General features: G+C 69.3%; 43 protein-coding genes and 1 tRNA gene (2 of these 44 running past the window's edge). 20 read left to right on the top strand and 24 right to left on the bottom strand.

Features of this window, described 5'->3' with window-relative positions; translation table 11 throughout:
* Nucleotides 1-857, top strand: partial view of a flagellar biosynthesis protein FlhA gene (gene flhA / locus AC07U4_RS11290; protein ID WP_137897514.1) — the final stretch only. 1,216 nt of this gene lie to the left of the window's left edge; only the last 857 of its 2,073 coding nucleotides appear in the window; its start codon lies off the left edge, out of view; it ends in the stop codon at nt 855-857.
* Nucleotides 854-1,633: a sigma-70 family RNA polymerase sigma factor gene (locus AC07U4_RS11285; protein WP_038663716.1), complete on the top strand. Its 780-nt coding sequence runs from the start codon at nt 854-856 to the stop codon at nt 1,631-1,633. The genes flhA and AC07U4_RS11285 overlap by 4 nt, the downstream gene beginning before the upstream one ends.
* A gap of 157 nt (nt 1,634-1,790) precedes the next feature.
* On the opposite strand, the gene msrA is transcribed toward AC07U4_RS11285, so the two are convergent.
* Nucleotides 1,791-2,330: a peptide-methionine (S)-S-oxide reductase MsrA gene (msrA, locus tag AC07U4_RS11280; RefSeq protein ID WP_495195468.1), complete on the bottom strand. Its 540-nt coding sequence runs from the start codon at nt 2,328-2,330 to the stop codon at nt 1,791-1,793.
* A gap of 63 nt (nt 2,331-2,393) precedes the next feature.
* Here msrA and galE point away from each other — a divergent pair, with 63 nt between their 5' ends.
* A complete protein-coding gene (gene galE, locus AC07U4_RS11275; RefSeq protein ID WP_038663723.1) occupies nt 2,394-3,392 on the top strand; it encodes a UDP-glucose 4-epimerase GalE in 999 nt (332 codons plus the stop codon).
* Nucleotides 3,393-3,673: 281 nt separating this feature from the next.
* Here the strand turns inward: galE and AC07U4_RS11270 are convergent, their stop codons facing one another.
* Genes AC07U4_RS11270 through AC07U4_RS11250 form a run of 5 tightly spaced genes read right to left on the bottom strand, consistent with a single transcriptional unit; the run spans nt 3,674 to nt 8,400 of the window.
* Complete coding sequence (locus AC07U4_RS11270) at nt 3,674-4,345, bottom strand: phosphatase PAP2 family protein (RefSeq protein WP_495195467.1); 672 nt, start codon at nt 4,343-4,345, stop codon at nt 3,674-3,676.
* A 37-nt stretch (nt 4,346-4,382) separates the two neighbouring features.
* Nucleotides 4,383-5,786 (bottom strand): amino acid permease, encoded by a 1,404-nt coding sequence (locus AC07U4_RS11265; RefSeq protein WP_495195466.1) that lies wholly within the window; start codon nt 5,784-5,786, stop codon nt 4,383-4,385.
* Nucleotides 5,787-5,817: 31 nt separating this feature from the next.
* Entirely contained in the window at nt 5,818-6,465 is a 648-nt protein-coding gene (locus tag AC07U4_RS11260; RefSeq protein WP_038667308.1) for a GntR family transcriptional regulator, read from the bottom strand.
* A gap of 25 nt (nt 6,466-6,490) precedes the next feature.
* On the bottom strand, nt 6,491-7,489 hold the full coding sequence (locus tag AC07U4_RS11255; RefSeq protein WP_495195465.1) for a 4-hydroxyproline epimerase: 999 nt from the start codon (nt 7,487-7,489) through the stop codon (nt 6,491-6,493).
* Between the two features lie 11 nt (nt 7,490-7,500).
* Nucleotides 7,501-8,400, bottom strand: a complete 900-nt coding sequence (locus AC07U4_RS11250) for a dihydrodipicolinate synthase family protein (protein WP_495195464.1) — start codon at nt 8,398-8,400, stop codon at nt 7,501-7,503.
* 70 nt (nt 8,401-8,470) lie between these two features.
* Here AC07U4_RS11250 and AC07U4_RS11245 point away from each other — a divergent pair, with 70 nt between their 5' ends.
* Nucleotides 8,471-9,703 carry an NAD(P)/FAD-dependent oxidoreductase gene (locus tag AC07U4_RS11245; RefSeq protein WP_495195463.1) on the top strand — a complete coding sequence of 411 codons (1,233 nt, stop codon included), beginning with the start codon at nt 8,471-8,473 and terminating at the stop codon, nt 9,701-9,703.
* Nucleotides 9,700-10,896 carry a M24 family metallopeptidase gene (locus tag AC07U4_RS11240; RefSeq protein ID WP_495195462.1) on the top strand — a complete coding sequence of 399 codons (1,197 nt, stop codon included), beginning with the start codon at nt 9,700-9,702 and terminating at the stop codon, nt 10,894-10,896. Before AC07U4_RS11245 ends, AC07U4_RS11240 begins: the two co-directional genes overlap by 4 nt.
* Before the next feature lie 177 nt (nt 10,897-11,073).
* Here AC07U4_RS11240 and AC07U4_RS11235 read toward each other — a convergent pair whose 3' ends face one another.
* Genes AC07U4_RS11235 through AC07U4_RS11225 form a run of 3 tightly spaced genes read right to left on the bottom strand, consistent with a single transcriptional unit; the run spans nt 11,074 to nt 16,201 of the window.
* Complete coding sequence (locus AC07U4_RS11235) at nt 11,074-12,825, bottom strand: DUF885 domain-containing protein (RefSeq protein ID WP_495195461.1); 1,752 nt, start codon at nt 12,823-12,825, stop codon at nt 11,074-11,076.
* Nucleotides 12,822-13,847, bottom strand: a complete 1,026-nt coding sequence (locus AC07U4_RS11230) for an Ldh family oxidoreductase (protein ID WP_495195460.1) — start codon at nt 13,845-13,847, stop codon at nt 12,822-12,824. The genes AC07U4_RS11235 and AC07U4_RS11230 overlap by 4 nt, the downstream gene beginning before the upstream one ends.
* On the bottom strand, nt 13,844-16,201 hold the full coding sequence (locus tag AC07U4_RS11225; RefSeq protein ID WP_495195459.1) for a beta-L-arabinofuranosidase domain-containing protein: 2,358 nt from the start codon (nt 16,199-16,201) through the stop codon (nt 13,844-13,846). The genes AC07U4_RS11230 and AC07U4_RS11225 overlap by 4 nt, the downstream gene beginning before the upstream one ends.
* 148 nt (nt 16,202-16,349) lie before the next feature.
* Here AC07U4_RS11225 and AC07U4_RS11220 point away from each other — a divergent pair, with 148 nt between their 5' ends.
* On the top strand, nt 16,350-19,043 hold the full coding sequence (locus AC07U4_RS11220; RefSeq protein WP_495195458.1) for a DUF5695 domain-containing protein: 2,694 nt from the start codon (nt 16,350-16,352) through the stop codon (nt 19,041-19,043).
* A gap of 9 nt (nt 19,044-19,052) precedes the next feature.
* Here AC07U4_RS11220 and AC07U4_RS11215 read toward each other — a convergent pair whose 3' ends face one another.
* Complete coding sequence (locus AC07U4_RS11215; RefSeq protein ID WP_495195457.1) at nt 19,053-20,048, bottom strand: cupin-like domain-containing protein; 996 nt, start codon at nt 20,046-20,048, stop codon at nt 19,053-19,055.
* The gene (locus AC07U4_RS11210) at nt 20,045-20,731 is read right to left on the bottom strand and encodes a SapC family protein (protein WP_495195456.1); all 687 of its coding nucleotides are present in this window, start codon (nt 20,729-20,731) and stop codon (nt 20,045-20,047) included. The genes AC07U4_RS11215 and AC07U4_RS11210 overlap by 4 nt, the downstream gene beginning before the upstream one ends.
* A 235-nt stretch (nt 20,732-20,966) precedes the next feature.
* Here AC07U4_RS11210 and AC07U4_RS11205 point away from each other — a divergent pair, with 235 nt between their 5' ends.
* The 6 genes from AC07U4_RS11205 to AC07U4_RS11180 all read left to right on the top strand — a co-directional run bounded on the left by AC07U4_RS11205 (nt 20,967) and on the right by AC07U4_RS11180 (nt 33,014).
* Nucleotides 20,967-24,011 carry a TonB-dependent receptor gene (locus AC07U4_RS11205; protein WP_495179394.1) on the top strand — a complete coding sequence of 1,015 codons (3,045 nt, stop codon included), beginning with the start codon at nt 20,967-20,969 and terminating at the stop codon, nt 24,009-24,011.
* 64 nt (nt 24,012-24,075) lie between these two features.
* Nucleotides 24,076-25,617, top strand: coding sequence for a tryptophan halogenase family protein (locus AC07U4_RS11200; protein ID WP_495195455.1), 1,542 nt, complete (start codon nt 24,076-24,078; stop codon nt 25,615-25,617).
* A 17-nt stretch (nt 25,618-25,634) separates the two neighbouring features.
* The gene (locus AC07U4_RS11195) at nt 25,635-27,578 is read left to right on the top strand and encodes a sialate O-acetylesterase (RefSeq protein ID WP_495195454.1); all 1,944 of its coding nucleotides are present in this window, start codon (nt 25,635-25,637) and stop codon (nt 27,576-27,578) included.
* 31 nt (nt 27,579-27,609) lie between these two features.
* Nucleotides 27,610-30,276: a glycoside hydrolase family 3 C-terminal domain-containing protein gene (locus tag AC07U4_RS11190; protein WP_495195453.1), complete on the top strand. Its 2,667-nt coding sequence runs from the start codon at nt 27,610-27,612 to the stop codon at nt 30,274-30,276.
* Nucleotides 30,273-32,165: an NPCBM/NEW2 domain-containing protein gene (locus tag AC07U4_RS11185; protein WP_495195452.1), complete on the top strand. Its 1,893-nt coding sequence runs from the start codon at nt 30,273-30,275 to the stop codon at nt 32,163-32,165. Before AC07U4_RS11190 ends, AC07U4_RS11185 begins: the two co-directional genes overlap by 4 nt.
* 81 nt (nt 32,166-32,246) lie before the next feature.
* Nucleotides 32,247-33,014, top strand: a complete 768-nt coding sequence (locus AC07U4_RS11180) for a FadR/GntR family transcriptional regulator (RefSeq protein WP_052075657.1) — start codon at nt 32,247-32,249, stop codon at nt 33,012-33,014.
* 297 nt (nt 33,015-33,311) lie between these two features.
* On the opposite strand, the gene AC07U4_RS11175 is transcribed toward AC07U4_RS11180, so the two are convergent.
* Genes AC07U4_RS11175 through AC07U4_RS11150 form a run of 6 tightly spaced genes read right to left on the bottom strand, consistent with a single transcriptional unit; the run spans nt 33,312 to nt 41,406 of the window.
* Entirely contained in the window at nt 33,312-34,877 is a 1,566-nt protein-coding gene (locus tag AC07U4_RS11175; RefSeq protein ID WP_495195451.1) for a glycoside hydrolase family 43 protein, read from the bottom strand.
* Nucleotides 34,874-35,935, bottom strand: a complete 1,062-nt coding sequence (locus AC07U4_RS11170) for an alpha/beta hydrolase (RefSeq protein ID WP_495195450.1) — start codon at nt 35,933-35,935, stop codon at nt 34,874-34,876. Before AC07U4_RS11170 ends, AC07U4_RS11175 begins: the two co-directional genes overlap by 4 nt.
* Nucleotides 35,936-35,964: 29 nt before the next feature.
* Complete coding sequence (locus AC07U4_RS11165; protein ID WP_495195449.1) at nt 35,965-37,572, bottom strand: GH39 family glycosyl hydrolase; 1,608 nt, start codon at nt 37,570-37,572, stop codon at nt 35,965-35,967.
* A gap of 52 nt (nt 37,573-37,624) precedes the next feature.
* On the bottom strand, nt 37,625-39,208 hold the full coding sequence (locus AC07U4_RS11160) for an alpha-N-arabinofuranosidase (RefSeq protein WP_495195448.1): 1,584 nt from the start codon (nt 39,206-39,208) through the stop codon (nt 37,625-37,627).
* A 39-nt stretch (nt 39,209-39,247) separates the two neighbouring features.
* Nucleotides 39,248-40,693 carry an arabinan endo-1,5-alpha-L-arabinosidase gene (locus AC07U4_RS11155; protein WP_495195447.1) on the bottom strand — a complete coding sequence of 482 codons (1,446 nt, stop codon included), beginning with the start codon at nt 40,691-40,693 and terminating at the stop codon, nt 39,248-39,250.
* Between the two features lie 14 nt (nt 40,694-40,707).
* Nucleotides 40,708-41,406, bottom strand: coding sequence for an acetylxylan esterase (locus AC07U4_RS11150; protein WP_137897537.1), 699 nt, complete (start codon nt 41,404-41,406; stop codon nt 40,708-40,710).
* 255 nt (nt 41,407-41,661) lie between these two features.
* On the opposite strand from AC07U4_RS11150, the gene AC07U4_RS11145 reads away from it, so the two are divergent.
* Entirely contained in the window at nt 41,662-43,311 is a 1,650-nt protein-coding gene (locus tag AC07U4_RS11145; protein ID WP_495195446.1) for a glycoside hydrolase family 43 protein, read from the top strand.
* A gap of 65 nt (nt 43,312-43,376) precedes the next feature.
* Here AC07U4_RS11145 and AC07U4_RS11140 read toward each other — a convergent pair whose 3' ends face one another.
* On the bottom strand, nt 43,377-44,801 hold the full coding sequence (locus AC07U4_RS11140; RefSeq protein WP_038663768.1) for a sugar porter family MFS transporter: 1,425 nt from the start codon (nt 44,799-44,801) through the stop codon (nt 43,377-43,379).
* A gap of 42 nt (nt 44,802-44,843) precedes the next feature.
* Nucleotides 44,844-46,661: an IlvD/Edd family dehydratase gene (locus AC07U4_RS11135; RefSeq protein ID WP_425423971.1), complete on the bottom strand. Its 1,818-nt coding sequence runs from the start codon at nt 46,659-46,661 to the stop codon at nt 44,844-44,846.
* Nucleotides 46,662-46,930: 269 nt separating this feature from the next.
* Here AC07U4_RS11135 and AC07U4_RS11130 point away from each other — a divergent pair, with 269 nt between their 5' ends.
* The 6 genes from AC07U4_RS11130 to AC07U4_RS11105 all read left to right on the top strand — a co-directional run bounded on the left by AC07U4_RS11130 (nt 46,931) and on the right by AC07U4_RS11105 (nt 53,183).
* Nucleotides 46,931-48,028 carry a glycoside hydrolase family 43 protein gene (locus AC07U4_RS11130; RefSeq protein ID WP_495195445.1) on the top strand — a complete coding sequence of 366 codons (1,098 nt, stop codon included), beginning with the start codon at nt 46,931-46,933 and terminating at the stop codon, nt 48,026-48,028.
* Between the two features lie 8 nt (nt 48,029-48,036).
* Entirely contained in the window at nt 48,037-49,479 is a 1,443-nt protein-coding gene (gene xylB / locus AC07U4_RS11125) for a xylulokinase (protein WP_495195444.1), read from the top strand.
* A complete protein-coding gene (gene xylA, locus AC07U4_RS11120; RefSeq protein ID WP_495195863.1) occupies nt 49,476-50,786 on the top strand; it encodes a xylose isomerase in 1,311 nt (436 codons plus the stop codon). Before xylB ends, xylA begins: the two co-directional genes overlap by 4 nt.
* Nucleotides 50,787-50,886: 100 nt before the next feature.
* Nucleotides 50,887-51,774: an alpha/beta hydrolase gene (locus AC07U4_RS11115; RefSeq protein WP_495195443.1), complete on the top strand. Its 888-nt coding sequence runs from the start codon at nt 50,887-50,889 to the stop codon at nt 51,772-51,774.
* Between the two features lie 34 nt (nt 51,775-51,808).
* The gene (locus AC07U4_RS11110; RefSeq protein ID WP_495195442.1) at nt 51,809-52,762 is read left to right on the top strand and encodes an alpha/beta hydrolase; all 954 of its coding nucleotides are present in this window, start codon (nt 51,809-51,811) and stop codon (nt 52,760-52,762) included.
* Nucleotides 52,763-52,814: 52 nt separating this feature from the next.
* On the top strand, nt 52,815-53,183 hold the full coding sequence (locus tag AC07U4_RS11105) for a VanZ family protein (RefSeq protein WP_495195441.1): 369 nt from the start codon (nt 52,815-52,817) through the stop codon (nt 53,181-53,183).
* A gap of 26 nt (nt 53,184-53,209) precedes the next feature.
* Here AC07U4_RS11105 and AC07U4_RS11100 read toward each other — a convergent pair.
* Nucleotides 53,210-53,285: transfer RNA gene (locus AC07U4_RS11100), tRNA-Lys, on the bottom strand.
* A 20-nt stretch (nt 53,286-53,305) separates the two neighbouring features.
* Nucleotides 53,306-53,782: a 2-amino-4-hydroxy-6-hydroxymethyldihydropteridine diphosphokinase gene (gene folK / locus AC07U4_RS11095; protein WP_137897545.1), complete on the bottom strand. Its 477-nt coding sequence runs from the start codon at nt 53,780-53,782 to the stop codon at nt 53,306-53,308.
* A gap of 22 nt (nt 53,783-53,804) precedes the next feature.
* Here folK and AC07U4_RS11090 point away from each other — a divergent pair, with 22 nt between their 5' ends.
* Entirely contained in the window at nt 53,805-54,503 is a 699-nt protein-coding gene (locus AC07U4_RS11090; protein ID WP_052075663.1) for a uracil-DNA glycosylase, read from the top strand.
* Here the strand turns inward: AC07U4_RS11090 and aguB are convergent.
* The 3 genes from aguB to AC07U4_RS11075 all read right to left on the bottom strand — a co-directional run.
* Entirely contained in the window at nt 54,491-55,351 is an 861-nt protein-coding gene (gene aguB, locus AC07U4_RS11085; RefSeq protein ID WP_495195440.1) for an N-carbamoylputrescine amidase, read from the bottom strand. The genes AC07U4_RS11090 and aguB overlap by 13 nt on opposite strands.
* 73 nt (nt 55,352-55,424) lie before the next feature.
* Nucleotides 55,425-56,399 carry an agmatine deiminase family protein gene (locus tag AC07U4_RS11080; protein WP_495195439.1) on the bottom strand — a complete coding sequence of 325 codons (975 nt, stop codon included), beginning with the start codon at nt 56,397-56,399 and terminating at the stop codon, nt 55,425-55,427.
* Nucleotides 56,396-57,671 carry the 3' portion of a M28 family metallopeptidase gene (locus AC07U4_RS11075; protein ID WP_495195438.1) on the bottom strand. 365 nt of this gene lie beyond the right edge of the window, so 1,276 of the gene's 1,641 nt are visible here — the last part of the coding sequence; the start codon falls outside the window, past its right edge — the gene reads right to left on this strand; the stop codon is at nt 56,396-56,398. Before AC07U4_RS11075 ends, AC07U4_RS11080 begins: the two co-directional genes overlap by 4 nt.

Below are 57,671 nucleotides of genomic sequence, written 5' to 3'. Positions count from 1 at the left end.
ATCGCATCCTGATCAACGGCGTCGTGCTCGGCGAGGACCAGGTGTCGCCCGACGAGATGCTCGCGCTCGACACCGGCCAGGCCTATGGCTCGCTCAGCGGCAAGAAGGCGAAGGACCCGACCTTCGGCCTCGATGCGACGTGGATCCCGTCGGGCGACGCCGATGCGGCGACCGGCGCGGGCTTCCTCGTCGTCGATGCCGGCACCGTCATGGCGACGCATCTCAACCATCTGCTCGGCGCCAACGCCACCGACCTGCTCGGCCCGGACGAGGTCCAGTCGCTGCTCGACGGGCTCAAGGAGCGCGCCGCGCAACTGGTCGCCTCGCTCACCCCCAATCCGCTGCCGCTCACCACCCTCACCCAGGTCCTCAAGGGCCTGCTTGCGGAGAACATTCCGTTGAAGGAATTCCGTCGCATCGCCCAGGCGATCGCGGTCGCCGCCACGCGCAGCGCCGACGCCGAGGAAATCGTCGAACTGATCCGGCCCGAACTCGGCCCGCTGATCATCCAGAAATTGTGCGGCGTGCGCGAGCCGCTGCGCGTGATGACGCTCGACGGCCAGCTCGAAGGGCTGCTCGGCCAGGCCGCCCGCGCCGACCAGTCGCGCCGCCACGTCATCGAGCCCGATCTCGGCCGCCGCATCGTCGATGCCTTGCAGGAGGCGGCGCAGCCGCTGATCGCCGAGGCCAAGCCGTTCGCGCTCGTCGTCCAGCCGGCGATCCGCCTTGCGATCCGCAAGCTGGTGAAGACGGTGCTGCCCGACACGCCGGTGCTCTCCTTCTTCGAGGTGCCGGAAGAAAAGGCGGTCGAGGTCGTCGCGGTGATCGGCCAGCAGCATCAGGCGCTGGCGGCATGAGCATGGAGCCGATGAAACAGGTGTTCGCCCCCGCCACGCCCGCGCCCGCCACGCTGGTGCCGCAAGGACCGCTCACCTATTCGCGCGTCACCCGCCCGGGCGGCGATCAGGAGGCGATGATCCGGCAATATCTGCCGCTGGTCCGCCGCATCGCGTGGCACGTCCACGGCTCGATGAGCTCGATCGTCGAGGTGGAGGATCTCGTCCAGATCGGCCTCGTCGCCCTGGTCGAGGCGATCGGCCAGGCCGCCGAACAGGGCGCGCAATTCCGCGCCTATCTGCAAACCCGGCTGCGCGGCGCGATGATCGACGAATTGCGGCGTCAGGCGACGACGACGCGCGGCGCGATGCGGCGGCGGCGGCAATATCATGCCGCGGTGGCAACGCTGACGGCAAGCACCGGCCGCGCCCCCGACGAGGCGGCACTGGCGAAGGAACTGGGAGTGACGGTGGAAAAACTGCGCGCCGATTACGAGACCGCCGATGCGGTCCGGTTCGAATCGATGGACGAGGTCTATGCCGACGATCTGCCGTGGTTCGCCGACGACACGCCCGACGCCTTCGAGCAGCTCGCAGAAAGCGATTTGCGCGACACGCTGATCGCCGCGATCACCGCGCTGCCCGAGCGCGAGGCGCTGGTGGTGCAGCTCTTCTACGTCGAGGAACTCAACCTCGAGGAGATCGGCCAGGTGATCGGCGTCGGCGCGGCGCGCGTTTGCCAGATCAAGGCCGCCGCACATGCGAAATTGAAGAAGGCGCTGGCACGAAAAGTCTAAGTCCTCCCCCGCCAGGGGGAGGTGGCACGGCGAAGCCGTGACGGAGGGGGAGGACAGGGCGGAGCTTCATTGTCCGGGCTCCCACCCTGTCCTCCCCCTCCACCATTCGGCTAGCGCCGAACGGTCCCCCTCCCCCTTGCGGGGGAGGACTTGGATGTTACGCCGCCACCGCCTTGGACCGCGCCGCGAAGCTCTTGCGCAGCTTCTTCAGCTTCGGCGGGATCACCGCCATGCAATAGGGGTTGGAACGGCCCGAGGTTTCCCAATAATCCTGATGATAGCCCTCGGCGGTATACCAGGTCGCCATCGGCTCGATCGTTGTGACGATCGGCTTGGCCGAGTCCGCCTGCGCCCGCTCGATCGCCGCCCGCATCTCGGCCTCCTGCGCCTCGTCGGCCGGGAACATCGCCGAACGATATTGCGTGCCGACGTCGTTGCCCTGGCGGTTGAGCTGCGTCGGATCGTGCGTCGCGAAGAAGATGTCGAGCAGGTCGCCGAGCTGCAATTGCTCGGGATCGAAGCCGATGCGGATCGCCTCGGCATGGCCGGTGTCGCCGCCGCAGACCTGCTTGTAGGTCGGATCGGGGACCGAACCGCCGATATAGCCGCTCTCGACGCTCTCGACTCCGATCACATCCTTGAACACCGCCTCGGTGCACCAGAAGCAGCCGCCGGCCAGCGTCACATAATCGGTCATAATAGTCTCCTTTGCGCCGATGTAGGAACGCGGTAGGGCGCGCGAAAGACGGGAGATCAGACGATGGCGTTCCAGGGTAAGGTGATGGTGACCGGCGGCGCCGGCTATATCGGCAGCCATGCGGTGCTCGCATTGCTCGACGCGGGCTATGACGTCGTCGTCGTCGACAATCTCGTCACCGGCTTCGACTGGGCGGTCGATCCGCGCGCTACGCTGGTGCAGGCCAATATCGAGGACGACGCCGCCGTCCGCGCGACGATCCGCGACCATCACGTCCGCGCCATCATGCATTTCGCCGGGTCGGTGGTCGTGCCCGAATCGGTCAGCGACCCGCTCAAATATTATCGCAACAACACCGCCGCGACGCGCGCGCTGCTGGAGAGCGCGGTGGTCGAGGGCGTGCCGCACTTCATCTTCTCCTCGACCGCGGCGACCTACGGCACCCCGGTAAAGGTGCCGGTGCAGGAGAACGACCCGACCGTGCCGATCAACCCGTACGGCATGTCGAAGCTGATGACCGAGGCGATGCTGCGCGACGTCGCCGCGGCGCATCCGATCAATTATTGCGCCTTGCGCTATTTCAACGTCGCCGGTGCCGATCCACAGGGCCGCTCCGGCCAGTCGACGGTCGGCGCGACGCATCTCATCAAGATCGCGGTCGAGGCGGCGACCGGCAAGCGCGAGGCGGTGTCGGTGTTCGGCACCGACTTCGACACGCCCGACGGCACCGGCGTGCGCGACTATATCCATGTCAGCGACCTCGCCGCCGCGCACGTCTCGGCGCTCGAACTGCTGATCGCCGAGCCCGCCAAGAGCCACACGCTCAACGCCGGCTACAATCGCGGCTTCTCGGTCAACGAGGTGCTCGACGCGGTCGATCGCGTCACCAACCTGACGATCCAGCGCCGCTACGAGGGCCGCCGCGCCGGCGATCCCGCCGCGCTCGTCGCGGACAATGGCGCGATCCTCGCCGCCTTGCCGTGGCGCCCGCAGCGCGACGATCTCGAGACGATCGTCAAGGACGCGCTCGCTTGGGAGCGCAAGCTCGCCGAACGCGGCTGATTGGTCGGGAGCCGGCATTTCATCTTGATATGACGGGGGAAATGCCGGCCGCTGTCCTACACGACCCCTACTTGCTATCGACGCAGCGCAAGTCGCGCTCTTTCTCATCGGTGCAGAAATGGAAACGATAGGGCTGGATCGTTTCCGTTAAGGTGTCCAGCTTGTCCACGTTGCCCCAATCCGGCCACAATGTAGAACGGATCGACAGTCAGCTCGTGACTATAGCAAATCCTCCCCCGCCACGGGGAGGAATTCGTTAAGGCCGCAAATGTCGATACGTCTTAGCGCTCGCCACCGATCGCCACCCGCGCCCGCGCGGTGGCGGTCCACCAGCCCAGCGCCCAGAGCGTGCCGAAGCTCCAGCCGGCGATGACGTCGCTCGGCCAATGGACGCCGAGATAGACGCGGCTGCACCCGATCGCGCCGACCAGCAGCACCGCGACGACGAGCAGATAGCGTCGCGCCGCCCGATCCGGGGTCACCTGTCCGGCGAGCGAGGCGAGCGTCAGATAGACCACCGCGCTCGACGTCGCATGGCCGCTCGGGAAGCTGTAGCCGCTCGCGTCGACCAGATGCGGTACGAGGTCGGGCCGCGCGCGCAGCACCACGCCCTTGACCGCATCGACCACCCAGCCGCCGGTCAGGCTGGCGAGCACCGTCGCCAGCGCGGTCAGCCATAGCCGCTGGATCAGCAGGAAGCCGGCGACGATCACCACGATCACGGTCAGCACCACCCCGCCGCCGAGCGCGGTGATGTCGCTCGCCACCTTGGGCAGCCACGCCGGTCCGCCCCATGCCCGCGCGCCGACGATGATCGCGCGGTCGAAGGCGAAGGGATAGCGGCTCGTCGCGAAGGCGCCGATCAGCAGGATCATGAGCCCGACCGCGATCAGCGCGATCCCGGCGAGCAGCGGCGGCAGGCGCCGCGCGCCGACGGAGGTTGGTTCGGTCATCGACCGGTCCGAACGCCCGACACCGCCGCCGGTGCCGTCAGCGCCGCGCGGCGAGCCCGTGGCGATGGCCGTAGGCGAGATAGACGACCAGCCCGATGGCGTTCCAGCCGAGGAAGCGCAGCAGCGTCGCCTGCGGCAGGCTCCACAGCAGATAGAGGCAGCCGAGCACCGCAAGCGTGCCGACGACGAACGGCGCCGGACAGCGGAACAGCCGCTTCGCCTCCGGGGCGGTTCGGCGCAGCACCATCATACATGCCGCCACCGCGATGAACGCGAGCAACGTCCCGGCATTGGCAAGTTCGGCGATCTCGTCGAGCCGGAAGACCCCCGCGACCAGCGCGATCGACACGCCGGTCAGCAATGTGATCCGCACCGGCGCGCCGGTGCGCGGGCTCAATGTCGCGAGGCTGCGCGGGAGGAGCCCGTCGCGCGCCATGGTGAAGAAGATCCGGCTCTGCCCGTACATCATGACGAGGATCACCGAGGGCAGCGCGATCACCGCGGCGAGCGCGATCAGATGGCCCGCGAACGGCCGGCCGAGTGAGCGGAGCACCAGCGCGAGCGGTTCGGCGGAATGCGCGAGCTGCGTGAACGGCAGCGCGCCGACCGCGGCGACCGCGACCGCCATATAGATCAGCGTGCATGCGAGCATCGACCCGACGATGCCGATGGTCAGGTCGCGACCGGGGTTCTTCGCCTCCTCCGCCGAGGTGGCGACCGCATCGAAGCCGTAGAAGGAGAAGAAGACGATCGCCGCCGCCGCCATCACGCCGCGCTTGGTGCCGCCGCTCTCCACCGAGCCGAAGCCATAGGGCATGAACGGGTGGAGGTTGTCGGCATCGAACGCCGGCAGCGCGAAGCCGACGAAGATCGCCAGCGCGGTCAGCTTGACGATCACCAGCACGATGTTGAGCGTCGCGCTCTCGCGCGTGCCGAGCAGCAGCAGCCCCATCACCGCCAGCGCGACGAGCACCGCAGGCAGGTTGATCAGCCCGCCGCCATGCGGCCCGGCGAGCAGCAGCGCCGGCAGGTGCACCCCCGCCGACTCGATCCAGCCGACCAGATAGCCCGCCCAGCCGACCGCGACGGTCGAACAGGCGAGCGAATATTCGAGGATCAGGCTCCAGCCGACCACCCAGGCGACCGTCTCGCCGAGCGCGGCATAGCTGAACGTATAGGCGCTGCCCGCCGCCGGGATCATCGTCGCCAGCTCGGCATAAGCGAGCGCGGCGCAGGCGCAGACCGCGCCGGCGATCGCGAAGGCGAGGATCACCGCCGGTCCGGCGCGCTCGGCGCCCACCCCGGTCAGCGTATAGATGCCGGTGCCGACGATCGCGCCCACCCCGAGCGCGATCAGATGCGGCCACGACAGCGTCTTGGCGAGCGCCTGTCCGGCATCGTGGCGCAAGACGGCGTCGAGCGATTTGCGCGGCCCCAACATGATCGTGTCCCCCGTTGTGATGATGATGCCGTCAGCGGGCGGCGAACTGCTCCCGCAGATCGGCGAGCGTCGCGCCGATATGGCCGGCGAGCAACGTCTCCAGCGCCGCACCGTCGCGGGCGAGAAAGGCGTCGAGCAGCGCGCGATGCTCCTGATGCGCGCGCGTCTCGCGCCCGGCGGGGGCGAGATGCGCGACGACATAGCGTTCGGCGAGGATCGACAACCGCTCGATGAGCTGCGTGGTCAGCAGCCGCCCGCCCGGGCGGACCAGCGCGACGTGGAATTCGCGATTGCTGATCGCCACCGCGGCGAGATTGCTGCCCGCGGCACGGTCGAGCCGCTCGAACGCCTGCACCGCCGCGTCGCGCGCTGGCGGATCGGCGCAGGCGGCGGCATGAGCGGCGGCGGCGGGCTCGATCGCGAGGCGCAGCGCATAGATCTCTTCCGCCTGGTCGGTGGACAGCGCGCGCACCATATAGCCGCGATTGGCCTGGCTGGTCAGCAGCCCTTCCTGTTGCAGCCGCCCCAACGCCTCGCGCAGCGGGATCTTGCTCACCCCCAGTTCGGCGGCGAGCGCATCCTGCCGCAGCGGCGTGTCGGTCGCCAGCTGGCCGGTGACGATCCGTTCGCGGACGATCTCGAATACGCGTTCGGAGAGGGTGCGGATCACGATGCTCACCACATGGCGCCAAAATGCCGCGCGCTCACGTGACCTGGAATCCCTCCCAGAAGGTGTCGGCGCGGTCGATCCAGATCGTGTTGAAGCCGGTGGCGATCGCCGAACCCTCGATCGACGGCACGATCGCCGGCGTGTCGCCGAGCGTCGTCGTCGCCTCGACGCGACCGACGAAGCGGCTGCCGATATAGCTTTCGTGCACGAACCGGTCGCCGACCGCGAGCACACCCTTGGCGGCGAGATGCGCGAGCCGCGCCGAGGTGCCGGTACCGCACGGCGACCGGTCGATCGCCTTGTCGCCGTAGAACACTGCGTTGCGACCGTCCGCCCCCTCGCCCCTCGGCCGGTCGGCCCAGAGCACGTGGCTGACGCCGCGGATCGTCGGATCGAGCGGATGGACCGGCTCGAACTTGGCGCGCACCGCCGCGCGGACGCTGCGGCTGAGCGCGATGATCCGGTCGGCACCGAGATCGTCGAGCCCGGTATAGCCGCCCTGCAGCTCGACGATCGCATAATAATTGCCGCCATAAGCGACGTCGATCGACAGCGGCCCGATCCCCTCGACATCGATCGCGATCCCCGTCGCGGCGACATAGGAGGGGACGTTGGTGATGCGCACCGCGGTCACCTTGTCGCCCGCCGTCTCATAGGCGATATCAATCACCCCGGCGGGCACCTCGACGCGCAGCCGCCCCGGCGTCGCCGGCTGGATCAGCCCGTGCTCCAGCCCGAAGGTGACGATGCCGATCGTGCCGTGGCCGCACATCGGCAGGCAGCCGCTCGTCTCGATGAACAGGATGCCGATATCCGCGTCCGCCGTGGTCGGCGGATAGAGGAAGCCGCCCGACATCATATCGTGGCCGCGCGGCTCGAAGCACAGGCCGGTGCGGATCCAGTCGAAGCGCGCCAGGAAGTCCTGACGCCGCTCCGACATGGACGCCCCCTTCAGCAGCGGCGCCCCGCCGGCGACGAGGCGAACCGGATTGCCGGCGGTATGACCGTCGATGCAGAAGAAGGTGTGGCGCATCGCGTCGCGGCTCAGCCGAGCGCCGGCCGCGTCGCCGCCGCCTTCTCGACCATCGCGATTACCTCGGCGCGGCGCGCGCCTTCCAGCACGTAGCGCGGCGGCAGCACCCGCTCCGACCCGCGGCCCATCACCTGCTCGGCGAGCTTGATCGACTGGACGAGGTCATGCTCGGCGTCGAGGTGGAGCAAGGGCATGAACCAGCGATAGATTTCCATCGCCTTGGCGTGATCGCCACGCTCGAACGCGCGCACCAGCTCGACCGATTCCCTGGGGAAGGCGTTGGTCAGACCCGACACCCAGCCCTGCGCACCGAGGAACAAACCTTCGAGCGCGACGTCGTCGAGCCCCGCGAACAGCACGTAGCGATCGCCGAAGGCGTTGCGGAAGTCGGTGAAGCGGCGCGTGTCGGGGGCCGATTCCTTGACCGCGACGATGTTCTTCACCTCGACCAGCGCGGTCAGCACCTCCTGATCGATCACGGTGCGATAGGCGGGCGGGTTGTTGTAGAGCATGATCGGCAGGCCGGTCTGCTCGGCGACACCGCGGAAATGGTTCACCAGCTCGTGCGGCTTGGGGACATAGACCATCGGCGGCAGCAGCATCAGCCCGTCCGCCCCGGCCTTCTCCGCCGCCTGCGCATAGCGCACCGCGCGACGCGTGTCGTATTCCGACACGCCGGTGACGACCGGTACGCGGCCCGCCACCGCCTCGACGATCGCGGTCAGCGTCGTCACCTTCTCGTCGAAGTCGAGCGAATTGTTCTCGCCGACCGTGCCCAGCGCGATCACGCCGGTGACGCCGTCGCGCACCAGATCGTCGACGACGCGTTGCGTATCAGGGAGATCGATGGAAAGATCCTCGCGTACCTGGGTCGTCACCGCGGGGAAAACGCCCCTCCACCTGATCGTCATGCTGCTTGCGTCCTCTATCGTCTGTGGAATATCGTATACCAAGCCATAGAAGCGCGGCAAGGACAAGATGATGCAACGGCAGGTCGCGATTCTCGGCGGGGGTGTGGTGGGGCTGTCGGCGGCGGTGACGCTCGCCCGCGCCGGCCATGCCGTCACCGTGATCGATCGCGATGCCGACCGGCAGGCGCCGTCGTGGAACAACGCCGGCCATATCGCGGTCGAGCAGGTCGCGCCGCTCGCCTCGCCGGCATCGGTGGCGAGCGCGTGGCGGCGCCGCTTCGCCGCGGGTGGCGCGCTCGACCTGCCCCCGGCGATGGCGCGCGACTGGCTGCGCTTCCTGCCGCGCTATCTCGCCGCGAGCCGGCCGTCGCGGTTCCGTCACGGCAGCGCCGCGCTGGGTGGCCTGCTCGCCACCGCAATACCAGCGTGGCGGCGACTGGTCGCGGCGATCGACGCGCCCGCGTTGCTCCGCGAGGACGGCCATCTCGTCGTCTGGAACGACCGGCACAGCGCCGCACGCGGCGCCGCAGCATGGCGCGCGGCCGACACCGGCGTCGCGACGATCGCCGATGCGGGGCCGGACGATCGCGCCCGGATCGCCGCGGTGGCGGCAGTGCCGGTCGCCGGTGCGATCCGCTTTTCCGGCAGCGGCCAGATCGCCGATCTCGCCGCGCTCGCCGCCGCGCTGGAGGCGGCGCTGATCGCCGCCGGCGGCCGCATCGTCCGCGCCGCCGCGACGCTCACCGTCCGCGACGGCCGCGCCGCAGTCGCGGGCCATGCCGCCGATCTGGTGGTGGTCGCCGCCGGCATCGGCAGCGCGCCGCTGGTCGCCGCCGCCGGCCACGTGGCGCCGCTGATCGCCGAGCGCGGCTATCACATCCGCGCCGCCGCCGACGCCTGGCCCGCCGACTGCCCGCCGCTGGTGTTCGAGGACCGCTCGATGATCGTCACCCGCTATGCCGGTCACGTCCAGGCGTCGGGCTTCGTCGAATTCGGCAATGCCGCCGCACCGCCCGACCCGCGCAAATGGCAGCGGCTGGAGGCGCAGGTGCAGGCGCTCGGGCTGGCGATGCGGCCGCCGTTCACGCACTGGATGGGCGCGCGACCGACCCTGCCCGACTATCTTCCCGCGATCGGCCGTTCCACCCGCGCGCCCAATCTGCTCTACGCCTTCGGCCACCAGCATCTCGGCCTGACGCTGGCGGCGACGACGGGCGAGATCGTCGCCGCACTCGTTGCGGACCAGCCCGCGCCGATCGACCTCGCCCCCTTTTCCCTTGACCGTTTCGGAGCAACACGATGACCATCGGCGGATCGACCGCAGCGGCGCAACTCGCCACCCTCGCCCCCTGGAGCGACCCGGCGCCGGTGATCGGCGCCGACGAGCGCAGCGACCGCCTCGCCCGCGCGCGTGCCGCGACCGCAGCGAGCGGCGCCGCCGCCTTGCTCGTCACCGCGGGCGCGTCGCTGCGCTATTTCACCGGCGTCGGCTGGTCGCCGACCGAGCGGCTGGTCGCGCTGCTGCTGCCGGTCGCGGGCGAGCCGATCGTGATCTGCCCGGCGTTCGAGCGCGGCTCGCTGGTCGCCGAGCTCGAGATCGCCGCCGATATCCGCTTGTGGGAGGAGGACGCGGATCCGGTCGCTCTGGTCGTCGACGCGCTGCCCGCCGGCGCGACGCTGGCGCTCGACCCGCTGCTGCCGTTCGCGGTCGCGCGGCGGCTCGGCGCGACGCTGACGGTGACCGATGGCGCCGGCATCATCGACGGGCTGCGCATGATCAAATCGCCCGCCGAGCTCGCGCTGATGGCGCAGGCCAAGGCGATGACGCTGGAGGTCCACCGCCGCACCGCGCGCATCCTTGCCCCCGGCATCCGCGCGAGCGAGGTGAAACGCTTCATCGACGACGCGCATCGCGCCTTGGGCGCGCCGGGCTATACGTTCTGCGCGGTGCAGTTCGGGACCGCGACCGCCTTCCCGCACGGCCTGCCCGGCGATCAGGCGCTCGCCGAGGACCAGCTCGTGCTGGTCGACACCGGCTGCGCGATCCACGGTTATCAGTCGGACATCACCCGCACCTACGCCTTCGGCCGCGTCGACGACGACATCCGTGCGACCTGGGCGCTGGAGAAGGAGGCGCAGGCCGCCGCCTTCGCCGCGGTGCGGCCCGGCGTGCCCTGCGAGGCGGTCGACGCGGCGGCGCGCGCGGTATTGGAACGTGCCGGACTCGGCCCCGACTATCGCCTGCCCGGCCTGCCGCACCGCACCGGCCACGGCATCGGCCTGTCGATCCACGAGCCTGCCTATCTCGTCCGCGGCGACACGACGCCGCTGGCACCAGGCATGTGCTTTTCCAACGAGCCGATGATCGTCGTCCCCGAACGCTACGGCATCCGGCTGGAAGACCATTTTTACGTCACCGAGGACGGCGCCGCCTGGTTCACTGAACCGCAACCGTCGATCGACCGACCGTTCGATCCGGAGGGCCCGACGCCCTGACGGCGCGGAACGGGGGGCCCACCAACCGTTCGTGCTGAGCCTGTCGAAGCACGGGAGACCAGAGGCGGCGGCATCGCTTGCGGCACCGCCCTTCGACAGGCTCAGGGCTAACCGGGGGGGGCGCGCCCGATCACCGTTGGTGCTGAGCCTGTCGAAGCAACCGGACGCCGGACGCCCTTAGCGCGCCTCCTCGGGATACGGTCCCTTGCCGCCGTCGGCGATAAAGGCGTCGATCCGCCGGTCGAGCTCGGGCATCGGCACCGATCCCAGCGCGAGCACGGTGTCGTGGAAGGCGCGGATGTCGAAGCGCGGGCCGAGCGCGGCTTCGGCCCGACGCCGCGCCGCCAGGATCGCCAGTTCGCCGGTATAATAGCTCAGCGCCTGTCCCGGCCAGGCGATGTAGCGGTCGACCTCGGTCTCGATCTCGTGATCGGCGAGCGCGGTGTGGTCGCGCAGATAGCCTTGCGCGCGCTCGCGGCTCCAGCCCATCGCGTGAATACCCGTGTCGACCACCAGCCGCGACGCGCGCCAGGATTGGTAGCTCAGCATGCCGAACAGGTCGTAGGGCGTCTCATACATCCCCATTTCCTCGCCGAGCGCCTCGCAATACAGCGCCCAGCCCTCGCCATAGACCGACAGATAGGTCTCGCGGCGGAAGGCGGGGAGGTCGTGGTTCTCCGCCGCCAGCGGCATCTGGAAGGCGTGGCCCGGCGCGCTTTCGTGCAGCGTCAGCGCCGGCAGCGCATAGAGCGCGCGCGACGGCAGATCGTAGGTGTTGACCAGATACACCCCCGGCCCACCGCGACCGCTGGTATAGAAAGGCGCGAGATCGGCGGGCACCGGCTTGATCGCGAAGCGCGCGCGCGGCAGCCGCCCGAAATAGCGCGCCGCCTTGCCGTCGAAGCTCTTGGCGATCCAGGCGGCACGGTCGAGCAGGTCCTGCGGCGTCTTGGCGTAGAAACGCGGATCGCGTCGCAGCATCGCTAGGAACGCGGGCAGGTCGCCCTTGAACCCGACCGTCGCCATCACCTGCTGCATCCGTGCCTGAATGCGCGCGACCTCGGCGAGGCCGATCGCATGGACCTGCGCCGGCGTCTGGTCGCGCGTCGTATATTCGGCGACCTTCGACTGATAATAAGCACGCCCGTCGGGCAGGTCATAGGCCGCGAGCGAGGTGCGTGCCCCGGGAATATAGTCGTCGCGCAGGAAGGCGAGCAGCCGGCGATACGCGGGCACCACCGCGTCGCGCAACGCCGCCAGCGCCTCGGCGCGCAGCCTCGCCCGCGTCGCGGCGGCCATGGTCGCCGGCATCGTGCGGAACGGCGCGTAGAAGGGCGAGCCCTCCCCGGCCCCTGCCTCCACCACCTGCGCGACGCCGATGTCGCGGCCGGTGAGCGTCACCTTCGGCGGGGTGAAGCCGCGTGCCAGCCCGGCCCGCATATTGGCGATATTCTGGTCGAAATAGCGCGGAACGGCGCGCAGCAGCGTCAGATAGCGGCCATAATCCTCGGCGCGCGAGAAGGGCTCGCGCGCCTGATCGGCGAGATCGCTCCAGAAGCTCGAATCCGAGGTCAGCGGCATCTCGTAATCGCGGAACCGCTGTTCGGCGAGCAAGGCGCGGATCTGCGCGGCATAGACGCCGTAATCGACCCGCGCCGCCGACGACAGCGCGGCGGGACGGATCGCGGCGAGCGCCGTCGCGGTCTGCGTCCAGCGCGCGAGTTTCGCTGCCTGCGCCGCCGGACCGACGTCGGGCAGGCTGCGCGCGCTGTTCTTGTCGTCGTCCTCGCTCGGCGGCATCTGCTGCTTCCGCCAGGCATATTCAGCGGTGTAGAGCGCCCGCAACCGCGCGTCCGCACTGCCGGTGGCGGGCGCCGCCGCGACCGGAGTCGCGAGCAGCGCGAGCGCGGCGATCACCGCGCCGCTCATGCCGCCGCTCCGATCGCCATGATCTCGGCGTGCAGTGCTGCCGGCACCACGACCCCTTCCGACAGGCTGTGCGCGCGCGCCGCATAGCGCCGTGCCGAGGGCAGCCGCGCGCCCTGCGCCTCGATCGCCGCGAACATCGCCTCCGCGCGCGCGAGATGCGCGGCGGTTGCCTCGCCCAGGAAGCCGGCAGGGTCGATCGCGACGATCAGCTCGCCGCCGACCGGCGATCCGCCGCGGCCGTCGTCGAGCGCCAGCGATTCGCGGCTGGTAAGATCGCCGATCAGCGGCCCGGCGAGCAACTCGACCATCGCGGCGAGCGCCGACCCCTTGTGGCCGCCGAAGGTGCGCATCGCCCCATCGAGCACCGCCTTGGCGTCGGTGGTCGGCGCGCCTTCGGCATCATAGCCCCATTCCTCCGGCACCGGCAGGCCGGCGCGGCGATGCAGCTCGATCTCGCCGCGCGCCACCGCGCTGGTCGCGAAGTCGAAGACGAACGGATCGCCCGCCGGCCGCGGCCAGCCGAACGCGATGGGGTTGGTGCCGAACACCGGCCGCGTGCCGCCCGCCGGCGCGACCCAGGCGTGCGACGGCGTGCAGGCGAGCGCGACCAGCCCCTCGCGCGCCAGCGCCTCCACCTCCGGCCACAAAGCGGCGAAATGGACGACATGGTTGAGCGCCAGCGTGGCGATGCCGTGTTCGCGCGCCGCCGCGACCAGCACCGGCAGACCGCGCGCGAAGGCGAGCTGCGCGAAGCCACCGCCGCCGTCGACGCGGACCAGCGCCTTACCCGGCCGGCTGACCACCGGCACCGCATCGGGCACCACCACGCCCGCCTTGACGCTCGCCGCGGCGACGAGCAGCCGGTAGATGCCGTGGCTGGCGCAGCCGTCGCGCTCGCCGGCGACCATCGTCTCCGCCACCGCCTCGGCATGATCCTCGGCAAGCCCCACCGCGCGCAGCTTGGCATGCGCGAGCGCACGCAGCGCGGCGAGCGTCATCGGGACGCCGGCACGATCGGTCATACGGTCTCTCCCGGTTTGGCGGTATAGATGCGCAGGCCGAACACCGGCCCGGCGGTGCTGCCGTCATGCGGCACCACACGGACGCGCACCGTGCGCTTGCCGCGGGTCAGCGCCTCGGGCAACGGATAGGCGACGTCGAAGAACCGCCCCGGCGCATCGTTGCCGAGATGCTGCGTCGCGATCCGGACGTTGTCGATCAGCAGGTCGAAGTCGCGCGGCCGCTCGCCACCCCAATAGCTCGCCTGCAACAGCAGCGGCCCCGGCCTGACCGCCATCGTGCATTCGAACCAGCCGCCCGATCGCGCATCGCGACCGGTGCGCCCGCGATAGGTGACGGGATAGGAGGCGGCGCTGGTCAGGCCATGATCGCGCTCGGGCTGCATCTCGCCGAGGTGCATGACGTCGACCGAGCGCGCCGCCACGTCGCGCAGGCGTGCCTGTTCGGCGGTGTAGGCCGCCTCCTCGCGCGTCCATTCGGCCGCGTCGAAGCGCCAGAAATAGACCGCGCTGCGCCGCCGATACTGGCGATAGAAGGGCACGAAGTCGCGGTTCCCCGGCCGCAGCACGCCCTGCGTCGCATAATGCGCGGCGGCGGGATCGCGGGCGACGAAGCCGGCGAGCAGGTCGCCGCCGACCAAGGCCGGATCGGCCTGCTCCCATGGCGTCTCCGCCGCGCCGAGATCGGCGGCGAGCACCAGCGGCCCGCGCAGCACCGCGACGGTGCGCGCGTCGCCCGGTGCCGGCTCCAGCCGCAACGCGAGCGGCAGCGTGATCGCGATCCGGTCGCCCGCGCACCACGCCCGCGTCACCGTCGCATAGCCGCGCGCCAGCACCGGCGTCACCGGCGCGCCGTTGACCGTGACCTGCGCCGTCCCGCTTGCCCAGCGCGGTACGCGCAGCGCGACCGGGAAACGACCGCGACGCAGCCGGGTGAAGGTCAAGGTCGCCTCCGGCTCGAACGGATAGCGCGTGTCGAGCGTCACTTGCGCGCCGCGCGTCGCCCAATCGGCATCCGCCGGGGTATAGAGATTGACGTAGAAGGTCCCATCCACGCCTTCCCAGAAGATCGAATCGCCATGTTTGGCATGGCTCTCCATCCCCGAGCCGACGCAGCACCAGAAAGCGTCGTCGGCGGTGGTCGAGAAGTCGCGCGTCGCGCCGCTCATCAGCGGCGTCATATAGGTGAAGCCGCCGGTCGCCGGGTCCTGCTGCGCCATGACGTGGTTGAGCTGCGCGCGCTCGTAATAGTCGAACAGCGCGCCGTCCGGCTGCCACGCCCACAGCTGCCGGGTGAGCTTCAGCATATTGTAGGTGTTGCAATGCTCGCAGGTCTGTTCGGTAATATGCTCGGCGATCGTGTCGGGCGCGGTGAAATATTCGCGGTCGGCATTGCCGCCGATGACATAGCTGTGATGCCCGACCACCGCCTCCCAGAAGGTACGCGCGGCGCGGGCCGCGGCGGGATCGCCGCCGCTCACCTCGTGCAGCCGGGCAAGGCCGATCAATTTGGGCACCTGCGTATTCGCATGGAGATTGGCGAGCCGATCCTCGCCGCGCGCGAGCGGATCGAGCACCTTGTCGTCGTGGATCAGCCGCGCCATCCGCAGCCACTCCGTCGCGCCGGTCCGCGCATAGAGTTCGGCATAGCTTTCGTTGAGACCGCCATATTCGCAGCCGAGCACCGTCTGCACCTGCGCCGGGGTCAGTGCGGCGAAGACGCGCGCGATATATCCCGCCAGCCCCTCCGCCACCGCCAGAGCCTGCGCATTGCCCCACGCCCGATGCACGTCGAGCAGCCCGGCGAGCCATTTGTGGACGGTATAGAGCGGCGACCACGAGCCGTTGAGGTCGAACCCGCCCGACGTGATCTCGCCCCGCGCGATCTCGGCGAAGATCGCCTCGCCATCGACGATCGCGCCCTCCTTGGTCTTGCGCCCGAGCGCGCCGACATAGCCGGTGCCGCGCTTCGCCTGCGCCGCGGCGATCTCGTCGACGATATAGTCCGCGCGCCGGCGCAATTCGGCGTCGCCGCCCTGCTGCCACGCGAGCACCAAAGCGCTGAGATAATGGCCGAGCGTATGGCCGGCGATCGTGTCGCTCTCCCATCCGCCGTAGATCGCGGCCTTCGGCGGCAGTCCGGCATAGAGCCGGACGTTGTGCAGCAGCCGGTCGGGCTCGAGCCGCAGCAAATAGCGCCGGTTGACCGCCACCGCCGTCGCCTGATCCGACGGCCGTAGCCGCACCACGGTCAGCGGCAGCGGCCGCGCCGGCCCCGCACCGCCGGTCGCCGCCGCCGCGCGCCCGGCAAGCGTCAGCGCCGCCGCCCCCACCATCACCTCCCGCCGCGACACCATCGCTCATCCCCCGTTATCGGCGGTATACGATCACGCCATTGCAACGTCTGTCAATCGCCGCGCCGGATATTGTATACGGGCAGATTCCTGCCTATCGATCATGCTCCCGTTGCCGGGATGCCGGCGGCGACCGATCGCAAAGGCCCGCATGACGCTCCCCCGCCTGCCCGCGCTCGCCGCCCTTCTCCTCGTCGGCGCGGCGCCGGCGATGCCGGTCACGCCGTTCGCGGTGGGCGCGCTGCGCGGGACGTTGCGCGCCGATACGCAGACGCTGGCCCGCCTGTCGCCGGCGGCGGAGCCGGGGTTCAGCTTCGTGCCGACCGCGCGCGAGGCGGAGCGGGCGGGGGACGGCTACAATCACGTCGGCGACATCGACATCCGCCTGCGCAGCGGCGGCGGGCCGTGGCGCGACTTCGGCTCGGCGCATCATCGCCGGCCGATCCGGCCCCTGCCGGCGGCGCGCGGCACGATCGCCGCGGCGGACATCACCGCGACCATGGGCGATGGCATCCCGCTCGCCGTCGAGCGGCGCTGGGTCGCGGCGGGCGGCGCGCTCGGGCTGCGCTTCCGCCTGACCAACCGTTCGAACGCGCCGGTCGAGATCGGCGGTCTCGGCCTGCCGATGGCGTTCGACAGCATCATCACCGGCCGCGATCTCGACCAGGCGCACGCGCAGGCGAGCTTCGCCGATCCCTATATCGGCCGCGACGCCGGCTACCTTCAGGTGACGCGGCTCAGCGGCAAGGGACCGGCGCTGCTCGTCCTGCCCGGCCGCGATACGCCGTTCGAGGCCTATGCGCCGCTCGCCGATGCCGCGGATGCGCCCGCCGGCAGCGTCTTCACCGAGAAGACGCCGCGCAAGCAGACGTTCGAGGGCTTCTACGACTGGCTGGTCCATTCGCGCGGCTTCGCCGAACGCGAATGGCGCGGCGCCGGCGAACAGTGGAACGTGCCCACCAGCCGCACCATCGCGCCCGGCGCCAGTATCGAGATCGGCCTGCGGCTCGTCACCGCGCCGTCGATCCGCGCGATCGAGCCGACGCTGATCGCACAGCGGCGCCCGGTCGCGATCGGCATTCCCGGCTATGTCGTGCCGACCGATCAGCCCGCGACGCTGTTCGTCCGCGCCCCCGCCGCGATCGCCGCGATCGACAGCAGCCCGGCGGGCGCGCTGTCGGTGCGGCGCGACGGCACCGTCCACGGCTGGACGCGGCTGGCGGTGACCAGCCACGGCTTCGGCCCGGCGCGGCTGACGCTGCGTTATGCCGACGGCCAGCGGCAGACGGTGAGCTATTACGTCACCCGCCCGCTCGATGCGACGATGGCGGCGCTCGGCCGGTTCGCCACGACGCGGCAATGGTATGAGGGCAAGGACGATCCGTTCGGCCGGACGCCGGCGATCCTCACCTACGACCATGAGGCGCAGCGCATCGTCGACGTCGAGCCGCGCGTGTGGATCGCCGGGATGAGCGACGAGGGCGGCGCGGGGAGCTGGGTCGCGGCGATGATGAAGCAGCTCGACAATCCCGCGCCCGGCGAGGTCGCCAAGCTGGAACGGCTGGTCGACGAAACGGTGGTCGGCCGGCTGCAGGTCGCCGACGGGCCGCATGCCGGCGGCGTGCGCAAGAGCCTGTTCTACTACGACCCGGCACGGTTCCCGACGCTCTACCGCGATCCCGCGCAATGGAAGAGCTGGACCGCGTGGAGCGTCAGACAGGTCGGCGACCTCGGCCGCTCGTACAATTATCCGCATGTCGCGATCGGCCATTGGGTGCTCTACCGGCTGGCGCGCAACCATGACGGGCTGGTGACGCGCCACGATTGGCGCTGGTATCTCGGCTGGGCGCAGCGGACGATCGTCGCGATGATGCGCGACGCGCCGCATTACACGCAATTCGGCCAGATGGAGGGCAACGTCTTCCTCGACATCCTCGCCGATCTGCGCCGCGAGGGGATGACCGTCGAGGCGGACACGATCGAGGCGCTGATGCGCCGTCGCGCCGATCATTGGGCGGGGTTGCGCTATCCCTTCGGCAGCGAGATGGCATGGGATTCGACCGGCCAGCCCGAGGTCTACGACTGGCTGCGCCACTTCGGTCACGACCGCCAGGCGGTGCAGACGCGCGAGGTGATCCTGGGCTATGATCCCGCGGTGCCGAGCTGGGGCTATAACGGCAATGCGCGCCGCTATTGGGACTTCCTGTACGGCGGCAAATATCCGCGCATCGAACGCCAGATCCATCATTACGGATCGACCAACAACGCCTTGCCGCTGTTCGATTCGTTCCGACGCGATCCCGCCGACCTGCACCTGTTGCGCGTCGCTTACGGCGGGCTGATGGGCGGGATCACCAATATCGACAGCGACGGCTTCGCCTCCGCCGCCTTTCACGCCTGGCCCGACCGGATGCGCTGGGATCCGTATAGCGGCGATTATGGCATGGGCTATTTCGCGCACGCCTATGCGGTCGCGACCTATCTGGTGGACGATCCGACCTTCGGCTGGCTCGGCTTCGGCGGCGCGGTGACGCGTGATGGCGGCAACGTGACGATCCGGCCGCGCGACGGCGCACGCACGCGCTTGTTCGTGGCACCCGCCGGCCAGTGGATCACGCTCGAAGCAGGACGGATCGCCGCGGCGCGCTACACACCCGCGAACGGCACGATCGTCCTGACGCTCGACCCCGCCGACGCGCACACGCCGCGGGCGCGGCTGTTCGTCACCCGCACGACGCCGCGCGGCCGCGACTATGCACCCACGACCGGCACCGCGGGGCGCGGCGGCGTCACGCTGCCGCTCGGCACCGGCCCGACCGAGGTGACGCTCCGCCCCATCAGCTGACGGCGCGGCTCACCCGCCGCGCAACAGCCGCATCACCAGCGCGCGGATGCGGCCGCGGCTTTCGGGCTGGCCGTCGAGGATGCCGTGCCTGGCCGGCGGCAGGAAGGCGAGCGGATGGCCTTCGGGGCGGAAGACATAATGGTCGAACCACGCCCGCCAGGCGGCGCGCTCCGCCGCCGGCCGCTCGGCGATCGCGATCAGCGCCAGCATCATAGCAGTATAGGGCTGGTCGGGACCGTCGGCGAAGCCGTCCCACCAGAAATTGACCAGCACGTTGACCTCGCCGATCGCCTCGACCTGATGCCACCAGAGTTTGGGCACGTAGAGCGCGTCGCCCGGTTCCAGTTCCACCACCAGCGCGCGGTCGCGGATACGATCGAAGCGCGGGAATCTTGCGTCGCCCGGCATGCTGCCGACCGCCAGCCCGACCGGCTGCCCCGCCATCGTATGGTCGATCGGCCCGACATAGAGGTCGGCGATCGCCTCGGGCGGGAACAGGGTGAACCGCCGCCGCCCCGCGGCGACGCAGGCGACATTGTCCATCGTGTCGTAATGGCAGGCGACGGTCGAGGCATGGCCGATCCAGATCCGCGGCCGCGCCGTCGCCGGCACGAACGGCAACCGCACCACCGTCTCGATACCAGGGAAGCAATTTTCGGAGGTCAGCGAGCCCATGTAGAGGCTCGGGCTGTCCGGCTGGCCCGCGGTGTCGAGGACGCGCGCCAGCGCCTCGCGGAACGGCAGAGTGGTGCGCGTGAAGTTGAACCCTGCGAGCGCCTCGTCGTAATGATAGCGCGCGCCGATCGCCGGCGGCCCCACGAACATCTCCGCCGTGCGCCCGGCGTCGAAGGCGAGCAGCGCCTCGATCACGGTGTCGCGCCCGCCCGCCAGCATCGGCCAGTGCCGCGCCGCGCCGCGCAGGACGACCGGTCTGCCGGCGACCATCACGTCGCGGCGGAACGCCTCGGGATCGGCCAATGACGCCGGCGGCGCGGCGTCGATCATAGCGCCGCCGTCGCGAGCCGGTCGTTATGGATGCGGCCGAGCGTGCGCAGATGCCGCACCGAACCGGTCTGCGCATAAGCGAGTTGCAGATCGCCACTGCGGAACAACGCCAGCGCCGCCGCATCGGGCAGCGCGTGCAGCGCGTCGAGGCTGATCGTATAGAGGCCATCGAGCCGCAGGTGGCGACCGTCGTCGAACTGCATCGACACGTCGATCGGCTCGATCAGGCGGTGGTCGAGGAAGCGGCGGATGATCGCATCGGTGGCGGCGATGCCCTGCTCGAGCACGTGCAGCGCCTGCTGCACGCGCTTGAGCGTGGGCGCCGCCTCGCCGGTCGGCTCGAACAGCGGCTGCCCCTCGCCGGTCGCGAACACCGCATGCTCGCGATCGATCACCACCTGCCCCTCGGCGATGAAGAAGCCCTGCCGTTCCAGATCGGCAGGCCGGTAATCGGGCAACCGGCCGTCGACCGTCATCAGGTTGCGCCCCGGCTCTAGCCCCATGACGACACCGGCATAGAAAGCCCCCGTTTCGGGATGTTTGGTGAACAGGATCGGATAATGGAGCATCGCCGGGAGGAATTCGTCGGCGACGATCTGCGCGAAATGGCGGGTGCCGTCGGCACTGCGCGACAGGCGCAGCGCGGCATGATCCGCGCCGTTCAACATCTGCCAGTCCGGCATCCACCCCTCCAACTCGTTGCGATTGTTAGCGCTAGAGATCGCACAGCGGACGACCGATGCAAAGCGTCTGCATCACTCTTACAAATGCTTGCAAAACCATGTCGATGCGATATTGTGAGCGCTACCGTTCATGCCGTGACGGCGTGCTTTGCACCCGAATCGGCAGAGAAACAGATCAGTCGCTCGCACCCCCGCAAGAAGGGGTAGCGCGACGTAAAAAGAGGGGATGTCAGAAATGCCTACGACCATGCGTGCGCGTACCGGAGCGCGCAGTTTCCGCCGGATCCATGTTCTCGCCTGCGCGACCAGCCTGGCGACCTTCGCCTGGGCCGCACCGGCACTCGCCCAGGACCAGGGCAATCTACAGAACAGCACGACCAGCCAGCCCGCCGCGCCGCAGCCCGCCGTGCCGGCGACCGCCAACACGACCAGCGCTGCCGAAGCCGGCCAGCCGCAGGATGCGGCGACCGCGCAGGACGTGTCGCAGGGCAACAGCGCGCAGGGCACGGGTGACGACATCGTCGTCGTCGGCCTGCGCGGTTCGCTCCAGCGCAACCTCGATCTCAAGCGCACCTCGTCGGGCGTCGTCGACGTGATCTCCGCCGAGGATATCGGTAAATTCCCGGATTCGAACGTCGCCGCCTCGCTGCAGCGCCTGCCCGGCGTGTCGATCCAGCGTTCCGGCTCGCGCGGCGAGCCGACCGGCATCACCGTCCGCGGCTTCGGCGGCGATTTCAACACCACGCTGTACGACGGCCGCCGCATCTCGACCGCGACCGGCGGCCGCCAGATCGACTTCAGCACCGTCGGCGTCGACTTCATCGGCCAGCTCAGCGTCCTCAAGACGCCGGACGTGTCGCTGGCGTCGAGCTCGATCGGCGCGACCGTCAACATCGCCTTCCCCAATCCGTTCGACCACCCCGGCTTCCGCGTCGCCGCGACCGGCTCGGGCTCGATCCAGGACCGGTCGGGCAAGATCGTGCCGACCGGCGGTCTGCTGGTCAGCAGCACCAACGCCGACGAGACCTTCGGCGTCCTCGCCGACGTGATCTACACCAAGCGTGATACCGATACCAATCGTGTCTATGTGTCGGGTTGGCCGGGCGGCAATTTCGCCCCCTGCCAGCTCGCGGGCAGCACCGGCACCTGCACGCCGACCAGCAACACCGCTTCGGCCGCTTATGCCAATCCGGCCAACCGCCAGAATCTGCCGGGCTGGTTCCCGCAGCAATATGGCGCCGAGCAGCAGCGCGTCGAGGACGAGCGCGTCGATGCGCGCATCGCGCTGCAATATCATCCGTCCGACGACCTGATGCTGACGATCGACAACAATTTCTCGCGTCAGACGATCACCCAGGAGAATTACGCGTTCGGCGTCTGGTTCAACCAGGGCGACCTGCGCAACGTCACGCTCGACAAGAACGGCACCGCGACCGATTTCACCCAGACCGGCACGCCGACCGACTTCACCTCGGCGCTCAACAAGCAGATCCTGCAGACCAACCAGACCGGCCTCAACGTCAAATATGACGCGACGAGCAACCTGACGCTGGAAGGCGACGTCGCTTATGCGAAGAGCTGGCTCAACCCGGGCGACGTGATCGGCAGCCGCAACGGCGACATCGGCTACGGCAATGCGCTCAGCAACAACCTGCGCTTCACCGTCGGCGGCAACAGCAAGGACGCCTTCCCGACGATCAGCAACTACGGGCCGGCGGGCAATGCGGCGGGCTGGGCCGACACGTCGCTGATCGGCAGCCACGTCACCGTCAACCAGACGCAGCACAATACCGACGAGCTGGTCCAGTTCCGCGGCAACGCCACCTGGAAGCAGGACGATCTGACGATCAAGGCCGGTGGCCAATTCTATCAGGACACGTTCGACTTCCGCAACCAGAGCACGTTCACCAACAACTTCTGGCAGGCCTATGCCGGCTATGGCGGGCCGTCGCGCGGCACCTCGGGCATCTCGCCGCTGCCCGCCAGCCTGTACCAGGGCTCGGTCAGCCTCAACAACTTCATTCCGGGCTTCAAGGGCAGCCTGCCGCCGTCGGTGTTCGTGTTCAGCCCGGTCGCCTATCAGAATTATCTGACCAGCCTCGGCAATCCGTCGGCGCAGAACGTCCCCGGCTTCAACTACGGCAACGTCACCGGCTTCACCGGCACGTTCGACGAGGCGGTCGATCCGGGCAGCGTGCTCAAGGTGCGCGAGCGGACGTGGTCGCTGTACTTCAGCGTCAACTTCAAGACCGAGATCGGCAGCCTGCCGTTCACGTTCAACGCCGGCGTACGCAACGAAGTCACCAACCTCGTCGCCACCGGCCAGGGCCGCCTGCCGACGTCGCTGGTCACCAGCACCGCCGATCCGACGCTGCTGAGCATCCCGACCTACACCCCGGTGCAGGGCGTCACCAATACCAGTTCCTATTCGTACCTGCTGCCGAGCCTCGATGCGAAGTTGGAGCTGACCAACAACCTGATCCTGCGCGTCGACGCGTCGCGCACGCTGACCCGTCCGTCGCTCAGCCTGCTCAACCCGGTGCTCAACGTCGGCAACGGCCAGCGGATCGGCGCGCTGTCGGCGAGTGGCGGCAACCCGAACCTGAAGCCCTATCTGGCCGACAATTTCGACCTCGGCATGGAATGGTACTACCGCCGCAACTCCTATCTGGCGGTCAACTTCTTCCTCAAGAACGTCAGCAACTTCATCGTCGGCGGCGTGACGCGTCAGGGGATCAACGGGCTGGTCGATCCGACCACGGGCACCGCGGCGAGCTTCGCCGTGTCGCAGCAGGTCAACGGCCCCGACGCCACCGTGCGCGGCGTCGAGCTGGCGCTGCAGCAGGTGTTCGGCGACACCGGCTTCGGCTTCCAGGCCAACGCCACCTTCGTCAACACCAACCGGCCGTATGACGACAAGAACATCACCCAGACCGGCTTCGCGGTCACCGGCCTTGCCAATTCCGCCAATTTCGTCGGTTTCTATGACAAGAACGGCTTCCAGTTCCGTACGGCGCTCAACTGGCGCGACAAGTATCTGCTCCAGTTCGGCCAGAACCAGAACACCGGTTCGTTCGGATCGGAGCCGACCTTCGTCAACCAGAGCTTCCAGATCGATCTGACGACGAGCTACGACATCACCAAGAACTTCAGCGTCTTCGGTGAGGCACTCAACGTCAACAACAACCAGCAGAGCACGCACGGCCGCTATTCCAACCAGCTGCTCGACGTGTTCGATTACGGTCGCCGCTACACGGTCGGCGCCCGCTACCGCTTCTGATCCTCTCCCCCTGGCGGAGCGCGACCCCGGTTGCGCTCCGTCATTTTTGCGAACACGCAAAGCCATGCACCAGATCAGGAACATCGTCATCGTCGGCGGCGGCACCGCAGGGTGGCTGACCGCCGGGGTGATCGCCGCACGTCATCAGGGTCAGCGCCCGCATGGCTTCACCGTCACGCTGGTCGAATCGCCCAACGTGCCGATCATCGGCGTCGGCGAAGGCACCTGGCCGACCTTGCGCAGCACGCTCAAGCGCATGGGCGTCTCCGAAACCGAATTCTTTCGCCAGTGCGACGCCTCGTTCAAACAGGGCGCCCGCTTCAACCGCTGGACGACGGGCGCGGTCGACGACGGCTATTACCACCCGTTGATGCTGCCGCAGCAATTCGGCAGCGTGAACCTCGCGCCGCACTGGCTGGCGGGCGACGGCGACGGCAGCTTCTGCGACACGGTCACGCCGCAGGGCCGCATCTGCGACGAGGGGCTCGCCCCCAAGACGATGGCGACGCCCGAATATGAGGGGCAGGCGAATTACGCCTATCACCTCGACGCCGGCAAGTTCTCGCACTTCCTCCAGCGCCACTGCTGCGAGACGCTCGGCGTCCGCCACGTCCGCGCCGACGTCACCGACGTGCGCAAGGACGAGAGCGGCGACATCGTCGGCCTCGACACCGAACAGGGCATCGCGATCGACGGCGACCTGTTCGTCGACTGCACCGGCTTCGCCGCATTGCTGATCGGCAAGGCGATGGGCGTGCCGTTCCGCAGCTGCGCCGACACCTTGTTCTGCGACACCGCGCTGGCGATCCAGGTGCCCTATGCGCAGCCCGACGATCCGATCGCCAGCCACACCCTCTCGACCGCGCAATCGGCGGGCTGGATCTGGGACATCGGCCTGCCGACGCGGCGCGGCGTCGGCCATGTCTTCTCCAGCAGCCATATCGATGTCGACGCCGCCGAACGCGAGCTGCGCGCCTATATCGGCCCGGCCGGCGACGACCTGCCGGTACGCAAGCTCTCGATCCGCGCCGGCCATCGGACACGCTTCTGGGAGCGCAATTGCGTCGCGGTCGGGCTGGCGGCGGGCTTCCTCGAACCGCTCGAAGCCTCGGCGATCGTGCTGATCGAACTGTCGGCGAAGATGATCGCCGAGCAATTGCCGCCGTGCCGCGAGGTGATGGACGTCGTCGCGCGCCGCTTCAACGACACGACCCACTATCGCTGGGGCCGGATCATCGATTTCCTCAAGCTGCATTATGCGCTGACGCAGCGGACCGACACCGACTTCTGGCGCGACAACGTCCGGCCCGAGACGATCCCCGATCGCCTGCGCGGGCTGATGGAGCTGTGGCAGCATCAATCGCCCTGGCTGCACGACGAATTCGACCGCGCCGAGGAGGTCTTTCCCTCCGCCAGCTACCAATATGTCCTCTACGGCATGGGTGCGCGCAGCGCCGTCTTGCCGGGCACGATCGAGGCGGACGCCGAACTCGCGCGCCGCGCCCGGCGCGAGAATGCGGTGCAGACGCAGCGGATGGTCGCCAGCCTGCCACGCCATCGCGACCTGATCGAACGGATCGTCCGCCACGGTCTGCAACCCATTTGACCCGGAAAGCCCAGCCCATGCGGACGATCGCTCTCGCCTCCTGCGCCCTCGTCGCGCTCGCCTGCGCCAGCCCGGCGGTGGCCGCGCCACGGCTCGACGGCGTCCTGTCCGATCATGCGGTGATCCAGCGCGACCAGCCGATCGACCTCGCCGGCGATGCCGCGGCGGGCGAGACGGTGATGATCACGCTCGCCGGCCACACCGTCACCGCCAAGGCGGGGCGCGACGGCCGGTTCGCGGCGCGCCTGCCGGCGCTGCCTGCCGGCGGCCCCTACGATTTGACCATCGCCGCGGCGAGCGGCGCGGCGGTGCTCCGCGACATCCTCGTCGGCGACGTCTATCTCTGCTCGGGCCAGAGCAATATGGAGCTGGCGGTCACCGACGCCCAGAAGCTGATCCCCGACGCGCACCCGCCGCTCGACGACCAGTTGCGGCTGCTGACGATTGCCAAGGTCGCCGCCCCCGCGCCGCTCGCCCGCTTCGATCAGGCACCGCGCTGGGTCGTCGCCGACGGCGCCACCGCGCAGAGCTTCTCGGCGGCCTGCTTCTATATGGTGCAGGCGCTGCGCCGCACCGCCAAGGTGCCGATCGGCGCGGTGCATTCGAGCTGGGGCGGCTCGCGGATCAGCGCGTGGATGAGCGCGCCGGCGCTGCGCGCGTCCGACATGGGCGACGCCGCTGATCTGCTCGCGCTCTACGCCCGCGACCCCGCCGCCGCCAACCGCCGCGCCTCGACGATCTGGGAGGATTGGTGGCGTGCCGGTGCCGGCGACGCGCGCGGCAAGGAACCGTGGCAGGCCGATGCCGCGCTCGACTGGAAGCCGGTGCCGGCGATGACCGCGTTCGAGACGTGGGGCGTGCCCGCACTCGCCGATTACAACGGCATGATCTGGTATCAGCGCACGATCGAGGTGACCGCCGAACAGGCGCGCGGTCCCGCGACGCTGGTGCTCGGCATGGTCGACGACGCCGATCGCACCTGGGTCAACGGCGTCGGCGTCGGCGGCAGCAGCCTCGCCTCGCAATCGCGCGTCTATGCGCTGCCCGCCGGCACGCTGAAGGCGGGGCGCAACGTCATCACGGTCAACGACGACGACGTCTATGCCTATGGCGGCATGCTCGGACCGGCGGAGACGATGCGCATCACCTTCGCCGACGGCAGCAGCCAGCCGCTCGGCAGCGACTGGCGCTATGCCGTCGCCAAGCGGCTTGCCGGCGCCGCGCCGCGCGTGCCGTGGGACGACATCAACGGCGCCGGCACGCTCTACAATGCGATGATCGCGCCGCTCGGCACGATGCGGCTCGCCGGCATCGCCTGGTATCAGGGTGAATCCGATACCGGCATCCCCGGCTACGACCGCCGCCTCGCCGCGCTGATCGCCGACTGGCGCAGCCGTTTCGCCAGCCCGCAGGCGGCGTTCGGCGTCGTCCAGCTCTCCTCCTACGGCACGCCGGCAACCGCACCGTCGGACAGCGGCTGGGGCCTCGTCCGCGATGCACAGCGCCGCGTCGCCGCCGCCGATCCGCACGCGGGGATCGCGGTGGCGATGGACATCGGCGACGTGCTCGACATCCACCCCGGCGAGAAGCACGAGGTCGGCCAGCGGCTCGCGCGCGTGATGCGCGCCACAGTCTATGGCGAGCGTATCGCGCCCTCCGGCCCGGCCATCGCCGGTGCGAGCGGCGCGGCGGGCGGCGGCGTGACGTTGCGTTTCGACGGCGTCACCGGCGCGCTCCACGCGCGCGGCTCGGATCGCGCGATCGGCTTCGAACTGTGCGACGCGGCGCCCGGCACCTGCCGCTACGCCAGCGGCAGCGTCGCCGGTTCGACCGTCACGCTGCCCGGCGACGGCAAGCCGGTGACGCGGGTCCGCTACGCCTGGGCGGACTCGCCCGCGATCAACCTCGCCGACGACGCGCAGCTGCCGGTCGGCACGTTCGAAGTGCCGGTGGCACGATAAGCGACACGCAACGCCGCAAGGGGAGATGACGATGGCGATCACGATGCGGGCCGCAGGCCTGGCCACGGCGGGCCTCGCGCTCGCGCTCACCCCGGTGCTCGCGCGCGAACCCGCCGCACCGCAGCGGCGGACGGAAACCGATCCGGCGCTCCGCATGGCGTCGACGCTGGTCGCGCGAATGACGATCGCGGAGAAACTGCCGCAACTGCTCAACGTCGCACCGGCGATCCCGCGGCTGAACGTCCCGGCCTACAATTGGTGGACGGAATCGCTGCACGGCGCGCTCGGCGCGCGCAACACCACCAACTTCCCCGAGCCGATCGGCCTCGCCGCCACCTTCGATGCCCCGCTCGTCCATGACGTCGCCGGTGCGATCGGCACCGAAGTGCGCGCGCTGCACACGCTCGCCCGCCAGACCGGGCGGGTCGGCCATATCGGCACCGGCCTCGACACCTGGTCGCCCAACATCAACATCTTCCGCGATCCGCGCTGGGGCCGCGGGCAGGAGACCTACGGCGAGGATCCGTTCCTCACCGCGACGATGGGCGTCGCCTTCGTCCGTGGCATGCAGGGGCCCAACCCCGACCGGCCGCAGGTGATCGCCACGCCGAAGCATTTCGCCGTCCACAGCGGCCCCGAAGGCACCCGCCACGAAGCGAACGTGTTCATCTCGGCGCACGATCTGGAAGACACCTATCTCCCCGCCTTCCGCGCCGCGATCGTCGAGGGGCGCGCGGGATCGGTGATGTGCGCCTACAATCGCATCGATGGACAGCCCGCCTGCGCCAGCGACCTGCTGCTCAGGGAGCATCTGCGCGGCGCCTGGGGCTTCACCGGCTATGTCGTCTCCGACTGCGACGCGGTGAAGGACATCGCCGACAATCACAAATACGCCCCCGACGGCGCCACCGCGGTCGCCGCGGCGATGCGCGCCGGCGTTGACAGCGAGTGCAACAATGCGACGCTCGGCGACACCGCCGGACTGGAGGATCGCTATCGCGAGGCGCTGCGCCGCAATCTGATCACCGAAGGCGACATCGACCGCACGCTCGTCCGCCTGTTCGCCGCGCGCTATCGCAACGGCGACCTGCCCGGTCTCGCCGGCGCCCCCGCCGCGGTGCCGGTCAGCGCGATCGCCGCGCCGGCGCATCGCGCGCTGGCGCTCGCTGCGGCGGAACGCTCGATGGTGCTGCTCAAGAACGATGGCGCGCTGCCGTTGCGCGCCGGAACGAAGGTGGCGGTGATCGGCCCGCTCGGGGACGCGACGCGTGTGCTGCGCGGCAATTACTCCTCGGGCCTGTCGGGGCCGCCGGTCTCGGTGCTCGACGGCCTGCGCGCCACGTTGGGGGCGAGCCAGGTGACGCTGGTGCCGTTCGGCGAATCGATGACCGACGGCGACCGTATCCCGACCGCCGTCTTGCAGACGCCCGACGGCAAGCCCGGCCTGCTCGCACGCTATTACAACCCGGCGACGCCGCTTCCTGCCTTCTATGCGCCCGGCACGCGCGAAAAGACCGTCGCCGCGGTCACATACCAGACCGAGCCGGTGGCGACGCGGATCGAACCCGATGTTGGCGACCGCAACCTCGATCTCGCCCGCGTCAAGGATGTGCACCGCACGGTCTGGACCGGCTTCCTCGTCCCCGCCGAGACCGGCAGCTATCGCGTCGGCCTGTCGGGCGCGGGCGGCACGCTGGAACTGGACGGGCGCATCGTCTCCGACCGGCGCAAGGCGCGCTGGAACGACCTTGCCGGCATGACCACGGTCAAGCTCGTCGCCGGCCGCCGCTATGCGATCAAGGCCGAGGGCAGCGGCATCGATCTCGTCTGGAAGCGCATCTCCGATGCCCCCGCCGCCGCGCTGAAGCGCGCCGCCGCCGATGCCGACGTGCTGGTCGCGGTCGTCGGCCTCACCTCCGACCTCGAGGCGGAGGAGACCGGCGTCACCGTCCCCGGCTTCGCCGGTGGCGACAAGACGACGCTCGACCTCCCCGCCGACCAGCTGGCAATGCTCGATCAGGCGCGCGCCACCGGCAAGCCGATCGTCCTCGTCGCGATGAACGGCAGCCCGATCAACCTCGCCTGGGCCAAGGCCAATGCCGCCGCGGTGCTCGAAGCCTGGTATCCCGGCGAGACCGGTGGCCTCGCCGCCGCCAACATCATCACCGGCCGCACCAATCCGTCGGGCCGCCTGCCGCTGACCTTCTACCGCAGCGTCGCCGACCTGCCGCCGTTCGGCGATTATGCGATGACGGGGCGTACCTATCGCTATTTCACCGGCACGCCGGTCTATCCGTTCGGCCACGGCCTCAGTTATACCCGCTTCGCCTACGGCCCGCTCACCGTCACGCCGGCGCGGGGCGGGGCCGAGGCGGGGCTGCGCGTCATCACGCGGTTGACCAATACGGGGGACCGGCCGGGCGAGGACGTGGCGCAGCTTTATCTGACCTTCCCGGACCGTCCCGGCATGCCGCGCGTCGCGCTGCGCGGCTTCCAGCGCGTCGCGCTGCGCCCCGGCGAGGCGCGCACCGTCACCTTCGACCTGTCGCCGCGCGACCTTAGTTCGGTCGCGCCCGACGGTGCGCGGTCGGTCGCCGCGGGCCGCTATCGCGTCACCGTCGGCGGCGGCCAGCCCGGCACCGCCCCCGGCAGCACCGCCACCTTCACCGCGCGCCAATCGCAGGAGTTGCCCAAATGATCGCCCGCCCGACCATCCTCGCCGGCCTGTCGCTGCTCGCGCTCGCCACCGGCGCGCAGGCGGCCGACCGCGATCCGCTCGCCGCCACCGGCCGCTGGAGCGCCAACGCCGCTGGCCATGCGCCGACCCCGCCGATGGGCTGGAATTCGTGGAACGCGTTCAACAGCGACGTCGACGAGGAAAAGGTGCTCGCCTCCGCGCAGGCGCTGCGCGACACCAGGCTCGCCGACCTCGGCTATCGCTACGTCAACATCGACGACGGCTGGTGGCTCAAGCGGCGCCAGCCCGACGGGCGGATGCTGATCCGCACCGATCATTTCCCCTCCGCCGCGACCGGCGCCGATCCCAGCTTCCGCCCGTTCACCGACAAATTGCACGCGATGGGGTTCAAGGCGGGCATCTATTCCGACATCGGCCGCAACAGCTGCGGCCAGATCTACACGCCCGACTTCAAGAACCAGCCCGAGGGGACGGTCGCCGAGCGCGAGGTCGGCCTGTACGGCCAAGTCGACCAAGACATGAAGCTCTACTTCCGCGACTGGAATTTCGACTTCATCAAGGTCGACGCCTGCGGTATCCGCGGCCTGCCCGCCGACGCGCCGCGCGTCCGTTCGGGCCTGTACCGGGCGTTGCCGCCGCTGGTCGACATGCAGTCGCTCGGCGGCTCCGACGTCGCCGGGGTGCGCCGTCTCTACGAACAGGTCGGCACCGCGATCCGCACCTATGCCGGCGACCGGGACTATGTCTTCTCGCTGTGCCTGTGGGGCGCGGGCGACGTGCGCGCCTGGGGCAAGGACGTCGGCAACAGCTCGCGCACCAGCGACGACATCCAGCCGGTGTGGTCGCGCATGCTCACCAACTTCGACACGGTCACGCATCGGGCGCTCTACGCGCATCCCGGATCGTGGAACGACCCCGACATGCTGTACGTCGGCACCGGCGATTTCGACAATGCCCACACCGTCGAGGCGCGGTCGCACTTCGCCTTGTGGGCAATGGTCAACGCCCCGCTGTTCATCGGCTACGACCTGCGCAAGCTGACTCCCGAACAGCTCGCGATCTTCGGCAATGCCGATCTCGTCGCGCTCAACCAGGACCCGGCGGGCAACCAGGCGGTGCTCGCCTATGATTCCGACGAGGTGCAGATCTTCGCCAAGACGCTCGCCGACGGCAGCAAGGGCGTCGCGATCTTCAACCGGTCCGCGCTGCCCGCCAAGGCGGTGCTGACCGCCGCGCATCTCAAGCTGCTGCCGACCGCCGACGTGCGGCTGCGCGACCTGTGGAGCAAGCAGGACAGCCGTTTCCGCGGCGAGCTGGCGCTGACGCTGGCGCCGCACGAGACGCGCGTGTTCCGCGCCAGCGGCACGCGCCGGCTGCCGAACGGCCTCTACCTCTCCGAACAGACCGGCCGGGTGAACCCCGCCGCCGACGGTGTGGTGACGCCGCAGCCCGATCCGACCATCCACCATTCGATCACGCCGTGGACCGGCACGCGCGGCCCGGGCGATCATCCGCAATATGGCGGCTGGGGCGGCGCCGAGGCGGATCGCGCGCCATATGGCAAGCTGATGCGCATTGCCGGCAAGGACTTCGACACTGGCATCGGCGTGCTCGGCAATTCCCGCCTCGAAGTGCGCAACCAGGGGTTCAAGCGCTTCGCCGCGCAGGTCGGCGTCAACGATTCCGGTGAGCGTCAGGCAGGCACGATCACCTTCGAAGTGTGGGGGGATGGCCGGCTGCTCGCCAAGTCGCCGCCGATGGCGTTCGGCACGCCGCCGGCGCCGTTGCAGGCGAACGTCGGCGGCGTCGCGATCGTCGAGCTCGTCGCGCGGGCCGGCGACGGACGGGTACAGCCGGCGGCCTGGGGCGATGCTGCATTGACCCGGTGATGTGGGCCGCCCCCGACCCCGGCCGCCCCCGACCAAGGTCGCTTATTGACTTATCCCTTTGATCCGGGCCTTGTCTGAACAGTGGCGACCAACGACGACAGCAGCATCACCGCCTTGCCGGCCCCGGCATCGAGCACCCGCAAGCCGGGGCGACGACTGCGCGGCGCGGTCGCCAACAAGCTCGGCATCGCCATCCTGTCGGGCGAATATCGCCCCGGCGACGTGCTGACCGGCGAGGTCGCCGCCGCCGAGGCGCTCGACGTCTCGCGCGGCGCCTATCGCGAGGCGGTGCAGGTGCTCACCGCCAAGGGACTGGTCGAGAGCCGGCCGAAAACCGGTACGCACGTGCTGCCGCGCGAACGCTGGAACCTGCTCGACCCCGACGTGCTCGCCTGGGCCTTCGCCGGCGAGCCCGACCCGCGGCTGATCCGCAGCCTGTTCGAGCTGCGGCTGGTGATCGAGCCCGCCGCCGCCGCACTCGCCGCCGAGCGCCGCACCCGTGCCGATCTGACGCGGATGGGCGAGGCGCTGAAGGGCATGCGCCGCCACACGCTCGCCACCGCGGAGGGCCGCGCCGCCGACCGCGATTTCCACGACGCGCTGCTGCACGCGACGGGCAACGATGCGATGGTCGTGCTCGGCGCGTCGATCGGCGCCGCGGTCGCCTGGACGACGCAGTTCAAGCAGCGCACCCGCGCATTGCCGCGCGATCCGATCCCCGACCACGCCCGCGTCTACGACGCGATCGCCGCGCGCGACGCCGCCGCCGCCACCGCCGCGATGCAAGTGCTCGTCGACCTCGCACTGAGCGACACGCGCAGCGCGATGCCCGCCGAAACGCCGGTCTGAACGCGCCTCACGCGCCTGATACGCCGGTCTATCCACCCCGTCGGTGCCGAGCCTGTCGAAGCACCGTAAGACCCACCTGCCCTTCGACAGGCTCAGGGCGAACGGTAGGGGGGAATCGCCTTCGTTGTTGGCCAGTTGTAGGTGCTGGTCGCTCTAGCGCTCCCGTGAGCGCAACGGCCCCCAACGTATACCCAAATCCGTTGGTGCTGAGCCTGTCGAAGCACCGTGAGACTCACCTGCCCCTCGACAGGGTCAGGGCACGCGATCGGGATCTCCTCCACGCTTGAGGCACGAGCGTTACGGCCGCACCGTCCCCGCCGGCGCCAGCGGCGACAGCGTGAAGCGATCGACGTCGATCCACCCCGCGCTCGCTTTGTCGGCATAGCAGAACAGCGCGAACTGCTCGCCCTGGAAGGTCCCCGTACGCCACGCGAAGGCGAGCGGCGCGTCACCGCCGAGCGGCGTCCAGCGCCGCCCGTCGAGACTATAGGCGAACCGGCTGCGGTCGGTGGTGAAGTCCATGTCGGTGCGCAGCCACAGCGCATCGCCGCGCGGCAGCGGCGCCGTCGCCAGCGTCGTGGTTACTGCGCCACCGACCTTGTCCTCCGTCACCTCCGCCGTGACCGCCGCCGTGCCGTCCGCCCCGCGGGTCACGGTCAAATTGGCGCTATACTGGCCGAGCGTGCCGAAACCGCAGCGGTCGCCGGGCGCCAGATGACCGATGTCGAGCTTCACCTCCCCGCGGCTCGCCGGTCCCTGCCCCTTCTGGGTCAGCGTGTTGCGCGCGGACCAGAAGCGCGTCGCCACCGTCGGCCGCAGCCGCAGCCAGCCCGGCCGCTGTGTCAGCGACCAGCGCGCGGGATCGGAATTGTGGTTCCACTGCCATTGCAGCCCGAGCCGCGCGGCGGCGAAATCGTCGGAGGTCGCCGGTTCGGCGAAGCGCGCGCCGGGGATCGGCTTGGCGGCGCGGCGCGGTACGCGGCCGGGTGCGGCGGGCGTGCCCCAGACCGGCCAGTCGTCCTGCCAGAACACCGGGCTCATATTGGTCATCCGCCCGATCGCGCCGCTGTCTTCCATCACGAAACCGAACCAGCGGCCATCGGGCAGGTCGACCAGCGCGCCCTGATGGCCGCCGCTCTTGTCGTCGATCTGGTCGCGCGTCTCCCACGGACCGAACAGGCTGCGCGATCGTGACACGCTCAGCGCCAGTCGCGGCGGCAGCGCGTTGAACAGATAATAATAATCGCCGCGGCGGATGATCTTCGATCCTTCCGCGCCCTTGATGTAATGGATGCGCCTGGCGTCGGTGACATGGGCGAGCTGCGCATCCAGCGTCAGCAGCGTGATCGTGCCGTCGGCGGTGCTCGCGGTGGCGAGATAGGCGCGACCGTCCGGCTCGATGAACAGGCCGGGATCGAACGCCTCGCGCTCCAGCTCGTTATAGCGCCACGGCCCGCGCACGTCCTTGGCGTACCAGATGCGCGTCTTCTGCCCGACCGGCGTGTTGGCGAGATAATAGGTGCCGGCGTGATAGCGCAGGCTGGAGGCGTATAGCCCCTTGCGATAGGCGTTGCCGCCCTCGAGGTCGTATTGCGGCAACCCCTCCAACCGGTCGACGAGATGCGAGACGATCGTCCAGTTGATCAGGTCGCGGCTGTGCAGGATCGTGATCCCCGGCACGTTGGCGAAGGTCGTACTCGCCATATAATAATCGCGGCCGACGCGGATGACGTCGGGATCGGGATAATCCGCGTAGAGTACGGGGTTACGGAACGTACCGTCCCCCTGGTCCGACCGCCATACCTGCGCCGACGCGGTCGTGGCCAGCAGCGCCGCCGCCGCGAATCCCCAGCCGCGCCTCATCGGCCGAACACCAGAGCGCGCGAGAAGAAGGGGAGCATCTTGTCCTGCACCCGGCCGGCGACGCCGCTGGTATGGTCGCCCGGATAGATTTCGAAGCTGTTGGCGATGCCATAGCGGTCGAGCCCGGTGTGAAGCTTCGCGGCGTCGTCCTTCAGCCCGTCGCGGTCGCCGACGTCGATGCCGATCGCGGCATAGCGCCGGAGATTGCCGGCATATTGGTCGAGCATCGCGAGCGGCGCATTCGCCGACCAGCGCGCCAGCACGTCGGGCTGCGGCACGCCGTCCTTGATCGGCAGGTCGAGGAACAGCGGCGGCGCCTTGGGATTGGGCGACCAGGCCGCTGCGGTGGCAAGCTGCGCGCGCAGGCCCCAGGACAATCTGGCGCTGTCGGCGGGCGAGCGCAGGCTGCGCAGCGCCGCCTCGTTGGCGGCATCGGGCGTGCCGAGCGCGCGGGTCGACAGGCAGCACGGACTCATCATGTACAGCGCGCCGAACGTCTCGGGATGTTTCATCCCGATCCGCGCGGTGCCGTAGCCGCCCATTGAATGGCCGGCGAGCCCGCGGCTGCGCCGGTCGGCGATCGTGCGATAATGGCCATCGATATAGGCGACGAGGTCCTTCGCGATGAACGTCTCGAAATCGCCGACCGTCACCGAGCTCGAATAGAAGGAGCCGTTGTGCACCGTCTTGCTGTCGGGCAGCACGACGATCATTTCGCGCGTGCCCTTGGCGAAGGCGCCCTCCACCGTCTGCGGCACGTGGATCTCGCCGATCCATTGTTCGGCACCGATCGAATAGCCGTGGAGGGCATAGACCACCGGATAGCGCCGCGTCGGGCTGCTGCGATAGCTCGGCGGCAATACGACCAGCACCGCGCGATCGGGACTCTCGCCTTCCAGATTGCCCTCGATGCTCGGGGCATGGACGGTGATCCGCTCGATCGTCACCGGCTTGGCGCCCGCCACCGGCGCGGGCGCTGGCGTCGTCACCTGCGCCGATGCGCCGCCGACGGTGAGCGCCAGTGCGATGGCAAGCGCGCCGACACGGAAGGAAGTCATCGCGGTCAATCCTCTGCTGGAAAACGGGATCATAGTTCGACGAGCACCACGCCCTGCCGCGGCACGGTCAGCGTCAGCCGGCCGCCGGTCAGGCGCAGCGCTTCCGGCGTCAGTCGCGCGGCGCGCTTCAGCGTCGCGACCTGCGCGGGCGTCGGTCGCGCCGGCGAACCCATCGCCTGCCATGCGCCGAACGCGTTGGCGTGGCGCGCATCGACGCGCCACATCCGCCCCGCCGCCGCCGGCGCGACATGCGCCACGTCGAGCGTCACGCGGGCGTCGGGGCCGGCCACGTCGTCGTCGTGATAATGCCACAGCAGCAGCGCGACGCGCCCCGGCGCGGTCCGCGTCGCGAGCACGCCGACATCCGGCGCGCCGCGCACCCCGTCGCGCAGCATCGTGGCGAGCGGCACCTGCCCGTCGCTCTGCGCCGCGATCCGCTCCGGCCCGAGCCGCGCGAACAGCCGGAAGACGTTGAGCACCGCAAGATCGACGCCGTTGGTGGCGAGCTGCCGATAGCCGGCGAACCACGGCTGGCCGACGAACGTATAGGACCAGGCGAGCGCGCCCTCCAGCCGCGTGCCGCGCCGCTGCGCCAGCTCCCACAGCCGCGCGTAGCTCGCCGCGGTGTAGCTCGCGTAGAGCGGCCCGTTGCGATAGGCGTTGGCCGGCCCCGGACAGGCGGCGCAGCCCTCCGGATCGTTCTCGCCGATCACCACCGGCTTGCCGGCGAGCTGCGGCACCGCGGCGAAGGCGGCGAACGCCTCGTCGGCGGTGCGCAACTGGTTGGCGATCCCCATGCGGACATGCCCGTCGACTACCGCCGGCTGGCCCTTGGCGTGGAAGGACAGGAAGTCGGTCGGCGTACCCGTTCCGCCCGTCGCATGGTTGGTGCCGGTGGTGACGTGGCGCAGGAAGCCCTGCATGAAGGTGCCGCCCGCACCGGCGAGATCGGGACCGCCGACCCGCGCGGTCGGCAGCGCGCGACGGATCGCATCGACGGTGACGTCGTGCAGCCGGTAGAAGGCTTCCGGACTGGCGCTCCAGTAGAAGCTCAGATTGGGCTCGTTCCACGTCTGGAAATACCAGCGCTCCACCTCGGCGCGGCCGTAGCGCGCGACATTGTGGAGCGTCCATCGATAGACGAGGTCGGCCCAGCGTTTCTCGTCGCGCGGCGGATAGGTCCAGCCGGCGGTGCCCTTGGCATCGACGCCTGGCGCCCAGGGCAGGCGATAGGGCGTGCCCGGCGGCGCCGCGCTCAGCGCCTCGGGCATGAAGCCGATCTCGAGATAGGGATGGATGCCGGCGGCGCGATAGCTGTCGATGATGCCGTCGACGATCCGCCAGTCGTACACCGGCTGGCCGTCGCGCTCGGTGTAGACGTTGGTGCTGCCCCATTTGAAATCGGCGGTGCCGTCGCCGCTGGTCAGCAGGTTGTGCGCGCGGAAATAGATCTCGCTCGGCCGCAGCCGCCCGAGCTCGACGAGCAGCCGCCTGCCCTCCGCCGTCGTCGCATAATTGGGCTCGTCGGCGCCGAAGAACCGCCAGATCGGCGGCAGCGGCGCGGTGACGCGCGCCGCATCGACGCTGACGTGCACCGCACGCGGCGACGGCGCTGCCGCGGTCAGCAGCGCGAGCACCGCTGCCGCAGCCGCCGACCGGCACCAGGAGGAGGGACCGCCGCGCACCGGCTCAGCGCAGGTCGAGCACGACGACGGACTTGGCCGGCAGTGTCAGCGTCAACGTACCGCCCGCGACCTGCGCCGAGGTGAACGGCTGCGGCGTCACCGTATCGGGCGCATCGAAGCTGTTGTGCGTATCCATCGCCGCGCCGGTGACGATCCGGCCGCTCGCCTGCCCCGCCTGCACCCCGGTCAGCGCGACCGACACCGGCAGCGCGCGGTTCGGGTCGAGATTGACCAGCGCGACGTGCACCTGCCCCGCGGCGTCGCGCACCGCCGAGGCGTTGACCGCGGGCACCGCCACCTCGTCCTTGTGATACCAGGGCGAGGTCAGCGTGATCGGCAGCGCCGTCGCCCCCTGCCACGGCTTGTACAGGTCGAACACCCAATAGGTCGGCGTCTTCACCATCCGCGGCCCGTCGGTGAGCAGCATCGCCTGCAACACGTTCACCATCTGCGCGATCGCCGCCATCCGCACCCGGTCGGCATGCGCGACGAAGATGTTGAGGTTGAGCCCGGCGACCACCGCGTCGCGGATCGAATTCTGCTGTTCGAGGAAGCCGGGATTGCTGCCCGGCGTCGGATCGTACCAGGTGCCCCATTCGTCCACCGCCAGCATCACGCGCTTGGCGGGATCGTATTTGTCCATGATCGCGGCGTGCTTGGTCAGGAATTCTTCCATCTGCAGCGTATGCTGCATCGTCGTCGCCCATTCATGCTCGGAAAAGCCGATCGCCGGCCCCTTGTCCTTCCAGTCCTTGTCGCGCGGCCGCGTGTAATAATGCAGCGCCAGCCCGTCGATATTCTTGCCGGCGATGCGCATCATCGCCTCGGTCCATTCGTAGTTCGAATCGCTCGGGCCGCTGGCGATCTTGAGCATCGGGCCGTTCGCCGACTTGGCGAATTGCGCGTAGCGATTGGTCTCGTCGGCGGCATAATCGGCGCGCATATTGCCGCCGCAGCCCCACAGTTCGTTGCCGATGCCGAGATACTGCACCTTCCACGGCTCGGCATGGCCGTTCTTGGCGCGCTCCTTGGCGAGGACGCTGCTGCCCTTCGCCGCGGTCATATATTCCACCCATTGCGCGGTTTCGGCGGGCGGTGCGCTGCCGAGGTTGGCGCCGACATAGGTGCTCGCGCCCAGCCGCTCCATCAGCCCGAAATATTCGTGCGTGCCGAAGCTGTTGTCCTCGTTCACCCCGCCCCAGTTGGTGTTGACCTTGCCCGGCCGGTCCTTCGCCGGGCCGATGCCGTCGCGCCAATGATATTCGTCGGCGAAGCACCCACCCGGCCAGCGCACCATCGGCACGTTGATCGCCTTGAGCGCGGCGAGCACGTCGCGGCGATAACCGGCGTCATTGGGGATGCGCGATTTGGGGCCGACCCAGATCCCGCCATAGATGCCGTGGCCGAGATGCTCGGCGAACTGGCCGAAGACGTCGCGATGCACCTGCGGCCCCGGCGTGTCGGCGCGCAGCGTCGCTTGTACAGCCTCGGTTTCACGCTCCTGCGCGGGCGCCGTCCCCGGCAGGGCAAGGCCGGCGAGCAGCAGCGGCAACAGCGCGCGGGCGGCGCGGGGTCGGAACGGGATCATCGGTCTTCCTCTCGTAATGGCGGCAGCGGCAGCGGGGGGTCAGGGCGTGCGGAACGTCCAGCGCCCCGCCGGGCTGGCCGGATCGAAGGCGGCGAGCGTCGGCGTACTCGCACCGATGGCGACCAGCGCCAGCCCGGTGCGGCCGCCCGGCACCGCCTTGGGCATGATGCGATAGGTGGCGTCGGTAAGCTGATCGACGCGCCACAATTGCTCGGCCGCGCCGGTGAAGGCGGGCACCGCCTCCACCTCGCCCGCCGCGGTCGCCGCCAGCGCACGGGTCGTCCCGGCGATGGTCAGTTTGTAATATGGCGCGCCGAACGACCCGCCGGCGTCGGCCACCGGCGCGATCGTCCACAATTGGTGCGGCCGCACCATGTAATCGGCGAGGTCGACGCGCACCCGGCCCTGCGGCCAGCCGGCGCTGTCCTGCGCCAGCGTCTGGTCGGGCAGCGGCGCGACGGGATCGTCCGACTTGGCCCTGAAACTCGCGCGCGCATCGAACGGGATGCGGACGAAGTCGGTCGCCAGTCCCAGCGCATAGCCGCTGCGCTCGGACGCGATCTCATAAGTGCCCGGCGCGACGTTCTCGCCCGCCACCGGCCAGCCGTCGCGCCACAGCAGCGGCGCGATGCCCAGCACGCTGCGCCCGCTGCGGTCCATGTCCGCCTCGTAATGCATCGAGAATTTCTCGACGCCGCCGGGCAGCTCGATCAGCCCGAAGTGACCGGGGCCGATGTCGCGGCCACGCGCACTCACTACCAGCTTGCCGCCGCCCTTGAGCAGCGGCGTGCCCATATGGTCGAGATACGGCCCCAGCGGGCTGCGCGCCCGGCCGACGCGGATGTGATAGGTGGAATTCGGCCCGTCGCAGCAGGTGCCGTGCGTGCCAAGCAGGTAATACCAGCCGTCGCGATACATCATCGCGGTCGCTTCCATGTCGATCGCGACATCGACCGGCTGGTTGCCGGCGACGCGCAGCCCGGTCCTGGGATCGAGTTCGACGATGCGGATCGGCCCGAAATAGGTGCCGTAGGTCAGCCACAGCCGCCCGTCGGCGAGCAGGAAGGCGGGATCGATCGCATCAGCCGTCTCCACCCCGTCGCTCGATGCGACGACGCCGACGTCGTGATAGCCGAAGCGCGGCGACTTGGGGTCGAGCGACAGCGTCCACATAATCTTGACCCGGCTGGCGTGGCCGCCGGACATGCCGCCGCCGCCGACCGCATAGGCAATATAATAGCGCTCGCCGATCTTGATGACGTCGGGCGCGACGCCGCCGCCGGGCCGCACCGGGCCGCTGCGCCACGTCCAGCCGTCGTCGGAGACGAGCCCGCCCTGCCGCGTACCGAACGTATACCAGCGTCCGTCGGAGAAAGTGACCGTGGAGGGGTCGTGGATGAACGGCTCGCCCTGCAATTGCGCGGCGGCGGGGGCAGCGGCGAGGCCGAGCGAGAGGCCGAGCGCGGCGAGGATAGGGCGGATCATGGCGGTCTCCCGGATCAGCGCAGCACGGTGGACAAAGCGGTGATCGGCTTGCCCTCCGCATCGAGGAAGCGGACGCAGAAATCGCTGAGGCCGGGACCGTTGATGACCGCGCCGCGGATGACGTTGCGGCCCTTGCGCAGCGTCAGCCGGTCCGACAGCACGTCGTCCATCACCATGCGGCGATCGTTGAACAGCCCGACCGCCTCCTTGCCGTTGAGCCACCAGATCGACGCCGCATTGGAGCCGACCGCCATCCGCACGTCGCGCATCTCGCGCGGCACATCGATCACGGTATAGGCCTGGAAGATCACGCCATAGGTCGGCTTGCCGAGCCCCTGCGCCAGGTTGAACAGCTTGATGTCGAAACTGTTGGAGTCGAGCGCATGCCAGCGCAGCGGCTCGGCGGCCTTGACGATCTGGCCATCGCGCGGGGTCGCGGTGAACTGGCCGGGAAAATAGCTGGTCCCCAGCGCCTCGCGCACATAACTTGCGGTGAACACCGTATTGGTGCGGTTCGGCTTGACGATCGGTTCGAGCAGCAGCCAGCGGCGCAGGAAGCCGTCGGCGTCGGGCGTGCTCGGCGCGGTGCCGGCCGGCTGGAAATAGGGCGCGATACCGGTGGCGGGGGTTGCCTGTTGACCCGCCATGCCCGGCGTCGCGCCGGCAAGCGTCGCCAGCAGCGTCGCGCCAAGTGCCAGATGTCGTATCCGCATCCCGGTCATCATCGCTCTCCCTCGCGCCACGGGAGTCGGTCTGCGATCCGCGTCGGCCTGCCGTCGGGATCGCGCCGCATCTCCTCTTTGCGCTGTTCCGAAGGGTAAACTGGTAACGCTACCTTGTCTATCGGCGCTGGGCGGATTTATCGGAGTAATGTTCCTCCGATTTTATCGCTCTGGCTGGCACGCCGACCTGGTAGCGCTATAGTTGCGTTAGAGCCGTCGCATCGAGCGGTGGCCGATATGGGAGAGATGAGGATGGCGGGACGTGCCATGATCCTGGCGCTGGCCTTGGCCGGCGGTTCGGCGGCGATGGCGAGCGAGGCGCCGCGCTTCAGCCGCTTCGCCTATCAGGGGCAGTCGGAGGAGAAGGCCACCCCCGCGCCGGGCGCGTATCGCAACCCGATCCTGTCTGGCTATTACCCCGACCCGTCGGTGACGCGGGTCGGCGACGATTATTATCTGGTCAATTCGTCCTTCGCGCATTTCCCCGGCCTGCCGGTCTTCCACTCGAAGGATCTCGTCCACTGGACGCAGATCGGCAATGCCATCGACCGCCCCGGCCAGCTCGACTTCACCGGCCGCCGCACCTCGGAAGCGGTGTTCGCGCCGGACATCTCCTATCACGCCGGCACCTTCTACATCGTCAACACCTGCGTTTCGTGCAGAGGCAATTTCGTCATCACCGCCAGGAACCCGGCGGGGCCGTGGTCCGATCCGATCTGGCTGCCGTTCGAGGGGATCGATCCGTCGATCTACTGGGAAGGCGACCGCGCCTATATCGTCAACAACCGCGCCCCCGCCGAACCGCCGCGCTACGAAGGCCATCGCGCCATCTGGATGCAGGAATATGACTGGCGCGCCGGCAAGATGGTCGGCGAGAGCACGCAATTGGTCAACGGCGGCGTCGACATCACCAAAAAGCCGGTCTGGATCGAGGGGCCGCATATCCTCCGGAAGGACGGCTATTATTATCTCACCGCCGCCGAGGGCGGCACCAGCGTCAACCATTCGCAGGTCGTCTTCCGCTCGCGCGACTTGCGCGGGCCGTATGCGCCGTTCGCCGGCAACCCGATCCTGACCCAGCGCGATCTCGATCCGGCGCGGCCCAACCCGATCACCTCGGCGGGCCATGCCGAACTGGTGCAGACGCAGACCGGCGACTGGTGGGCGACCTTCCTTGCCGTCCGCCCCTATGCCGGCAATTACTATAACATCGGCCGCGAGACGTTCCTGCTGCCGGTGACCTGGGCGCAAGGCTGGCCGATGATCCTGCCACACGGCAAGGCGATCCCCTTCACCGCGCCCGCACCCAGGCTGCCGCAGCAACGCCCGCCGGCGCTGCCGACCAGCGGCGACTTCGCCTACACCGACACGTTCGCCGGACCGAAACTGGCGATGCAGTGGATCGGCGTGCGCACCCCCAAACAGCCCGTCTACCGGATCGACCGCCACGAACTCGTGCTCGACCGCGGCACGCCGATGGGCGACCTGAACGGCGTTCCCGCCTTCGTCGCGCGGCGCCAGCAGCATCACGTCGCGACGATGAGCACGACGGTGCGCTTCATCCCCGACAGCGACGGCGAGCGCGCCGGCCTCGCCGCGATGCAGAGCGACAAGAACTTCCTGTTCTTCGGCATCACCCGCCTCGCCGGCAAGCCGATGGTCGCGCTCTACACCACCGACAAGGGCACCGAACGGCTGGTCGCGTCGGCGCCGCTCGCCACGACCGGTCCGGTGACGCTCACCATCCGTGCCAAGGGCGGCACGATGGCGTTCGACTATCAGGCCGGCGCCGCCCGCCGCACGCTCGCCGCCGACGTCGACGCACGCTTCCTCAGCACCGAGGCGGCGGGCGGCTTCGTCGGCACGATCGTCGGACCCTACGCCTGGCGGCGCTGACATGAAAAAGGGGCGGTCCCGCAGGACCGCCCCTTCGTCGTGACCGGATAGGATGGACCGGCGGATCAGCCCGCCATGTCCTCCAGCTCGCGGCCCGCGGTCTCGTTGACCATCTTGCGTACGAAGAAGAACGACGCCGCGGCGAAGAAGGCGTAGCCGAAATAGGTCACCGCCAGGCCGGGCGACACCGCCAGCGCCGGGAAGCTCACCGAGATCGCCGCATTGGCGATCCACTGCGCGAAGCCCGACACCGCGAGGCCCGAGCCGCGGATCTGGTTCGGGAACATCTCGCCCAGCATCACCCACATCACCGGACCCCAGCTCGCGTTGAAGAAGATGACGTAGAGGTTGGCGGCGATCAGCGCGATCATGCCGTTATGCCCCGGCAGCGAGACGGCGCCCGCCGCGTCGGTGACCGCGGTCGAGAACGCCCAGGCGACCACCGCCAGCGTCACCGCCATGCCGGCCGAACCGACGAGCAGCAGCGGCTTGCGGCCGATCCTGTCGACGGTCGCGATCGTGAACAGGCACGCCGCGATCGACAGCACGCCCGACAGGATGTTGATCTGCAGCGCATTGTCCTCGGTGAAGCCGACCGCTTCCCACAGCACCGCACCGTAATAGAAGACGACGTTGATGCCGACGAGCTGCTGGAAGATGGCGAGGCCGATGCCCGCCCACAGGATCGGGCGGATCTTGCCGGTGGTCTTGTCGCGCAGGTCGGACAATTTGGGCTTGTGATGGTCGGCGGCGAGCGAGTTGCGGATCTCGACGACCTTGCGGTCGGCTTCGGCCACGCCGAACAGGCGGACGAGCACCTTGTGCGCGTCGTCTTCGCGGCCCTTGGCCATCAGGAAGCGCGGGCTTTCCGGAATGACGAACAGCGCGACGAGATAGATGGCGGCGGGGATCGCCTGCAGCCAGAACATCCAGCGCCAGGCGGGATAGCCGAGCCAGAACGGCGCGGTCGAGCCGCCGGCATAGCGGGCGAGCACGAAATTGGCGACGAACGCGCCGGTCAGGCCGGTGATGATCATCACCTGCTGCACGCTGGTCAGCCGGCCGCGGATCGAGGCGGGGGTGACTTCGGAGATGTACACCGGCGAGATGACGCTCGCCGCACCGACGCCGAGGCCGCCGATGATGCGCGCGAAGATGAAGATCTCGGAGCCGCTCGCCGCGCCGGCGAGCAGCGCGCTGACCAGGAACAGCAATGCCGCGAGCATCATGACGTTGCGGCGGCCGATCGCATCGGCCATCCGGCCGGCGCCGAACGCACCGATCGCCGAACCGACGAGGATCGCGCCGACGTTGACGCCGATGCCGAGCCGGCCGAGCGCGAACGCCGCCTCCAGCCCCTTCTGGGTGCCGTTGATCACGCCCGAATCATAGCCGAACATGAAGCCGCCGATCGTCGCCACCGCGACGATCGCGGCGATGAAGCCGTGGTTCGTGGCAGTCCCCCCTGCCCCCCTTACGCTGTCCGTCATCGTCTCTCCTGTGCCGGTCACCGCCGGCGAAATGGGTTGTACCTAGTGGTTATGCCGCGGCGTACGCGCAGCGATACCCCGATATTTCAACGCGAAGTCGAGGACGCCGCCTTCGCCGAGCTGGCCGGTCTTTTCCCGGTACAGCTCTTCCCACGGCGTGTGGCTCTCGGCAATGGGCGGCGGCGTTCCGCCGCGCCGGCGCGTGATCTCGGCCTCCTCGACCAGTGCGTCGCAGCGGCCCGCGGCGAGATCGATGCGGATCACGTCGCCGGTCTGCAACCACGACAGGCCGCCGCCGACCGCGCTTTCCGGGCTGGCGTTGAGGATCGACGGGCTGTCCGACGTGCCCGACTGGCGGCCGTCGCCGAGTGTCGGCAGCGTCAGGATGCCGCGCTGGATCAGATGATCGGGTGGCTGCATGTTGACCACCTCCGCCGATCCCGGCCAGCCGATCGGGCCGGCGCCGCGGATCACCAGCATCGAGCCCTCGTCGATGCCCAGCGCGGGATCGTTGATGCGATGGTGGTAATCGTCCGATCCCTCGAACACCACCGCACGCGCCTCGAACACGTTCTCGCGTCCCGGTACGTTGAGGTAGCGCTCGCGGAACGCCGGCGAGATCACGCTCGTCTTCATGATCGCGAAATCGAACAGATTGCCGGTGAGGACGAGGAACCCCGCCTGCTCCTTCAGCGGCTGGTCGAACGGGCGGATCACTTCGCGGTCGGTCGCGCCGCGACCGGCGAGATTCTCGGCGATGCTGCGCCCGGTGACGGTCAGGCAGTCGCCGTCCAGCTTGCCGGCGCCGAGCAGCTCGTTCATCACCGCCGGCACGCCGCCGGCCCGATGGAAGCGCTCGCCGAGGAAACGCCCGGCGGGCTGTACGTCGACCAGCAGCGGCAGATCATAGCCATAGTCCATCCAGTCGCTCGGCCGCACCTCGATGCCGGCATGTGCCGCCATCGCCTGGATATGCGGCTGCGCGTTCGACGAGCCGCCGATCGCGGTGACGACGCGCACGGCGTTGAGGAAGCTCTCGCGGGTCAGGATGCGCGACGGACGCAGGTCCTCATAGGCCATGTCGACGATGCGGCGGCCGGTCTCATAGGCGAACTGGCCGCGCTCGCGATAGGGTGCGGGAATCGCTGCGCAGCCGGGCAGCGACAGGCCGAGCGCCTCGGCCACCGCGTTCATCGTCGAGGCGGTGCCCATCGTGTTGCAATGGCCCGCCGAGGGCGCGCTGTCGGTGGCGCGCTGGAGGAATTCCTCCTCGTCGATCTCGCCCGCGGCCAGCTTGCGGCGCGAGCGCCAGATGACGGTGCCCGAACCGACCAGCTCGCCCTCGTGCCAGCCGTCGAGCATCGGCCCGCCCGACAGCACGATCGCCGGAATGTCGACGGTGGCGGCGGCCATGATCCCCGACGGCGTCGTCTTGTCGCAGCCGGTGGTCAGCACCACCGCGTCGATCGGATAGCCGTACAGCGTCTCGACCAGCCCGAGATAGGCGAGGTTGCGGTCGAGCGCCGCGGTCGGCCGGCGGCAATTCTCGAAGATCGGATGGACCGGGAATTCGAGCGGGATGCCCCCTGCATCGCGGATACCGTCGCGCACCCGGCGCGCCAGATCGAGATGGATGCGGTTGCACGGAGACAGGTCGCTGCCGGTCTGCGCGATGCCGATGATCGGCCGCCCCGAGCGCAGTTCCGCCGGGGTCAGCCCGTAATTCATGAAGCGTTCGAGATAGAGCGCGGTCATGTCGGCACGGGCCGGGTCGGCGAACCAGTCGCGCGAACGGAAGGGACGAACCGGTTGGCGTGACACGCTGGACTCTCCACTTGGACGATGCCGGACCCGGCTCATACCTTGTTGGTATCGCTATCAGGCCAAGGCGGCACGTCAAGGCTTCAAACGGACGGATCGGGCGCGCGGGCGAGACCGACCCCGCCATCGATCCCGAATCGGCACGATCCCGATCCGCTCGCCAACCGAAATCCGAACCTACAGCCGGGCTCGACCGCGGCGGAACGGCTTGCGAATTCGCGAACGGCCTCATATGGTAGCGCTATCCCGCATTCGCGGCATCGCTCCAGGCCTCGTCAGAAGGCCGTCACTAGGAAGGATCATCGGCCATGAGGCTTCGTCTCGCCCTCTGCCTGACCGCCGCCACGCTCGGCGCCACCGCCACGCTCGCGATCGCGCAGGTCGCCAAGCCCGCGCCCGCCGCCGAGCCGCGCAGCCCCGAGGGCAAGCGCTATCTCAGCCAGCCGCTCGTCAAGAACCTCTATTTCGCCGACCCTTCGGCGCACGTCTTCAACGGCAAGCTTTACGTCTACCCGAGCCACGACGTCGACGCCGGCATCCCCGACGACGATCTCGGCACGCAATATGCGATGCACGACTATCGCGTGCTCAGCATGGATCGCATCGGCGGCCCGGTGACGGTGCATCCGGTGGCGATCGACGTGAAGGATATCCCCTGGGCCTCCAAGCAGACCTGGGCGCCCGACGCCGCCTATAAGAACGGCACCTATTATCTCTACATGCCGGCGCGCGACAAACAGGGCGTGTTCCGCATCGGCGTCGCCACGTCGAAGTCGCCGACCGGCCCGTTCAAGGCCGAGCCGGCACCGATCAAGGGCAGCTTCTCGATCGATCCCGCGGTGTTCACCGACACCGACGGCCAGAGCTACATGTATTTCGGCGGCATCTGGGGCGGCCAGCTCCAGCGCTGGACCACCGGCCGTTTCGATCCGAACGCCGGCGACACCGACATGAAGCAGGACGACAAGCCCGCTTTGTCGCCCAAGATGGCGCGCCTGTCGGCCGACATGAAGCAGTTCGCCGAGCCGCCGCGCGATGTCGTCATCACCGACGAGGCGGGCAAGCCGGTGCTCGGCGGCGACCATGACCGCCGCTTCTTCGAGGCGTCGTGGGTGTTCAAGCGCGGCGGCAAATATTATTTCACCTATTCGACCGGCGACACTCATTTCCTCAATTATGCGATCGGCAGCACGCCCTACGGGCCGTTCCGCTATACCGGGCATATCCTGTCGCCGGTGCAGGGCTGGACGTCGCATCACTCGATCGTCGAGTTCAAGGGCAAGTGGCTGCTGTTCTATCACGACACGCAATTGTCGAATAAGAACTATCTGCGCTCGGCCAAGGTCGCCGAACTGACCTTCAACGCCGACGGCACGATCCGTCAGCTCGACCCCTTCAAGAACTGAGCGGCGGCATGTTTCTCGGCATCGATATCGGCACGTCCGGGGTCAAGGCGGTGGTCCTCGACACCCACGGCAGCGTCGTCGGCCAGGGTACCGCCGCGCTGACCGTGCAGCGGCCGCAGCCGCTGTGGTCGGAACAGGACCCCGAAGCCTGGTGGCAGGCGACGACCGCCGCGGTGCAGGCGATCGATCCCGAGGTGCGCCGCGCGGTGCGCGGCATCGGCCTCGCCGGCCAGATGCACGGCGCCACCCTGCTCGGCGCCGACGACCGGCCGCTGCGTCCGGCGATCCTGTGGAACGACGGCCGCTCGCACGCCGAATGCGTCGAGCTGGAAGCGGCGGTGCCCGAATTGCATGACATCGCCGGCAATCTCGCGATGCCCGGCTTCACCGCGCCCAAGCTGCAATGGGTCCGCCATCACGAGCCGGAGGTGTTCGCGCAGATCGCCACCGTGCTGCTGCCCAAGGACTATGTCCGGCTGCAGATGACCGGCGAGAAGCTCTCCGATATGTCCGACTCGGCGGGAACGTTGTGGCTCGACGTCGCCGGCCGGCGCTGGAGCGATACGTTGCTCGCCGCCACCGGCCTCACCGAAGCGCAGATGCCCGCGCTGGTCGAGGGCAGCGCCACCGCCGGCCGCCTGCGTCCCGACGTCGCCGAACTCTGGGGCATGGGCAGCGTGCCGGTCGCCGGCGGCGGCGGCGACAATGCCGCCGGTGCGGCGGGCGTTGGCGCGGTGCGTGATGGCGATGCGTTGCTGTCGCTCGGCACCTCGGGCGTGATCTTCGTCGCCACCGATCGTTTCCGCCCCAATGTCGCGGGTGCGGTCCATGCCTTCTGCCACTGCCTGCCCGATATGTGGCACCAGATGGCGGTTCACCTGTCCGCCGCCTCGTGCATCGACTGGGTCGCCAGGATCACCGGCGCGGCGGGCGCCGCGGACCTGTTCGCGCGCGCCGAGCGCGCCGGACCGGGTGCCGGGCCGGAGCTGTTCCTCCCCTATCTCTCCGGCGAACGCACCCCCCATAATGACGCGCAGGTCCGCGGCGCCTTCCTCCGGCTCGACAACGACACCGGTCCCGACCGGCTGGCGCAGGCGGTGCTGGAGGGCGTCGGCTTCGCGCTCGCCGACGGCATCCGCGTGCTGCGCGACGCCGGCACGACGATCGAGCGCCTCTCGGTGATCGGCGGCGGTGCGCGCTCGCGCTATTGGGGCGAAACGCTCGCCGCGACGATGGACGTCGAGCTCGTCTACCTGCAAGGCGGCGAGGTCGGCCCGGCGCTCGGCGCCGCGCGCCTCGCCCAGCTCGCGGTCGACGGCGGCAGCCCCGCCGACGTCTGCCAGGCACCCCCCGTGTCCCAGGTGATCACCCCCGATCCGGCGCTCGTCGAGCGCCTCGCTCCCAAGGGCGCCGCCTTCCGCGATGCCTATCCCCGCATAAGGACCCTCTGATGGCTGACTTTTTCGCCGACATCCCGCAGATTCGCTACGAAGGACCGGATAGCGACAACGAACTCGCCTACCGTTTCTACGACAAGAACCGCGTCGTGCTCGGCAAGACGATGGAAGAGCATCTGCGCTTCGCCGCCTGCTTCTGGCACACCTTCTGCTGGCCCGGCTCGGACGTGTTCGGCGGCGGCACCTTCAATCGCCCGTGGCATCGCGGCCCCAACGACAGCGCCGCCGCGGCCGAGAAGCGTGAGGTCGCGTTCGACTTCTTCCAGAAGCTCGACGTTCCCTTCTATTGCTTTCACGACGTCGACGTGATGGCCGATGCCGCCAACGTCACCGAACATCGCCGCTATTTCGCGGAAGCCGTCGACCACCTCGAGAAGCTGCAGGCTTCGTCGGGCCGCAAGCTGCTGTGGGGCACCGCCAATCTGTTCAGCCACCCGCGCTTCGCCGCCGGCGGCGCGACCAACCCCGATCCCGAGGTCTATGCCTTCGGTGCGATGCAGGTCCGCGACGCGCTCGAAGCGACGCATCGCCTCGGCGGCCAGAACTACGTCCTCTGGGGCGGTCGCGAGGGCTATGAGACGCTGCTCAACACCGACATGAAGCGCGAGCTCGACAATTTCGGCCGCTTCCTCAGCCTCGTCGTCGAGCACAAGCACAAGATCGGCTTCACCGGCACGATCCTGATCGAACCGAAGCCGCACGAGCCGACCAAGCACCAGTATGACTTCGACACCGCGACGGTGTACGGCTTCCTCAAGCGCTACGGCCTCGAGAACGAAGTGCGTGTCAACATCGAGGCGAACCACGCCACGCTGTCGGGCCACACCTTCGAGCATGAGATCGCCACCGCCGGTGCGCTCGGCATCTTCGGCTCGATCGACGCCAACCGTGGCGATCCGCAGAACGGCTGGGACACCGACCAATTCCCCAATTCGGTCGAGGAACTGACGCTGGCGATGGTCGAGATCCTGCGCGCGGGCGGCTTCACCACCGGCGGCTTCAACTTCGACGCCAAGGTCCGTCGCCAGTCGATCGACGCGATCGACCTGTTCCACGGCCATGTCGGCGGCATCGACGTGGTCGCCAAGGGCCTGCTCAACGCCGCCGCGCTGATCGAGGACGGTCGCCTCGACGCCGCCAAGACCGAGCGTTACGCGGGCTGGACGGGCGAGTTCGGCGGCAAGATCGCCGACCTCGACCTCGCCGGCATCGCCGATCTCGCGATCGAGCAGAACATCGATCCGCAGCCGCGCTCGGGCGGTCAGGAGCGGCTCGAGAATCTGATCAACCGTTTCCTCTAAGCCGCGCGTGTCCGGCCCCGCACGGGGCCGGACGCCTCCCCGGCCTGGCCGGGACCCCGGAACGTCGAACACGGCGACCGGACACATTGGGAGAGTGATGATGCGCCGAGCCTTTGCCTTGGCGGTCCTGCTGGCGGCGGCACCGTTGCCCGCGCAGGATCCGGCCCCGCAACAACCGCCCAGTTACACCGCGATCAAATTGTGGCCCGACGGTGCTCCCGGATCGCGCGCGCGCCGGCAGGAGGCCGAGGTCGCCCGCGATTACTGGGTGCGCAACATCCACGACCCCTCGCTGATCGCCTTCCCGGCCGATCCCGCGCACCGCAACGGCGCCGCGATCGTCATCATGCCCGGCGGCGGTCACAAATTGCTCGTCTGGACCAACGAGGGGACCAAGGTCGCCACCGCGCTCAACCGCATGGGCATCACCGCCTTCGTTCTCAAATACCGGCTCGCGAACGAGCCCGGCTCGAAATATTCGGTCGAGGGCGACGCCGCCGACGATGCGCGCCGCGCGATGCGCTGGGTGCGCGCGCATGCCGCCGATTACGGCATCGACCCCGCCCGCGTCGGCGCGATGGGCTTTTCCGCCGGTGGCGAACTGGTGTCGCAGATCGCCGACAATCCCGAACCCGCCGGCCGCCTCGCGGTGGATGCGATCGACCGCCTGCCCGCGCGTCCCGATTTCCAGGTGCTCGTCTTCCCCGGGCCCCGCGGCATCCCCGCCAAGGCGATCGCCGGCGCGCCGCCCGCCTTCATCGTCGCGGGCAGCCGCGACGCCTGCTGCGCGCCGCCCTCGGTCGCGCTCTACGAGCAATTGCGCAAGGCGGGCGTGTCGGCGGAACTGCATATGTACGCCGACAGCGATCACGCCTTCAACCTCGACGAATCGAACCGGATCTCGATCCTGCACTGGCCCGACCGGCTCGACGACTGGCTGGCGGACAGCGGCTGGCTGTCGCCGCGGCCGCGCGCCGGCGGCAAATGACCCATAGCGACACCGATCATCAGGGAGAGCGAACATGAGACACCGTATCCACGCCGCCGCGATCGCCCATCTGCTGCGGCCGATCGGAGCCGGCATCCTCGCCGCCGTCACGCTGACCGCGCCCGTTCAGGCGCAGAACGACAAGATGGTGCCGATCCCCACCCCGGCACAGCCGGGCGCGATCACGCTCGATACCGGCAAGCTGCCCGGCGCGACCGCACCGGAGGCCTGGCACAGCCAATATGGCAGCGTCTTCACCCGCAACGTCACCGTCGCGACGCTGACCCCCTTCCTGCCCGATCCCGCCAGGGCGACCGGTGCGGCGGTCATCGTCGCGCCGGGCGGCGGCTTCCGCACGCTGTCGATGGAGAATGAGGGCTGGGACGTCGCCCGCGCGCTCGCCGCCAAGGGCGTCGCCGCCTTCGTGCTCAAATACCGGCTCAACCCGACACCCGCCGACATGCCCGGCTTCGAACGGTCGATGGCCGAGATCTTCGCGCCCGGCGCCCGCCCGCCGCGTCCGCGCGCCGACGCGATGGCCGCCGGCCTCGCCCCGCAGATCGCCGACGCGCGCGCCGCCTTCGCACTGGTCCGCAAGCGCGCCGCCGAATGGCACGTCGACGCCGACCGGATCGGCATGATCGGCTTCTCCGCCGGCGCGATGCTGACGATGGCGACGACGCTGACCGGCGGCGATGCCAGGCCTGCCTTCATCGGCAACATCTATGGCCCGCTGACGGCGGTCACCGTGCCCGCCGACGCGCCGCCGATGTTCGTCGCGCTCGCCGCCGACGATCCGTTCTTCGCCAATAACGGCTTCGGCCTGATCGACAGCTGGCGCACCGCCAAGCGCCCGGTCGAATTCCACCTGTTCGAACAGGGCGGCCACGGCTTCGGCATGTATCCTAAACCGACGACCAGCACCGGCTGGTTCGAGGAATTCACCCGCTGGCTCGACATGCATGGCCTGCTGAAGCGTCGCGGCTGATCCGCCCGCCCGCCGGTGGACGCGCGCCGCCGGCGGACGTAGGGCGCGCATCATGGTTGGTTTCTCGCAGGCGCGCGTCGCGCCGATCGCACGCTTGCTGTTCTGGGCTGCTCTCCTCTTCGCCTTGGTCATGGCGCTGTCGCCGCGCCCGCCGATCACCGTCGAGGTCATGGACAAATGGCAGCACATGGCCGCGTTCGGCGCGCTCACCGCGCTCGCCTGCGCCGCCTGGCCGCACGCGCCGCTGTTCCGCATCGCCGAACGGCTGAGCTTTCTCGGCGCGATGATCGAGCTGGTCCAGTCGATCCCGGCGCTGCACCGCGACTGCGACATCATGGACTGGGTCGCCGACACCGCGATCATCCTCGGCGTCGTCCTGGTGGTGGCCGCCGCGCGAACCGGCCGCCCGCGCCGGCTGTGAGCGGACGCCGCCGCCGGCACTATCGATGGTGGGTCCGCCGGGGCTCGAACCCGGGACCTCTCGATTAAAAGTCGCTTGCTCTACCGACTGAGCTACGGACCCCCGCCATCGATCCGGGGCACCTAGGGGCGGGGACGCGGTCGGTCAACTGCATGTGCCAATTGTCGAACACTTCGCGCCTGCGGCGGCACGCGCCAGCCCGGCGCGATCCGCGCGAGCGGCCCCAGCACGAAGCCGCGCGCGGATAGCGCCGCATGCGGCACGGTCAGCCGCGGATCGCGCCAGCTGCCGCCCGACCAGAGCAGGATATCGAGGTCGATCACCCGCGCCCCCCAGCGCCGCCCGCGCCGCCGCCCGAACGCCGCCTCGATCCCCTTGAGCCGCGCGAGCAGCACCGGCGGGGTCTCGTCGCTGGCGATCAGGATCGCGGCATTGGCGAAGCGGCGGATCGACGGCCCGAGCGGTGCCGAGCCGATCACCGGCGACGCCGCGACCAGCCCGCCGATCGCCGCGATCGCCGCGCGCACCTCGTCGGCGGGGCCGCCGTGTCGCCCGCGCCGGTTCGATCCGATCCCGATCGCATAGATTGCCGTCGCCATCCCGGGGCTTTAGGCGAAAGCGATGACCTTCGATACGCTCGCGCCCGACATCGCCACCGACCTGCCCGTCCCCGATCCGCTCGCCGCGGTCGAGCCGCCGCACGACTGCCCGCGCTGCCCGCGGCTGGTCGCCGCACGAGAGGCGCTGCGGCTGGACAACCCCACTTGGTGGAACGCCCCCGTCCCCGCCTTCGGCGATCCCGAGGCATGGCTGGCGATCGTCGGCCTCGCGCCGGGGCTGCACGGCGCCAACCGCACCGGGCGGGCGTTCACCGGCGACCATTCGGGCGCCCTGCTGTTCGCGACGCTCGGCAAGCTCGGCCTCGCCACCGGCACCTTCGCCAATCGCGTCACCGACGATCTGGCGTTGACCGGGGCGATCGTCGTCAATGCGGTCAAATGCCTGCCGCCCGCCAACAAGCCGACGCCGGAGGAGATCCGCACCTGCCGCCCGTTCCTCGACGGCGAGATCGCGGCGCTGCCCAACGTGCGCATCGTCGTCGCGCTCGGTCAGATCGCGCACCAGTCGGCGGTCAAGGTGATGGGCGGACGCCTGCCCAAGGCCAATTTCGCGCACGGCGCCGAGCATCGCATGCCCGACGGTCGCATCCTGCTCGATAGCTATCACCCGTCGCGCTACAACCAGAACACCGGCCGGATCGACGAAGCGATGTTCGAATCGGTGTTCGCTCGCGCCGTGGCGCTGCGTCAGACGTCCTGAACGAGCCGTCCGTACAATTCGGGCCGGCGATCGCGGAAGAAACCGAAGGCGGCGCGGTGGCGCTTGACTCGTTCGAGATCGAGCGTCGCGACGATCACGCCTTCCTCGTCACGACCCAGGTCGGCGAGCACGTCGCCGCGTTCGTCGACGATGAAGCTGGTGCCGTAGAAATGCTGGCCGTGCTCCGTGCCGATCCGGTTGGCGGCGATGACCGGCACGACGTTGGACACGGCATGGCCGACCATCGCGCGGCGCCACAGCCGTGCGGTGTCGAGGCTGGTGTCATGCGGCTCGCTGCCGATCGCGGTCGGGTAGAACAGCACCTGCGCGCCCATCAGCATCAGCGCGCGCGCGGTCTCGGGATACCATTGGTCCCAGCATACGCCGACGCCGAGCGTCCAGCCCGGCGCGGTCGGCGGCGCCGGCCAGACCTTAAAGCCGGTATTGCCGGGGCGGAAGTAGAACTTCTCCTCGTAACCGGGGCCGTCGGGGATGTGGCTCTTGCGATAGACGCCCTGCACCTCGCCGTCGGGGCCGATCATCGCGAGGCTGTTGTAATAATGCGGCCCGTCCGCCTCGAAGAAGCTGGTCGGGATCGTCACCTTGAGCGCCTCGGCGAGCGCTTGCATCGCCAGCACCGCCTTGTGCTCGCGCACCGGCGCGGCATTGGCGAACAGCCCCTCGTCCTCGACGCGGCAGAAATATTCGCCCTCGAACAATTCGGGCGGCAGGATCACCTGCGCGCCCCGCCCCGCCGCCTCGCGCACGAGGCGCGAGACGTTGGCAATGTTCGCATCGATATCGTCGGAGAAGGCGAGCTGCAGCGCGGCGACGGTGATCTGGGTCATGCGCGCCACATAAGGGGGCGGGAGCGAGTCGTCACCCCTCGCATGCGGTTCGGACGCCCGCCCCCTGTCGGGCTCAAATCCCCGCCGGGATCTGCTGGCTGATACAGTGGAAGCTGCCGCCGCCGGTCAGGATATGGTCGGCGCGCAGCCCCACCGCCTCGCGATCCGGGAACAGCGCCTGCACCGCACGCACCGCGGCCTCGTCATTCTCCGCACCGTACAGCGGCACGACCACCGCGGCATTGCCGATGTAGAAGTTCATATAGCTCGCCGGCACGACCTCCTCGTCGCGCAGCACGCGGCCCGGCGACGGGATCGTCACCACCTCCAGCCCCGCCGCGCGCGCGTCGCGCAACGCATGCTGGTAGACCTGCCAATTGGGGTCGTTCTCCGCCGCTTCCGGCAGCGCCAGTTTCCCCTCGCCGACGAAGCGGGCGAGATTGTCGACATGGCCGTCGGTATGGTCGTTGAGCAGCCCGTCGCCCAGCCACACCACCTTGGTCAGCCCGAGGTCGTCGCGCAGCCGCGCCTCGATCTGCGCCTTGTCGAGCGTCGGGTTGCGGTTGGGGTTGAGCAGACATTGCTCGGTCGTCACGACGACGCCGGTGCCGTCGCCGTCGATCGCGCCGCCTTCGAGCACCCAATTGCAGTAACCGACGCGGCGACCGCGCTGCTTGGCGAGGCGCAGGCCGATCGTATCGTCGCCGGGCAGATCGTATTTGGCGCCCCAGCCGTTGAAGCCGAAGTCGCAGGCCTCGCCATTACCGAGCAGGATCGGGCCGGTATCGCGCAGCCAGATGTCGCCGAACGGCTCGACCACCACCTCGGCGAACGGCGCCATCGTCCGCGCCGCCGCGCCCGCCTCGGCATCGGCGGCGACGAGGATCACCGTCTCGCCGCGGCCCTCGGCATGCACCGCGCGGGCGAAGGCGGCAACTTCGGCGCGGGCGGGGTCGAGATCCTCCTCCCACAATTCGGGATGGCTCGGAAAGCCGATCCATACGGCGTCATGCGGTGCCCATTCGGCGGGCGGCGGAACGACGGTCACTTCGCGGCTCCCAGGCTGGCGCGGCTCTTGTCGCGGATCGCACGGAATTCGTCGCCTGGCGTCCAATTGGGCCAGTCGCGGCCGTCGGCGAGATCGCGCGCGATCATATAATAGAGGCCGACGTCCTGCTGCACGCCGCTCCAGTCCCAATTGGGATCATATTCGTCGGAGGGCGCATGATAGCGATTCTCCTCGTAGTCCTTCGCCGCCGCCTGACCCGCGGCGAGCCCGCCCTTCACCAGATTCTGGCCGGTCTCGAAATAGACCATCGGCACGCCGTGCTTGGCGAGGCTGAAATGGTCGGAGCGATAATAGAAGCCCTTCTCCGGCGTCGGCTCGGGCGTCGCGGTGCGGCCCTGCCGCTTGAGCGCGGCGGTAAGATAGCCGTCGAGCTGCGACTTGCCCGGCCCGATCACGATCACGTCCTTCGACGGGCCGTACATGGCGAGCGCATCCATATTGGCGCCGCCGACCGTCTTGGCGAGCGGATAGACCGGGTTCTCGCCATAATAAGCCGAGCCGAGCAGCCCCGATTCCTCGGCGGTCAGCGCGACGAACACCATCGAGCGGCGCGCCGGCCCGGCCTTGGCATTGGCCTCGGCGAGCGCGACCAGCGCCGCGGTGCCGTCGGCATTGTCGACCGCACCGTTGCAGATGTCGTCGCCGTTGACCGGGGTGCAGCGGCCGAGATGATCCCAATGCGCCGACAGCAGGACATATTCGTCCGGTGCCTCGCGGCCGGGCAGGATGCCGACGACATTGTGCGAGATCTGCTTCTTGATCTGGTTGTCGAAGCGCACCGACGCCTTCAGCCCGAGCGGCACCGGCTTGAAGCCCTTGACCTTCGCGGCGGCGGCGAGGCTATCGAAGTCCTTGCCGGCGCTGGCGAACAGCGCACGCGCCTTGTCGAGCTGCATCCAGCCGTGCGCGGCGGTGTCGTCCATATGGCCGTTGGCGGCATCGGCGACATGCGCCGCGCCGGTGTTGCTCGACTGGACGACGTTCCAGCCATAGGCCGCAGGCTCGGTCTGGTGGACGATGATCACCGCGGCCGCGCCCTGCCGTGCCGCTTCCTCATATTTGTACGTCCAGCGGCCGTAATAGGTCATCGCACGGCCGTTGAACGGGCCGGTCAGCCCCGGCGTCTGCCAGTCGGGATCGTTGATGAGGACGATCACCGTCTTCCCCTTCACGTCGAGCCCGGCATAATCGTTCCAGCCCTTCTCGGGCGCGACGATGCCGTAACCCGCGAAGACGATGTCGCTGTCCTTG

This window comes from Sphingomonas sp. GW821-FHT02B09 (genome assembly GCF_059421875.1).
The sequence above is the reverse complement of the archived record's forward strand: the minus strand, read 5'-3'. Positions and strand labels throughout refer to the sequence as shown.

Coding starts and splice junctions, on each gene's coding strand:
- AC07U4_RS11220 (WP_495195458.1), top strand. CDS start 16,350: ATGACGCTCCCCCGCCTGCCCGCGCTCGCCGCCCTTCTCCTCGTCGGC.
- AC07U4_RS11145 (WP_495195446.1), top strand. CDS start 41,662: ATGAGGATGGCGGGACGTGCCATGATCCTGGCGCTGGCCTTGGCCGGC.
- galE (WP_038663723.1), top strand. CDS start 2,394: ATGGCGTTCCAGGGTAAGGTGATGGTGACCGGCGGCGCCGGCTATATC.
- AC07U4_RS11190 (WP_495195453.1), top strand. CDS start 27,610: ATGGCGATCACGATGCGGGCCGCAGGCCTGGCCACGGCGGGCCTCGCG.
- AC07U4_RS11155 (WP_495195447.1), bottom strand. CDS start 40,693: ATGATCCGCCCTATCCTCGCCGCGCTCGGCCTCTCGCTCGGCCTCGCC.
- AC07U4_RS11115 (WP_495195443.1), top strand. CDS start 50,887: ATGCGCCGAGCCTTTGCCTTGGCGGTCCTGCTGGCGGCGGCACCGTTG.
- AC07U4_RS11140 (WP_038663768.1), bottom strand. CDS start 44,801: ATGACGGACAGCGTAAGGGGGGCAGGGGGGACTGCCACGAACCACGGC.
- AC07U4_RS11230 (WP_495195460.1), bottom strand. CDS start 13,847: ATGACCGATCGTGCCGGCGTCCCGATGACGCTCGCCGCGCTGCGTGCG.
- AC07U4_RS11205 (WP_495179394.1), top strand. CDS start 20,967: ATGCCTACGACCATGCGTGCGCGTACCGGAGCGCGCAGTTTCCGCCGG.
- msrA (WP_495195468.1), bottom strand. CDS start 2,330: ATGACCGATTATGTGACGCTGGCCGGCGGCTGCTTCTGGTGCACCGAG.
- AC07U4_RS11105 (WP_495195441.1), top strand. CDS start 52,815: ATGGTTGGTTTCTCGCAGGCGCGCGTCGCGCCGATCGCACGCTTGCTG.
- AC07U4_RS11270 (WP_495195467.1), bottom strand. CDS start 4,345: ATGACCGAACCAACCTCCGTCGGCGCGCGGCGCCTGCCGCCGCTGCTC.
- aguB (WP_495195440.1), bottom strand. CDS start 55,351: ATGACCCAGATCACCGTCGCCGCGCTGCAGCTCGCCTTCTCCGACGAT.
- AC07U4_RS11285 (WP_038663716.1), top strand. CDS start 854: ATGAGCATGGAGCCGATGAAACAGGTGTTCGCCCCCGCCACGCCCGCG.
- AC07U4_RS11250 (WP_495195464.1), bottom strand. CDS start 8,400: ATGACGATCAGGTGGAGGGGCGTTTTCCCCGCGGTGACGACCCAGGTA.
- AC07U4_RS11235 (WP_495195461.1), bottom strand. CDS start 12,825: ATGAGCGGCGCGGTGATCGCCGCGCTCGCGCTGCTCGCGACTCCGGTC.
- folK (WP_137897545.1), bottom strand. CDS start 53,782: ATGGCGACGGCAATCTATGCGATCGGGATCGGATCGAACCGGCGCGGG.
- AC07U4_RS11130 (WP_495195445.1), top strand. CDS start 46,931: ATGAGGCTTCGTCTCGCCCTCTGCCTGACCGCCGCCACGCTCGGCGCC.
- AC07U4_RS11215 (WP_495195457.1), bottom strand. CDS start 20,048: ATGATCGACGCCGCGCCGCCGGCGTCATTGGCCGATCCCGAGGCGTTC.
- AC07U4_RS11135 (WP_425423971.1), bottom strand. CDS start 46,661: ATGAGCCGGGTCCGGCATCGTCCAAGTGGAGAGTCCAGCGTGTCACGC.
- AC07U4_RS11195 (WP_495195454.1), top strand. CDS start 25,635: ATGCGGACGATCGCTCTCGCCTCCTGCGCCCTCGTCGCGCTCGCCTGC.
- AC07U4_RS11225 (WP_495195459.1), bottom strand. CDS start 16,201: ATGGTGTCGCGGCGGGAGGTGATGGTGGGGGCGGCGGCGCTGACGCTT.
- AC07U4_RS11240 (WP_495195462.1), top strand. CDS start 9,700: ATGACCATCGGCGGATCGACCGCAGCGGCGCAACTCGCCACCCTCGCC.
- xylB (WP_495195444.1), top strand. CDS start 48,037: ATGTTTCTCGGCATCGATATCGGCACGTCCGGGGTCAAGGCGGTGGTC.
- AC07U4_RS11090 (WP_052075663.1), top strand. CDS start 53,805: ATGACCTTCGATACGCTCGCGCCCGACATCGCCACCGACCTGCCCGTC.
- AC07U4_RS11110 (WP_495195442.1), top strand. CDS start 51,809: ATGAGACACCGTATCCACGCCGCCGCGATCGCCCATCTGCTGCGGCCG.
- AC07U4_RS11245 (WP_495195463.1), top strand. CDS start 8,471: ATGCAACGGCAGGTCGCGATTCTCGGCGGGGGTGTGGTGGGGCTGTCG.
- AC07U4_RS11255 (WP_495195465.1), bottom strand. CDS start 7,489: ATGCGCCACACCTTCTTCTGCATCGACGGTCATACCGCCGGCAATCCG.
- AC07U4_RS11170 (WP_495195450.1), bottom strand. CDS start 35,935: ATGACTTCCTTCCGTGTCGGCGCGCTTGCCATCGCACTGGCGCTCACC.
- AC07U4_RS11185 (WP_495195452.1), top strand. CDS start 30,273: ATGATCGCCCGCCCGACCATCCTCGCCGGCCTGTCGCTGCTCGCGCTC.
- AC07U4_RS11200 (WP_495195455.1), top strand. CDS start 24,076: ATGCACCAGATCAGGAACATCGTCATCGTCGGCGGCGGCACCGCAGGG.
- AC07U4_RS11210 (WP_495195456.1), bottom strand. CDS start 20,731: ATGCCGGACTGGCAGATGTTGAACGGCGCGGATCATGCCGCGCTGCGC.
- AC07U4_RS11150 (WP_137897537.1), bottom strand. CDS start 41,406: ATGCGGATACGACATCTGGCACTTGGCGCGACGCTGCTGGCGACGCTT.
- AC07U4_RS11265 (WP_495195466.1), bottom strand. CDS start 5,786: ATGTTGGGGCCGCGCAAATCGCTCGACGCCGTCTTGCGCCACGATGCC.
- AC07U4_RS11175 (WP_495195451.1), bottom strand. CDS start 34,877: ATGAGGCGCGGCTGGGGATTCGCGGCGGCGGCGCTGCTGGCCACGACC.
- AC07U4_RS11160 (WP_495195448.1), bottom strand. CDS start 39,208: ATGATCCCGTTCCGACCCCGCGCCGCCCGCGCGCTGTTGCCGCTGCTG.